The 56,827-nt window shown below is 36.5% G+C and carries 68 protein-coding genes and 1 pseudogene (2 of these 69 running past the window's edge); 14 read left to right on the plus strand and 55 right to left on the minus strand.

Features of this window, described 5'->3' with window-relative positions; all coding sequences use genetic code 11:
• Window positions 1–230, minus strand: partial view of a DNA polymerase IV gene (locus tag COO03_RS08710; RefSeq protein WP_097896798.1) — the 5' end (the start) only. Its footprint begins 1,009 nt before the window's first position; only the first 230 of its 1,239 coding nucleotides appear in the window; the start codon lies at window positions 228–230; the stop codon falls past the left edge of the window.
• Between the two features lie 163 nt (window positions 231–393).
• Here COO03_RS08710 and COO03_RS08715 point away from each other — a divergent pair, with 163 nt between their 5' ends.
• Window positions 394–594, plus strand: a complete 201-nt coding sequence (locus COO03_RS08715; protein ID WP_097897054.1) for a hypothetical protein — start codon at window positions 394–396, stop codon at window positions 592–594.
• A 54-nt stretch (window positions 595–648) separates the two neighbouring features.
• On the opposite strand, the gene COO03_RS08720 is transcribed toward COO03_RS08715, so the two are convergent.
• The gene (locus COO03_RS08720) at window positions 649–1,767 is read right to left on the minus strand and encodes a tripeptidase T (RefSeq protein ID WP_097896799.1); all 1,119 of its coding nucleotides are present in this window, start codon (window positions 1,765–1,767) and stop codon (window positions 649–651) included.
• Between the two features lie 126 nt (window positions 1,768–1,893).
• The gene (locus COO03_RS08725) at window positions 1,894–2,436 is read right to left on the minus strand and encodes a GNAT family N-acetyltransferase (protein ID WP_097896800.1); all 543 of its coding nucleotides are present in this window, start codon (window positions 2,434–2,436) and stop codon (window positions 1,894–1,896) included.
• Window positions 2,437–2,637: 201 nt separating this feature from the next.
• Between COO03_RS08725 and prli42 the strand changes: the two genes are divergently transcribed.
• Window positions 2,638–2,730 carry a stressosome-associated protein Prli42 gene (gene prli42 / locus COO03_RS26950; protein WP_154724613.1) on the plus strand — a complete coding sequence of 31 codons (93 nt, stop codon included), beginning with the start codon at window positions 2,638–2,640 and terminating at the stop codon, window positions 2,728–2,730.
• A gap of 117 nt (window positions 2,731–2,847) precedes the next feature.
• Here the strand turns inward: prli42 and COO03_RS08735 are convergent, their stop codons facing one another.
• The 19 genes from COO03_RS08735 to COO03_RS08840 all read right to left on the minus strand — a co-directional run bounded on the left by COO03_RS08735 (window position 2,848) and on the right by COO03_RS08840 (window position 21,979).
• Window positions 2,848–3,087, minus strand: a complete 240-nt coding sequence (locus COO03_RS08735) for a DUF3894 domain-containing protein (RefSeq protein WP_097897056.1) — start codon at window positions 3,085–3,087, stop codon at window positions 2,848–2,850.
• A 62-nt stretch (window positions 3,088–3,149) separates the two neighbouring features.
• On the minus strand, window positions 3,150–3,707 hold the full coding sequence (locus tag COO03_RS08740) for a L,D-transpeptidase (protein WP_097896801.1): 558 nt from the start codon (window positions 3,705–3,707) through the stop codon (window positions 3,150–3,152).
• A gap of 16 nt (window positions 3,708–3,723) precedes the next feature.
• Entirely contained in the window at window positions 3,724–4,692 is a 969-nt protein-coding gene (locus COO03_RS08745; RefSeq protein WP_097896802.1) for an aromatic acid exporter family protein, read from the minus strand.
• Between the two features lie 100 nt (window positions 4,693–4,792).
• Entirely contained in the window at window positions 4,793–5,515 is a 723-nt protein-coding gene (locus COO03_RS08750) for an amino acid ABC transporter ATP-binding protein (RefSeq protein WP_097896803.1), read from the minus strand.
• Entirely contained in the window at window positions 5,508–6,167 is a 660-nt protein-coding gene (locus COO03_RS08755) for an amino acid ABC transporter permease (RefSeq protein ID WP_097896804.1), read from the minus strand. Before COO03_RS08755 ends, COO03_RS08750 begins: the two co-directional genes overlap by 8 nt.
• Window positions 6,168–6,204: 37 nt before the next feature.
• A complete protein-coding gene (locus COO03_RS08760) occupies window positions 6,205–6,984 on the minus strand; it encodes a transporter substrate-binding domain-containing protein (protein ID WP_097896805.1) in 780 nt (259 codons plus the stop codon).
• Window positions 6,985–7,298: 314 nt separating this feature from the next.
• Complete coding sequence (locus COO03_RS08770; protein ID WP_141523187.1) at window positions 7,299–7,712, minus strand: BrxA/BrxB family bacilliredoxin; 414 nt, start codon at window positions 7,710–7,712, stop codon at window positions 7,299–7,301.
• Window positions 7,713–7,864: 152 nt separating this feature from the next.
• Window positions 7,865–8,272, minus strand: coding sequence for a YjdF family protein (locus tag COO03_RS08775; RefSeq protein ID WP_097896807.1), 408 nt, complete (start codon window positions 8,270–8,272; stop codon window positions 7,865–7,867).
• A 315-nt stretch (window positions 8,273–8,587) separates the two neighbouring features.
• A complete protein-coding gene (locus tag COO03_RS08780; RefSeq protein WP_097896808.1) occupies window positions 8,588–9,061 on the minus strand; it encodes an NUDIX hydrolase in 474 nt (157 codons plus the stop codon).
• Window positions 9,062–9,140: 79 nt separating this feature from the next.
• The gene (locus COO03_RS08785; RefSeq protein WP_097896809.1) at window positions 9,141–9,845 is read right to left on the minus strand and encodes a DUF421 domain-containing protein; all 705 of its coding nucleotides are present in this window, start codon (window positions 9,843–9,845) and stop codon (window positions 9,141–9,143) included.
• A gap of 123 nt (window positions 9,846–9,968) precedes the next feature.
• Window positions 9,969–11,147 carry an FtsW/RodA/SpoVE family cell cycle protein gene (locus COO03_RS08790; RefSeq protein ID WP_097896810.1) on the minus strand — a complete coding sequence of 393 codons (1,179 nt, stop codon included), beginning with the start codon at window positions 11,145–11,147 and terminating at the stop codon, window positions 9,969–9,971.
• 546 nt (window positions 11,148–11,693) lie between these two features.
• On the minus strand, window positions 11,694–13,016 hold the full coding sequence (locus tag COO03_RS08800; RefSeq protein WP_097896811.1) for a dihydrolipoamide acetyltransferase family protein: 1,323 nt from the start codon (window positions 13,014–13,016) through the stop codon (window positions 11,694–11,696).
• A gap of 15 nt (window positions 13,017–13,031) precedes the next feature.
• Window positions 13,032–14,015, minus strand: coding sequence for a 3-methyl-2-oxobutanoate dehydrogenase subunit beta (bfmBAB, locus tag COO03_RS08805; protein WP_097896812.1), 984 nt, complete (start codon window positions 14,013–14,015; stop codon window positions 13,032–13,034).
• 13 nt (window positions 14,016–14,028) lie between these two features.
• Window positions 14,029–15,030, minus strand: coding sequence for a 3-methyl-2-oxobutanoate dehydrogenase subunit alpha (gene bfmBAA, locus COO03_RS08810; protein ID WP_097896813.1), 1,002 nt, complete (start codon window positions 15,028–15,030; stop codon window positions 14,029–14,031).
• Window positions 15,031–15,057: 27 nt separating this feature from the next.
• Window positions 15,058–16,479 carry a dihydrolipoyl dehydrogenase gene (gene lpdA, locus COO03_RS08815; protein WP_097896814.1) on the minus strand — a complete coding sequence of 474 codons (1,422 nt, stop codon included), beginning with the start codon at window positions 16,477–16,479 and terminating at the stop codon, window positions 15,058–15,060.
• A gap of 4 nt (window positions 16,480–16,483) precedes the next feature.
• Entirely contained in the window at window positions 16,484–17,587 is a 1,104-nt protein-coding gene (buk, locus tag COO03_RS08820; RefSeq protein ID WP_097896815.1) for a butyrate kinase, read from the minus strand.
• Between the two features lie 88 nt (window positions 17,588–17,675).
• Window positions 17,676–18,776, minus strand: coding sequence for a leucine dehydrogenase (locus COO03_RS08825; protein ID WP_097896816.1), 1,101 nt, complete (start codon window positions 18,774–18,776; stop codon window positions 17,676–17,678).
• A gap of 34 nt (window positions 18,777–18,810) precedes the next feature.
• Window positions 18,811–19,710 carry a phosphate butyryltransferase gene (gene yqiS / locus COO03_RS08830; RefSeq protein WP_097896817.1) on the minus strand — a complete coding sequence of 300 codons (900 nt, stop codon included), beginning with the start codon at window positions 19,708–19,710 and terminating at the stop codon, window positions 18,811–18,813.
• A gap of 196 nt (window positions 19,711–19,906) precedes the next feature.
• Window positions 19,907–21,979 (minus strand): sigma-54 interaction domain-containing protein, encoded by a 2,073-nt coding sequence (locus tag COO03_RS08840; RefSeq protein WP_097896818.1) that lies wholly within the window; start codon window positions 21,977–21,979, stop codon window positions 19,907–19,909.
• Window positions 21,980–22,117: 138 nt separating this feature from the next.
• Between COO03_RS08840 and COO03_RS08845 the strand changes: the two genes are divergently transcribed.
• Window positions 22,118–22,351, plus strand: a complete 234-nt coding sequence (locus COO03_RS08845; protein ID WP_097896819.1) for a DUF2627 domain-containing protein — start codon at window positions 22,118–22,120, stop codon at window positions 22,349–22,351.
• Between the two features lie 35 nt (window positions 22,352–22,386).
• Here COO03_RS08845 and COO03_RS08850 read toward each other — a convergent pair whose 3' ends face one another.
• A complete protein-coding gene (locus COO03_RS08850; protein ID WP_097896820.1) occupies window positions 22,387–23,115 on the minus strand; it encodes a glycerophosphodiester phosphodiesterase in 729 nt (242 codons plus the stop codon).
• A 50-nt stretch (window positions 23,116–23,165) separates the two neighbouring features.
• On the opposite strand from COO03_RS08850, the gene COO03_RS08855 reads away from it, so the two are divergent.
• Window positions 23,166–23,312 carry a YycC family protein gene (locus COO03_RS08855; RefSeq protein WP_042979757.1) on the plus strand — a complete coding sequence of 49 codons (147 nt, stop codon included), beginning with the start codon at window positions 23,166–23,168 and terminating at the stop codon, window positions 23,310–23,312.
• Window positions 23,313–23,659: 347 nt separating this feature from the next.
• On the opposite strand, the gene spo0A is transcribed toward COO03_RS08855, so the two are convergent.
• The 14 genes from spo0A to accB form a co-directional block, all read right to left on the minus strand.
• A complete protein-coding gene (gene spo0A / locus COO03_RS08860; RefSeq protein ID WP_097896821.1) occupies window positions 23,660–24,454 on the minus strand; it encodes a sporulation transcription factor Spo0A in 795 nt (264 codons plus the stop codon).
• Window positions 24,455–24,741: 287 nt separating this feature from the next.
• On the minus strand, window positions 24,742–26,040 hold the full coding sequence (gene spoIVB, locus COO03_RS08870; RefSeq protein WP_097896822.1) for a SpoIVB peptidase: 1,299 nt from the start codon (window positions 26,038–26,040) through the stop codon (window positions 24,742–24,744).
• Window positions 26,041–26,159: 119 nt separating this feature from the next.
• The gene (recN, locus tag COO03_RS08875) at window positions 26,160–27,899 is read right to left on the minus strand and encodes a DNA repair protein RecN (protein ID WP_097897057.1); all 1,740 of its coding nucleotides are present in this window, start codon (window positions 27,897–27,899) and stop codon (window positions 26,160–26,162) included.
• A gap of 250 nt (window positions 27,900–28,149) precedes the next feature.
• Complete coding sequence (argR, locus tag COO03_RS08880) at window positions 28,150–28,599, minus strand: arginine repressor ArgR (protein ID WP_001032579.1); 450 nt, start codon at window positions 28,597–28,599, stop codon at window positions 28,150–28,152.
• Window positions 28,600–28,741: 142 nt separating this feature from the next.
• Window positions 28,742–29,581 carry a TlyA family RNA methyltransferase gene (locus COO03_RS08885; protein ID WP_097896823.1) on the minus strand — a complete coding sequence of 280 codons (840 nt, stop codon included), beginning with the start codon at window positions 29,579–29,581 and terminating at the stop codon, window positions 28,742–28,744.
• Window positions 29,582–29,584: 3 nt separating this feature from the next.
• The gene (gene dxs, locus COO03_RS08890) at window positions 29,585–31,477 is read right to left on the minus strand and encodes a 1-deoxy-D-xylulose-5-phosphate synthase (protein ID WP_097896824.1); all 1,893 of its coding nucleotides are present in this window, start codon (window positions 31,475–31,477) and stop codon (window positions 29,585–29,587) included.
• A gap of 348 nt (window positions 31,478–31,825) precedes the next feature.
• Window positions 31,826–32,719: a polyprenyl synthetase family protein gene (locus COO03_RS08895; protein WP_097896825.1), complete on the minus strand. Its 894-nt coding sequence runs from the start codon at window positions 32,717–32,719 to the stop codon at window positions 31,826–31,828.
• Window positions 32,719–32,949, minus strand: a complete 231-nt coding sequence (gene xseB, locus COO03_RS08900) for an exodeoxyribonuclease VII small subunit (RefSeq protein WP_097896826.1) — start codon at window positions 32,947–32,949, stop codon at window positions 32,719–32,721. The genes COO03_RS08895 and xseB overlap by 1 nt, the downstream gene beginning before the upstream one ends.
• A complete protein-coding gene (xseA, locus tag COO03_RS08905; protein ID WP_097896827.1) occupies window positions 32,939–34,297 on the minus strand; it encodes an exodeoxyribonuclease VII large subunit in 1,359 nt (452 codons plus the stop codon). Before xseA ends, xseB begins: the two co-directional genes overlap by 11 nt.
• Before the next feature lie 26 nt (window positions 34,298–34,323).
• Window positions 34,324–35,184: a bifunctional methylenetetrahydrofolate dehydrogenase/methenyltetrahydrofolate cyclohydrolase FolD gene (folD, locus tag COO03_RS08910; protein WP_097896828.1), complete on the minus strand. Its 861-nt coding sequence runs from the start codon at window positions 35,182–35,184 to the stop codon at window positions 34,324–34,326.
• A gap of 23 nt (window positions 35,185–35,207) precedes the next feature.
• Entirely contained in the window at window positions 35,208–35,600 is a 393-nt protein-coding gene (nusB, locus tag COO03_RS08915; RefSeq protein WP_097896829.1) for a N utilization substance protein NusB, read from the minus strand.
• A 344-nt stretch (window positions 35,601–35,944) separates the two neighbouring features.
• Entirely contained in the window at window positions 35,945–36,337 is a 393-nt protein-coding gene (locus COO03_RS08920) for an Asp23/Gls24 family envelope stress response protein (RefSeq protein ID WP_097896830.1), read from the minus strand.
• A gap of 23 nt (window positions 36,338–36,360) precedes the next feature.
• Window positions 36,361–37,713: an acetyl-CoA carboxylase biotin carboxylase subunit gene (accC, locus tag COO03_RS08925; protein WP_097896831.1), complete on the minus strand. Its 1,353-nt coding sequence runs from the start codon at window positions 37,711–37,713 to the stop codon at window positions 36,361–36,363.
• A 16-nt stretch (window positions 37,714–37,729) separates the two neighbouring features.
• On the minus strand, window positions 37,730–38,215 hold the full coding sequence (gene accB / locus COO03_RS08930) for an acetyl-CoA carboxylase biotin carboxyl carrier protein (RefSeq protein ID WP_097896832.1): 486 nt from the start codon (window positions 38,213–38,215) through the stop codon (window positions 37,730–37,732).
• A 481-nt stretch (window positions 38,216–38,696) separates the two neighbouring features.
• Between accB and COO03_RS08935 the strand changes: the two genes are divergently transcribed.
• Complete coding sequence (locus tag COO03_RS08935; protein ID WP_097896833.1) at window positions 38,697–38,894, plus strand: DNA recombination protein RecO; 198 nt, start codon at window positions 38,697–38,699, stop codon at window positions 38,892–38,894.
• Window positions 38,895–38,932: 38 nt separating this feature from the next.
• Here the strand turns inward: COO03_RS08935 and COO03_RS08940 are convergent, their stop codons facing one another.
• Genes COO03_RS08940 through COO03_RS08980 form a run of 9 tightly spaced genes read right to left on the minus strand, consistent with a single transcriptional unit; the run spans window position 38,933 to window position 44,487 of the window.
• Window positions 38,933–39,622, minus strand: a complete 690-nt coding sequence (locus COO03_RS08940; protein ID WP_097896834.1) for a SpoIIIAH-like family protein — start codon at window positions 39,620–39,622, stop codon at window positions 38,933–38,935.
• Window positions 39,623–39,634: 12 nt separating this feature from the next.
• Complete coding sequence (gene spoIIIAG / locus COO03_RS08945) at window positions 39,635–40,300, minus strand: stage III sporulation protein AG (RefSeq protein ID WP_097896835.1); 666 nt, start codon at window positions 40,298–40,300, stop codon at window positions 39,635–39,637.
• Entirely contained in the window at window positions 40,290–40,922 is a 633-nt protein-coding gene (gene spoIIIAF / locus COO03_RS08950) for a stage III sporulation protein AF (RefSeq protein ID WP_097896836.1), read from the minus strand. Before spoIIIAF ends, spoIIIAG begins: the two co-directional genes overlap by 11 nt.
• 12 nt (window positions 40,923–40,934) lie before the next feature.
• Window positions 40,935–42,107 (minus strand): stage III sporulation protein AE, encoded by a 1,173-nt coding sequence (gene spoIIIAE, locus COO03_RS08955; RefSeq protein ID WP_097896837.1) that lies wholly within the window; start codon window positions 42,105–42,107, stop codon window positions 40,935–40,937.
• Between the two features lie 10 nt (window positions 42,108–42,117).
• Window positions 42,118–42,516 carry a stage III sporulation protein AD gene (gene spoIIIAD, locus COO03_RS08960; RefSeq protein ID WP_255257262.1) on the minus strand — a complete coding sequence of 133 codons (399 nt, stop codon included), beginning with the start codon at window positions 42,514–42,516 and terminating at the stop codon, window positions 42,118–42,120.
• A gap of 8 nt (window positions 42,517–42,524) precedes the next feature.
• Window positions 42,525–42,728 (minus strand): stage III sporulation protein AC, encoded by a 204-nt coding sequence (gene spoIIIAC / locus COO03_RS08965; RefSeq protein WP_000020914.1) that lies wholly within the window; start codon window positions 42,726–42,728, stop codon window positions 42,525–42,527.
• 14 nt (window positions 42,729–42,742) lie between these two features.
• Window positions 42,743–43,258 carry a stage III sporulation protein SpoIIIAB gene (spoIIIAB, locus tag COO03_RS08970; RefSeq protein ID WP_097896839.1) on the minus strand — a complete coding sequence of 172 codons (516 nt, stop codon included), beginning with the start codon at window positions 43,256–43,258 and terminating at the stop codon, window positions 42,743–42,745.
• The gene (gene spoIIIAA / locus COO03_RS08975) at window positions 43,252–44,178 is read right to left on the minus strand and encodes a stage III sporulation protein AA (RefSeq protein ID WP_097896840.1); all 927 of its coding nucleotides are present in this window, start codon (window positions 44,176–44,178) and stop codon (window positions 43,252–43,254) included. The genes spoIIIAB and spoIIIAA overlap by 7 nt, the downstream gene beginning before the upstream one ends.
• A 27-nt stretch (window positions 44,179–44,205) precedes the next feature.
• On the minus strand, window positions 44,206–44,487 hold the full coding sequence (locus COO03_RS08980; RefSeq protein WP_097896841.1) for a YqhV family protein: 282 nt from the start codon (window positions 44,485–44,487) through the stop codon (window positions 44,206–44,208).
• A gap of 209 nt (window positions 44,488–44,696) precedes the next feature.
• Between COO03_RS08980 and COO03_RS08985 the strand changes: the two genes are divergently transcribed.
• Together COO03_RS08985 and COO03_RS08990 are read left to right on the plus strand one after the other, a co-directional pair.
• On the plus strand, window positions 44,697–45,236 hold the full coding sequence (locus COO03_RS08985) for a GNAT family N-acetyltransferase (RefSeq protein ID WP_097896842.1): 540 nt from the start codon (window positions 44,697–44,699) through the stop codon (window positions 45,234–45,236).
• A gap of 20 nt (window positions 45,237–45,256) precedes the next feature.
• Window positions 45,257–45,577 carry a hypothetical protein gene (locus tag COO03_RS08990; RefSeq protein ID WP_097896843.1) on the plus strand — a complete coding sequence of 107 codons (321 nt, stop codon included), beginning with the start codon at window positions 45,257–45,259 and terminating at the stop codon, window positions 45,575–45,577.
• A 35-nt stretch (window positions 45,578–45,612) separates the two neighbouring features.
• Here the strand turns inward: COO03_RS08990 and efp are convergent, their stop codons facing one another.
• The 4 genes from efp to COO03_RS09010 are packed head-to-tail and all read right to left on the minus strand — an operon-like array spanning window position 45,613 to window position 48,236.
• Window positions 45,613–46,170, minus strand: coding sequence for an elongation factor P (gene efp, locus COO03_RS08995; protein WP_097896844.1), 558 nt, complete (start codon window positions 46,168–46,170; stop codon window positions 45,613–45,615).
• A gap of 20 nt (window positions 46,171–46,190) precedes the next feature.
• Entirely contained in the window at window positions 46,191–47,252 is a 1,062-nt protein-coding gene (pepQ, locus tag COO03_RS09000; RefSeq protein ID WP_097896845.1) for a Xaa-Pro dipeptidase, read from the minus strand.
• Window positions 47,253–47,256: 4 nt separating this feature from the next.
• Window positions 47,257–47,697, minus strand: coding sequence for a type II 3-dehydroquinate dehydratase (gene aroQ, locus COO03_RS09005; protein WP_097896846.1), 441 nt, complete (start codon window positions 47,695–47,697; stop codon window positions 47,257–47,259).
• 53 nt (window positions 47,698–47,750) lie between these two features.
• On the minus strand, window positions 47,751–48,236 hold the full coding sequence (locus tag COO03_RS09010; protein WP_097896847.1) for a YqhR family membrane protein: 486 nt from the start codon (window positions 48,234–48,236) through the stop codon (window positions 47,751–47,753).
• Between the two features lie 243 nt (window positions 48,237–48,479).
• On the opposite strand from COO03_RS09010, the gene COO03_RS09015 reads away from it, so the two are divergent.
• Together COO03_RS09015 and COO03_RS09020 are read left to right on the plus strand one after the other, a co-directional pair.
• On the plus strand, window positions 48,480–49,403 hold the full coding sequence (locus COO03_RS09015; protein WP_097896848.1) for a DUF1385 domain-containing protein: 924 nt from the start codon (window positions 48,480–48,482) through the stop codon (window positions 49,401–49,403).
• Window positions 49,404–49,482: 79 nt separating this feature from the next.
• Window positions 49,483–49,884 carry an SA1362 family protein gene (locus COO03_RS09020; protein WP_097896849.1) on the plus strand — a complete coding sequence of 134 codons (402 nt, stop codon included), beginning with the start codon at window positions 49,483–49,485 and terminating at the stop codon, window positions 49,882–49,884.
• Window positions 49,885–49,904: 20 nt separating this feature from the next.
• On the opposite strand, the gene COO03_RS09025 is transcribed toward COO03_RS09020, so the two are convergent.
• The 3 genes and pseudogenes from COO03_RS09025 to COO03_RS09035 all read right to left on the minus strand — a co-directional run.
• Window positions 49,905–50,561, minus strand: a complete 657-nt coding sequence (locus tag COO03_RS09025) for an HAD family hydrolase (RefSeq protein ID WP_097896850.1) — start codon at window positions 50,559–50,561, stop codon at window positions 49,905–49,907.
• 103 nt (window positions 50,562–50,664) lie between these two features.
• The gene (gene mntR, locus COO03_RS09030) at window positions 50,665–51,093 is read right to left on the minus strand and encodes a transcriptional regulator MntR (protein WP_097897058.1); all 429 of its coding nucleotides are present in this window, start codon (window positions 51,091–51,093) and stop codon (window positions 50,665–50,667) included.
• Window positions 51,094–51,237: 144 nt separating this feature from the next.
• A pseudogene (locus COO03_RS09035) lies at window positions 51,238–51,384 on the minus strand (spore photoproduct lyase family protein); the annotation flags it as partial.
• A 240-nt stretch (window positions 51,385–51,624) separates the two neighbouring features.
• On the opposite strand from COO03_RS09035, the gene COO03_RS09040 reads away from it, so the two are divergent.
• From COO03_RS09040 to COO03_RS09055, 3 genes are all read left to right on the plus strand, one after another.
• Entirely contained in the window at window positions 51,625–51,948 is a 324-nt protein-coding gene (locus COO03_RS09040) for a PadR family transcriptional regulator (protein ID WP_097896852.1), read from the plus strand.
• A complete protein-coding gene (locus COO03_RS09045; RefSeq protein ID WP_097897059.1) occupies window positions 51,948–52,619 on the plus strand; it encodes a DUF1129 family protein in 672 nt (223 codons plus the stop codon). The genes COO03_RS09040 and COO03_RS09045 overlap by 1 nt, the downstream gene beginning before the upstream one ends.
• A 200-nt stretch (window positions 52,620–52,819) precedes the next feature.
• Window positions 52,820–53,662: a hypothetical protein gene (locus COO03_RS09055; protein WP_097896854.1), complete on the plus strand. Its 843-nt coding sequence runs from the start codon at window positions 52,820–52,822 to the stop codon at window positions 53,660–53,662.
• A gap of 30 nt (window positions 53,663–53,692) precedes the next feature.
• On the opposite strand, the gene COO03_RS09060 is transcribed toward COO03_RS09055, so the two are convergent.
• Entirely contained in the window at window positions 53,693–54,529 is an 837-nt protein-coding gene (locus tag COO03_RS09060; protein WP_097896855.1) for a lipoate--protein ligase family protein, read from the minus strand.
• A 170-nt stretch (window positions 54,530–54,699) separates the two neighbouring features.
• On the opposite strand from COO03_RS09060, the gene COO03_RS09065 reads away from it, so the two are divergent.
• Window positions 54,700–55,083, plus strand: a complete 384-nt coding sequence (locus COO03_RS09065; protein ID WP_097896856.1) for a rhodanese-like domain-containing protein — start codon at window positions 54,700–54,702, stop codon at window positions 55,081–55,083.
• Between the two features lie 29 nt (window positions 55,084–55,112).
• Here the strand turns inward: COO03_RS09065 and COO03_RS09070 are convergent, their stop codons facing one another.
• On the minus strand, window positions 55,113–55,658 hold the full coding sequence (locus COO03_RS09070) for a DNA polymerase III subunit delta (RefSeq protein WP_141523188.1): 546 nt from the start codon (window positions 55,656–55,658) through the stop codon (window positions 55,113–55,115).
• A 335-nt stretch (window positions 55,659–55,993) separates the two neighbouring features.
• Here COO03_RS09070 and COO03_RS09075 point away from each other — a divergent pair, with 335 nt between their 5' ends.
• Window positions 55,994–56,827, plus strand: partial view of a LacI family DNA-binding transcriptional regulator gene (locus COO03_RS09075; RefSeq protein ID WP_097896858.1) — the 5' portion only. Its footprint extends 144 nt past the window's final position; only the first 834 of its 978 coding nucleotides appear in the window; its start codon is at window positions 55,994–55,996; its stop codon lies beyond the right edge, outside the window.

Here is a 56,827-nt window from a genome sequence, read left to right on the forward strand (position 1 = left end):
CCTGGGCATAATCGTTTCGCTTCCCAAAGTGGCATTGTTGTTCGTACCCCGTATTCTCTTGCTTCATAGCTACATGTTACAATGATTCCTTTTCGCTCTTTTTCATTTCCTGCAACCGCTAATGGCTTTCCTTTTAACGATGGATCACGCGCAATTTCAACTGATGCAAAAAAACAATTCATATCAACATGTAGAATGACACGACCGTTTTTTGGATACATTTCTTTCATGTTTTTCACCCCCCAGAAAAAAGGAACGTTTGTTCTTATTTCTATTATATCAAATTTCATAGAAACAGTGGAGCTTTTCAAAAATAAAAACACGTTCTTTCTAATTATATTTTTTGATATACTCAAATTAAGAATGGATAATTATGTAAAAGGAGAGAGTAAGATGAAAAACCATAATAAACTCAATTACACATTCCTAGTTATTATATTAATCATTGCTACTAACTATTTACTACTTCCAATTTTTAATATTAACTCCGCTGCACTTCTACCTCACACAGTACACGTCGCAACAACATATATACTTCCATGGATTTTTTTATATTGGTTCATTCGCCTTGTGAAGGCAATTGAATCCAAATGAAAAAGAGCGTGTAAACCTACTATAGGTTACACGCTCCCTTAATATTACTTACAATTATTTTGCTACCTCTTCAATAATTGCCACAACTAATTCAGCTGTTTTTGCTAATTCTTCAACAGGAATCTTTTCATTTGTTGTATGAATTTCTTCATAACCAACTGCTAAGTTTACTGTTGGAATACCATGCCCAGCAATTACGTTTGCATCACTTCCGCCACCACTTTGGTGAAGAGAAGGCGTACGACCAATTTTTTCAGCTGCACGTTTTGCAACTTCTACAACATGATCGCCATCAGCAAATTTAAATCCAGGATACATAACTTTTACTTCAACATCTGCTTGACCGCCCATTTCTTTTGCAGTTGTTTCAAATGCTTCTTTCATTTTGGCAACTTGCTCTTGCATTTTTTCATCTATTAAAGAACGAGCTTCTGCAAAAATTTGTACATGATCACAAACGATATTTGTTTGTGTACCACCTTCGAAACGACCGATGTTTGCAGTTGTTTCAGAATCAATACGACCAAGTGGCATTTTTGCAATTGCTTTTGCTGCGATTGTAATCGCGGATACACCTTTTTCTGGTGCTACACCAGCATGAGCTGTTTTCCCGCGAATAATGGCATTCACTTTCGCTTGCGTTGGAGCAGCAACTACGATTTCACCAACTTTTCCATCGCTATCTAATGCATAACCATATTTTGCTGTAATACGCTCACGGTCTAATGCTTTCGCACCAACAAGACCAGATTCTTCACCAACTGTAATAATAAATTCAATTTTTCCATGAGGAATATTTTTCTCTTTTAAAACGCGAATTGCTTCAAACATAGATGCTAATCCAGCTTTATCATCTGATCCTAGAATTGTAGTACCATCTGATACGATATAACCATCTTTAATAGAAGGCTTAATTCCTTTACCAGGAACTACTGTATCCATATGAGAAGTGAAGTAAATTGTGTCTACACCTTCTTTTGTTGCTGGTAAAGTACAAATTAAGTTACCTGCACCATGTCCAGTCACACCCATTGTGTCATCTTCAAATACTTCAACACCTAAAGCAGTAAATTTCTCTGTTAACACTTTACAAATTTCTGCTTCGTATTTTGTTTCAGAATCTACTTGCACTAACTCCATAAATTCATTTACTAAACGTTCTTGATTAATCATCAGAATACGCCTCCTGCACTGCGTTAAGTATGTAACAACATTTATTATAACAGAATTTCGTAAAACTTTCGAAAGACAAGACAAAAAACAGATAGTTCACACATCTAGATAACCATCTGTTTTCCTCTACTCATTTAAAAGCACCCAGCGCATATGGTCTTCCCAAATCCCATTCACCATTAACATTTTCCGAGACACACCTTCATATTGAAAACCAATCTTCGTTACAACTTGTATAGATGCTAAATTACGAGGCATAATCGGTGCTTCTATACGATGTAAATGGAATTCTTGAAAAGCAACATCAATTGCTTTTCTAAGCGCTTCTGTTGTATATCCTTTATTTAATTCATCTTTATCCAGCTTATAACCAAGAACACAAGACTGATAAATCCCACGCACAATTAAACTGAAAGAAATACAACCAATAATATTTGAATCATCACCTTTTTTAAAAATCCATAATCGAATTATTTTTCCTTCTGCAAACTCTTTTTTATCTTTTTGCAAACGTCTCTTTTGATAATCTAATGTAAAAAAATCATCTGGTCGATATTCTTCCCATGCTTTTAAAAACTCACGATTTTTGTCGTAATATTGAAGAACTTGTTCTGCATACGACTCATCAATTTCTCTCAATTGCAAACGCTCTGTTTCGTATATTCTCATCATCGTATCTCCATTCTTCAGCTTGCAAAACTTTTTAAAAGACAAAAAAACTTGCTTCCCATCTTGTTTATATTCTCTATACATTTCGAATTTTCCTGTTCCATTTTAAATACACTTCTCGCATTTTGTTCATACTCTCCCCTTGTCCCTGCTTTCATTTCTCGTTACAATGAAGTTGTAACGATTGCAAGGAGGCTCGGTATGAATAAAAAAACACAAAAAATAATGGTATATATCATGCTAATTTCCATGCTTGTAACAACATTACTTGCTGGTGCAAGTATGTTTTGGTAAAAAGGGCGACATGTTCGCCCTTTTTTTACTTTCTACACGCATATACAAACAGGCTGTTTATTCTCCTAGATAGAAAATAAACAGCCTGTTCAATCACAACCAATACATCATGTATATCTATTTTATGACTAATAAAATCGCTACAATACTAAATGAAAATGCCATCATAAGAGCCATCACAAAGCTGGTATAATGCTTCTGTTGGAACGCCCCAATTACAAAGGTTACATTCAGCAATACCATAAATATAATTGATACAAAAAAAGAGCATATATTAAAAATTGCCAATATGAAAGTAACAATGAATAAAAAGCCAACCAAAAATTGCATATAAGAAATCTTTGAATTCAAATGCATATAAGCAAGCCCTTTCTTATCGTCTTTGTATATTCTCATTAACGCATGAATATGTACACATGTCAAGACAAGTTAAATGTGAGAAAAAGCCACTTTGTGTTGACTTTTTCATAAACAATTGCTCCTTTTTCTTTTGCAAGCTGCTCAAATGTGCTTTTTGATTTCACAATCCACACCTTTGTTCCGATTGGAATACGGTCAAATAAATATTCCACATCTTGTTTCTTCATCCGTATACATCCTTGTGAAATATATTTTCCAATTGAGCTTGGTTGGTTTGTGCCATGAATACCATACTTACTACCATCAGTCCCCCACGCGTTAAAACCCATCCATCTAGATCCAAGTGGATTTTTTGGCGATCCACCGGGGATATTCTTCGCAATATAATAAGGGTTCTTCGCTTTCATTACAATATCAAAAGTCCCTTCTGGCGTTAACTCGTTTGTTTTTCCCGTCGCGACAGGGAAAACATTTTGAATCTTTCCATCATTAATATAAGCAAGCTTATTTGTCTCTTTATTTACAATAATAAAGGGATCTCCAGCGCGTGGATTATCACCAAGAGGCCAAATAGGTGAAAGAGAAACAAATAAGAATAAAGACAGAAGATACGGCATAAGTACTTCCTACCTTCTATATAAGTTCTTTTATATTATCCTTTCCCTTAAAACGACTTTTAATAAGTAAATATTGCTCCATTTCATACACAAGTTGAACAAGTTTGGCACGCATTTCAAATTCTTCTCGTGTTTTCGGAAGAGGCATCTCTCTAAAAATCTCTCTCATTTCTTGTAATTGTCTAAGTGAAATAAGCCCCGTACTCTCTGGACGAATCGAATTCCCCACATTTGTAATCACTTCCGCAATCATATCAGCCTGCTCATATGACCATGATAAGGAAGCTGCCAATGGCATAATTCTTTCTAAAATCTCAAATTGTTGCATGCGCATATCAAAATACCGATAATAATAGTCATCTTCTCTCATAAATTGATTTTCAAGCTTTTTAAAGGATAAATCCTTCGCTTGTTTCAATATCTCCTCTGTTTCAATTAATTCTTTTCCATCCCAAGTGCTATCTCGATTCCGCAAATAAGCAGCCATCTCATATAAAATCTTCTTAAAATTTACTTCCACTTGTTCCTGATACCTTGTTAATTTCTTTTCCGCACTTGGCATATACATATTCACTAATAAAGCTACACTAATTCCGATTGTTATAACTGCAACTTCATTTCCAATCGCTGACCATGTAATATATTTTAATGAATATAAATGCATAACAATAACAGAACTTGTAACAATCCCTTCTTGAATTTTACACATAACAGCTGTCGGGATAAAGGTAAGCAGTAGCAAGCTAATTGCAAATGGTGTATAACCAATTGTTTCAAAAATACAAAACGAAAACACCATTGATAATAAACACGCTAAAAATCGGTGCAAAGAGGCTTGCAGTGATTTTCGCTTCGTATTTTGCACACATAAAATAACTAAGATCCCCGCAGAACTATAAAATTCTAATCCTAAAAGCTGCGCCATAAAGACTGCTATCCCTGTTCCGACTGCTGTTTTCACTGTACGGTATCCAATTCTGAACATATCACTACTCCTATATGTATAAACGTATTTACAATAAGTATAAAAAAAAGGATGACAAACTGTCATCCTTTTCTCTTATTATTCACTTAATTTTTATATGTTACAATATTTTTTGTAGAAATTCTTGTGCCCGTTCGCTCTTTGGGCTTGTAAAAAACTGCTCTGGATTCGCGTCTTCAACTAGTTTCCCACCATCTAAGAAAAGTACACGATCGGCTACTTCTCTCGCAAAACCCATCTCATGGGTTACAATCGCCATTGTCATTCCAGTAGTCACTAAAGACTTCATTACTTCTAGTACTTCTTTTACCATCTCAGGATCAAGCGCAGACGTCGGTTCATCAAATAGCATGACTTCCGGCTCCATAGCAAGCGCTCTCGCAATGGCTACACGTTGTTTTTGTCCACCTGAAAGACGATTTGGATATGCGTCCTTTTTATCCAATAGTCCTACTTTTTCAAGTAGTTCCTTCGCTTTATTCTCTGCATCTTGTTTTGCTATCCCTTTTACATTTACAGGTGCATACGTAATATTTTCTAACACCGTCATATGAGGAAATAAATGAAAATGCTGAAACACCATCCCTACATTTTCACGAACACTCATAATATTTGTTCTTGGATTTGTCACTTCTTCATTACCAATCCAGATTTGACCACTTGTCGGTGTTTCTAGTACATTCATACAACGTAAAAATGTTGATTTTCCCGATCCTGATGGTCCTACAATTGCAACAACCTCTCCCTTCTCAATCGTTGTTGTAATCCCTTTTAATACTTCATTCTGTTCAAACGTTTTATGAAGGTTTTCAATTTTAATCACTTTTCTTCATTCTCCCTTCAATTGCTTTCCCAATCACTGTAAGAATAATCACTAGAATATAATAAACAAGTCCGACAAATAGTAACGGTTCAAGGTACTTAAATGTTTCACCGCCTACAATATACGCACGGCGCATTAAGTCTGTAGCACCAATTACTGTCACTACTGCCGATTCTTTTGTAAGTGTTGCAAATTCGTTCACAAGTGCTGGTAAAATATTTTTTAATGCTTGTGGTAAAATAATATTTCGCATCATTTTTCCATATGGAACACCTAGTGCCATTGCAGCTTCTGTCTGTCCTTTATCAACCGCTTGAATCCCTGCACGTATTATCTCTGACATATATGCACCCGAATTTAAACTAAATGCAAGTACTGCTGCTAAAAAGGCTGGTATATCATATCCAGTCATTTGCGGAACACCGAAATAAATAATCATTAATTGCAAGACAAGTGGTGTACCACGAAATATCGATGTATATAAATCAGCAGCGATATTTAAAACTCTTATTCTAGCAATTTTACAAAGTGCCAATAACGTTCCTAACACAAAACCAGCCAAAGCAGATACAGCTACAATTTTTAATGTTACTTCTAAACCTTTTAATATATATGGTATCGACGGAGTAATTGCCGAAAAATCTAGATTCATCTTTTGTCATTCCTCTCACAGAAAATAGAAAGGCAGCTTATTTCTCGCTGCCAAACCATTTCTTCACTAATTTATCCATCTCGCCATTCTCTTGCATTTTTTTAATCACTTTATTAAATTCCGCTGTTTTATCACTGTTTTTTGGAAGGGCAATTGCTGCTCCTACTTCTTCCGGAGCTTCTTGAATCTCAATTCCTTGTAAATCTTTCATCTTTTCTAAATAATTTTTAGCAACTGTATCTTCTAAAATGGCAGCATCAAAACGTCCCGCTTGAATTTCCTGTACAACTTCTGGTATACGGTCACGCCCCTCTGTCTGGAAGTTCACTTGCTTTTTAAATTCATTTGCTTTTTCTTCTTGAATAGAACCTGTTTGTACCCCTACTTTTTTATCTTTTAAATCTTGTAATGACTTAATGCCAGAATCTTTTTTCGAAATAATCATATTTTTAGCAACAAAATAAATATCTGTAAAATCTGCATTTTCCTTACGTTTTGGAGTAGGCGTCATACCAGCCATAACAAAATCAACTTTTCCTGAGCTAAGTGATGCTAGTAATCCCCCAAAATCCATATCTTTCACTTTCACTTCATAACCAAGTTCTTTTCCAATATATTTTGCAATATCTATATCAAAACCAATAATTGCGTCACTTTTTGAAGCTTCTACATATTCATACGGTTTATAATCCGCTGAAGTCCCCATAACAAGTACTTTTTTGTTTGTATTCGCTTCTTTTGTTTCTCCCTTACTACAAGCACTAAACATACTTACGATTAAAATAAGTGCAAATGAAATAGATAATAACTTCTTCATGTTTCTTCCCCCTAATAATGTATATTTAAAAGTTTTATAGATTTTTTATTCGGTATCCGTATTGTAACAGTGTTTTTATTTTTATGCAATAAATAAAATAAAAATAAATTAAAAAACCCATAAAAACAATAATATCAGCCTTTAAAATGTATAATACATTGCATAAAACAAACATCTTATGCATATCCCCTCATCATACAAAATGAAAGAGTAACGAAAACAAAAAAACGGTATGCACATTTTTACATGTACATACCGTTTTTTATCACTTTATTCCACTATTTGTGGGCATCCATACCCCACATTTCACTTTATTATAGTTCTTCACAATGCTCTTCAAAATACGATTGTAATTTTGCGATAACTTGCATTGGTTCATGCCCTTCAATTTCATGGCGTTCGACCATCGTTACAATCTTTCCATCTTTTAATAATGCAAAAGATGGGGATGAAGGGGGATATCCTTCAAAATATTCTCGTGCACGTGCTGTTGCTTCTTTATCCTGCCCTGCAAATACTGTTACAAGATGATCTGGACGTTTATCATAGTGTATGGAATGTGCAGCAGCAGGACGAGCAATACCACCTGCACAACCACATACTGAGTTTACCATTACAAGTGTTGTACCCTCTTTTTTAAATACTTCATCAACCGCTTCAGGTGTTGTTAATTCTGTATATCCAGCAGATACGATTTCTTCGCGCGCTTGACGAACAACATCATTCATAAAAAAATTAAAGTTAACCAAGGTTTTCCCTCCTCTAAATCTACCTATTTGTATCTTACCAGTAACCGTTTCAGAAATACAAGTAAACTTACTTGTTTTCTTTCTAAATATAAACAAAAAAATCTTAGAGCAAGAGCTCTAAGATTTTTTTCTTAATGACCACGATGCTTTCGCTTTGCTTTTTGCACTTTAATAAGACGTTTTTTCTTCTTTTCTGCTTCACGTTGCTCCTTAGCATACACTCGTTTCTCTTGTTTATGCAATTCGTATGATAAACGAATTGCTTCTTGGGCTTTTGTAAGGCGAGATGTATTTATTTCCTTTGATGCTTGTCTTATGATGCGTTTTATATTTTTGGGACGTTTCTTTTCTTTCATCTCAACACCACATCTAGCAAAGCGTTTGAAATAATATAACATCTCTTCATTTACAAATGAAAGTATTTCTTCATCTGATGGCTCAGTGCCAAAAATGTAACGTGCTCCATACAATTTTCTTTTTTCTTTGTGCGTAATGATTCCTACAAAATATTGCCCATCGTGATATACTGTCAATTCCATCGACAGCCCCTCCTAAAAAATTATTCAGAAATACTGGACATCCCGGAGGGGAAGGCTACTGACATACTATATATATCCATTTTGATTTTCCAGCATATAAGTCACGGCTATAAAGAACAAAAAGTGACCTGCACTCGTTTGCTCTCTTTGTTTTCACTTGGCATGGGGCAGGAAAAGGATCTGACCGCTTCTATGCATGGCCGGATTCTCTCTCCCACCTAAAAAGAAAGGTTTTATGTCGATTTTTCAATTTGCACTTATATAGTATGCGTCCGGACTACCAACCGGAACTGTGATTTTGCATTTCTATAGCTATTATATATTATTACTACTTCCTTTTTCTATTTTCTCATATGTTTCAATCATTTTTTTATGTGATCCCACAATATAGTCAGGAAGCTCTGTTATCGAAAAAAATTTAAGTGCGACTGCTTCTTCCTTATTTATAGACAAAGCACCTTCATACTCATTTGTATAATAGGCTGCTGTGACTGATTGGAATTCGTCACCATTTGCTAATTTTGTAAAGTAGTTAGCCCCAGAGAACACATTAATTAAGCGTAAATTTTTCACATGAATTCCTGCTTCTTCATACACTTCACGGTAAGCTGTTTCTTCTGGCGATTCACCAAGCTCCATCAAGCCGCCAAGCAACCCCCATTTTCCATACGGTTCTGTTCGTTGTTGTAATAAAACATGTCCATCTTCATTTAATACGAGAACAACAGCACCAACTAAAATTAAAGGGCGATGACCAACTACTTTCCGTAATTCTTCTACATATCCCATCGAAACAAACCCTTCTTTTTTTATTTCGTTGTCCACACTATTGTATCATATGCACAAAATGGTAAAATGCGTATTCATTTCATTTTTTTAACAAAATATTTATTTTTTCCATTTCATCTATCGTTGCTAATTGAATCCATTCAATTGATGCTTTTTTTGATAATTCCTCCTTTGCCCATGTTTCCGTTTTCCCCAATAAAGTGAGCACATCCCTTTGAATTTTCCCGTCTTTTACAAGAATAAATGAAATGGGTGATTTTTTACCAGCTACTTTCATATCCAGCCGAGATACCGTTTCATATTCTGGATACTGAAACACCGAGACGGTACCACTTGATTCCCATAATGCTAATCTTATCGTTTTAATATCACTAGCATTTTGTAAGCGTAGTTCAGAAAATAAATACTCTACTGTAATTCTTGCTTTTTTCAAATTACTAAAATCAATTAATCCATTATGTATAAGGATAATGGGCGATGGTTCTAAAAAACGTCTCCATCGATCCCATTTCAACGTTAAAACCGAACTTACAATATAAAGTGCAATGAGCATAAATGTTGTAATCATCGATCCAAGTAAACCGACTCTTTCATCAGATAGTGCATTAGAAAGATTTCCTTCCAACAATAGCACTAATACGACATCTAAAAAACGAAGCTGTGCAATAGAGCGTTGTCCCATTGCTTTAGCAACAAAAATTAAAAAAATATAAGCTATGATAGCTCGAATCACCCATTCTATAATGGAAAGATGATGTGTTCCTTCAAAAATATGCATATGCATGACTCCGCCCCCCACTTACTCATCACAACTACAACATTTTCTTTAGTTTGTGATGATTTAGGACATATATGTAAAAAAGCTGATTCGTTTGAGAACGAATCAGCTTTTTTTACTAAACAGACTTTACTTAACAGAAAACATGTACTTTTTATATGTTTTCCGTACCGATAAGACGAGTCCCATCATCATCATATTTGAAAACAAGGAACTCCCCCCATATGATAGAAACGGAAGTGCAATCCCTTTTACAGGCATCAATCCAACAATCATACCGATGTTTTGGAAGATTTGCAGTGTTAAAATTCCAATTATTCCCGCACAAATCAATGTCCCAAATAGATTATCTGCTGAATATCCAATGATAATTGTACGATAAAGAAGTAAAAGAAACATAAACACAACAAGAGCAGCAACTAAAAATCCACCTTCTTCAGCAATTGTAGCAAAAATGAAATCGGTATGTTTTTCTGGGATATAGACGTTTCCGTATCCAAACCCTTTACCGTCCATTCCACCGCTACCAACAGCTAAAATAGATTGTTGTGTTTGATAACCTTGATCCACATGTTCAAATGGATCTAGCCAACCCAAAATTCGTGATTGTTGGTGAGGCTTTAATAAAGTAACTAGCTTATTAAAGAAAAAATCTGGATATTTTACGTATATAAATATTAACGTAGATAATATAGCCCCCGGAATCACTGTACATAGCGCGATTAATTTCTTCTGAACACCAGACATAAAAATGATACATGCAATCGCTGCCGCATATAAGAAAACCATCCCTGTATCTGGCTGACTATATACAATCGCCATTGGTGGAAGCGATACTAACATGACCTTTCCTACTAATTTCAAATCCGTTTGAAATGTACGTACCATATATTTTGCATTATGTTTTACTGCTAAACTTGCGACTAACATGACCAATGCAATTTTGAAAAACTCCGATGGCTGGATAGCTCCAATCGCTGGAAATCTATACCATCTTTTTGCACCTAATATTTCTGGTGTAAAACTTGAAACAGGTAATATCTTCAGTATGATAATCGAAGCAAATGTAATAATATAAAATGGCCAAGATAATTTTTGTAATTGATCTAAATCAATGCTTGCAACAAGAAGTAACAGCACAGTACCTATTACATAGTTAATGCCTTGTTTCAGAGCAAAATTTTCCGCTCCATATTGTCCTGTTTGCTGACTGCTATATATAGCAGCTATACTCGTGACACATAATACACACAAAATTAAAATCAATTTTACATCTAAACTCTTTAGAAACTCCGTACTTCTCTTCATGACATCCTCCTGAAACATTGTTACGGCAAAATAAAAAACCAGGAGTCAACATTCTTCATGTTTTGACGACTGATTGCACATAATCTATAAAACACTTATATAGAATAACTTTCTTTTTCATACAATACAATATATTATACTACAGTTTCTTCAGTAAGATTTGCCAAAAAATTATTCTTTTCTTATTTTATATCTATATACCAGATATCAGCAATGTATTTTCGTAAATTCATAATACATTGTATGTCATTGTCAGATTACTGGGAAAATGTTTGTTTTTATGTGGGCTATATAAATCCATTTTAATTTTTCGACATCTAAATCTCTGCTATGTAGGATAAAAAGTAACCTACACTCGTTTACTCTTTCTGTTTTTACTTCGCATGTGGCAGAAAAAGGCCCTGACCGCTTCTATGCATAGCCAGATGCTCTCTCCCACCTAAAAAGAGAGGTTTTATGTCGGTTTTTTTAATTGATGTATATATAGAAAATAGAAGACATGAATCTTTGAAAGAATATAAAAAGCTCGCAGAGGCGAGCTTTTTATTAATATACAGATGTATTATCCGCTGATACATTTTCAAGAATTTCTTTTACGCGGCCTAAGAACTTACCGCAAATCAAGCCATCAAGTACGCGGTGGTCAAGTGATAGACATAGGTTAACCATATCACGCGCACCAAACATACCGTTATCCATAATCACTGGACGTTTTACAATAGACTCTACTTGTAAAATAGCAGCTTGTGGGTGGTTAATAATGCCCATAGATTGAACAGAACCAAATGATCCTGTGTTATTAATTGTGAAGGTACCACCTTGCATTTCGTCCGCTTTTAATGATTTTGTACGGACTTTTCCTGCAAGCTCTGTAATTTCACGAGCGATTCCTTTAATTGTTTTTTCATCTGCTTGTTTAATAACTGGTACAAATAATTCATCTTCCGTTGCAACCGCGATAGAAAGGTTGATATCTTTCTTCTGAACGATTTTATCACCAGCCCACATTGAGTTAATTTGCGGGTATTCTTTTAAAGCTTGTGCAACTGCTTTTACGAAGAATGCAAAGAATGTTAAGTTGAAACCTTCACGTTTTTTGAATTCACCTTTGATTGAGTTACGATATGACACAAGATTCGTCACATCTACTTCAATCATCATCCAGGCATGAGGTGCTTCATGCTTACTACGTAACATATTTGCAGCAATTGCTTTACGCACACCTGTTACCGGAATTTCGATATCGCCAGGTACTGTCGGTACAGAAACTGGTTTTACCGCTTCTGTTTTTAGTGCTGCCGTTGCTGGTACAGCTGGTTTCGACGCTTCCTGAGGTGCCTGCATAGATACAACTGCTTCCTCTTTCTTCGCACCTGCTTGTGGAATATTTCCAGATTCCACTAATTTTAAAATATCTTTACGTGTAATACGGCCATTTGCTCCCGTACCTTCCACTAAATTCAAATCAATATTATGCTCGCCTGCAAGTTTTAATACAGCTGGTGAAAAACGTGGTTTTCCATCAGTCGGTTGCTTCACTTTTGGTGCTTTTTCAGATGAAGCCACTGCTGTTGTTGGTTCCTCTTTTGTTTTCTCTTCTACAGCGGTCGCAGCTACTTCATCTGCGCCTTCTACTTGAATCACACAAACGATTTCACCTACAGCAAGTGTATCGCCTTCAGCAGCGACTAATTCCTTTACAATTCCAGTGAAAGAAGATGGTACTTCTGCATTCACTTTATCCGTCATTACTTCTGCAAGCGGATCATATTTATTTACGTGATCGCCAACATTTACGAGCCATTTACTAATTGTACCCTCTGTAACGCTCTCCCCGAGCTGAGGCATTGTAATATTTTCTACAGCCATGTATAGTCCCCCCGATTAAAATTCCGCAAGTTCACGCATTGCTTTTTCCACTTTATCTGGATTTACCATAAAGAATTTTTCCATTGTTGGTGCATATGGCATTGCTGGAACGTCTGGGCCTGCAAGACGTGCAATTGGTGCATCTAAATCGAATAAGCAATTTTCAGCGATAATAGCTGCTACTTCACTCATGATGCTTCCTTCTTTATTATCTTCTGTTACAAGAAGAACCTTACCTGTTTTTGAAGCTGCTTCAATAATTGCTTCTTTATCTAATGGATACACAGTACGTAAGTCAAGAATGTGTGCAGAAATGCCATCTTGTGCTAACTTTTCAGCTGCTTGAAGAGCAAAGTGAACACATAATCCGTATGTGATAACAGTAATATCATCACCTTCACGTTTTACATCTGCTTTTCCAATTGGTAATACGTAGTCATCTTCCGGCACTTCACCTTTAATAAGACGATATGCACGTTTATGTTCAAAGAATAGCACTGGATCTTCATCACGAATTGCTGCTTTTAATAATCCTTTTGCATCATACGGTGTTGAAGGAATAACAATTTTTAAACCAGGTTGATTTGCAAATAATGCTTCTACTGATTGTGAATGATATAAAGCACCGTGAACACCACCACCAAATGGTGCACGCACAGTGATTGGACAAGTCCAGTCGTTATTAGAACGGTAACGAATTTTCGCTGCTTCAGAAACAATTTGGTTCACTGCTGGCATAATAAAATCAGCAAATTGCATTTCAGCAATTGGACGCATGCCATACATTGCTGCTCCGATTGCTACCCCTGCAATTGCAGATTCTGCAAGTGGTGTATCAAGCGCACGGTCTTCACCAAATTGATCATATAATCCAGTCGTCGCTTTAAATACGCCACCTTTTTTACCAACGTCTTCTCCTAATACAAATACTTTCTCATCGCGTTCCATTTCTTCGCGCATTGCTAATGTAATCGCGTCAATATAAGACATTACAGCCATGAAACGTTCCCCCCTATTCTGCGTATACGTGCTTCAATGCATCTTCAGGTGCTGCATACGGAGCATTTTCTGCATATTCTGTTGCTTCATTTACGATATGCATAATTTCGTCTAACATTTGTTTTTCAGATTCCTCTGTTAACACGCCAATTTCTTTTAAATAAGCGGCAAATGTAAAGATTGAATCTTTTTTCTTCGCTTCTTCTACTTCTTCTTTATCACGATATACACGATCATCGTCATCACTAGAGTGTGCTGTTAAACGATATGATACTGTTTCAATTAAAGTTGGACCTTCTCCTCGGCGACCACGATCAGCTGCTTCTTTTACAGCTTTATATACTGCAAGTGGATCATTTCCGTCTACTGTGTATCCTGGCATACCGTAACCAATTGCACGATCTGATACATTCTTACATGCTAATTGCTTTTCAACAGGAATAGAAATTGCATATTTGTTATTCTCACACATGAAAATAACAGGCAATTTGTGTACGCCAGCAAAGTTCGCACCTTCGTGGAAGTCACCTTGGTTAGAAGAACCTTCACCGAATGTTACAAACGTTACTAAATCTTTCTTTTCCATCTTTCCAGCTAACGCAATACCAACCGCATGTGGTACTTGCGTTGTAACTGGTGATGAACCTGTCACAATACGATTTTTCTTCTGACCGAAGTGACCAGGCATTTGACGGCCACCTGAGTTTGGATCTCCCGCTTTTGCAAATCCAGAAAGCATAAGCTCTTCTGCCGTCATACCGAACGCTAATACTACACCCATATCACGATAGTATGGCAACACGTAATCTTTCTCACGATCAAGTGCAAATGCTGCTCCAACTTGGGCAGCTTCTTGTCCTTGACAAGAAATTACAAATGGAATTTTCCCTGCGCGGTTTAATAACCACATACGTTCGTCAATTTTACGTGCAAGCAACATCGTACGATACATTTCTAATACTTGCTCATCACTTAAGCCAAGTTCTTCATGGCGTTTTTCTTTTACTTCTGCCATTTTTCATAACCTCCTAAATCCACATTTTTATGCGTGTAACGCTCTCCCATCTACCGCTAATGCAGCTTCACCAATCGCTTCTGATAATGATGGATGTGGATGAATTGTATGTGCCACTTCCCAAGGTGTTGCATCCAGCACTCTTGCAAGACCTGCCTCAGAAATCATATCTGTTACATGTGGGCCAATCATATGGACACCAAGAATATCATTTGTTTCTTCATCAACTACAAGTTTCACAAAACCATCTGATTCTCCATATACAAGTGCTTTTCCGATTGCACGGAATGAGAACTTACCTACTTTTAACTTATAGCCTTTTTCTTTTGCTTCTTGTTCGGTTAAACCAACAGAAGCTACTTCTGGACTACTATATACACATTTCGATACCATAGAGTAATCAATTGGCATAACTTCTTTTCCAGCAATATGCTCCACTGCAACAATACCTTCATGAGAAGCAACGTGTGCAAGTTGTAAGCCGCCAATTACATCACCAATTGCGTAAATATGTGATTCTTTCGTTTGATAAAACTCATTTGTTTGAATGTATCCTTTTTCCACAATAATATCTGTATTCTCTAAACCGATATTTTGCGTATTTGCTTGTCTTCCGACAGATACAAGCATTTTTTCTGCTTTAAACTCTTTATTTTCACCATTATGCTCTGCTTGAATCGTTACCCCATTATCTTTTACCAATGTTTCTGGTAATACTTTCGCACCTGTCACCACTTTAATACCTTTTTTCTTCAAGAGACGTTGCATCTCTTTTGAAACATCTTGATCTTCCAGTGGTAAAACATGTTTTGCGTATTCTAATACAGTAACTTCTACACCGAAGTCAGCAAGCATCGATGCCCATTCAATTCCTATTACACCGCCGCCGACAATAATAATAGAATTAGGAAGCACTTCCATTTTTAAAGCATGATCCGAAGACATAACATATTCCCCATCTAATTCTAATCCTGGTAATGAATTAGGACGAGAACCTGTCGCAATCAGAACATTTTTTGGAATAAGCATTTCATTCTCTTCTCCACTTGCAAGCTCAACTGAAATTGTACCTGGCATTGGAGAGAAGATAGATGGTCCAAGAATTCGGCCGATACCTTCAAACACATCAATTTTACCTTGCTTCATTAAATGTTGAACGCCTTTATGAAGCTGAGTTACAATTTTTTCTTTACGCTCTTGCACTTTTGCGAAATTTAATTCCACATTACTTGCTACAACGCCAAACTCTTCTCCCTTTTTTGCAGTTGCATATACTTCTGCACTACGCAAAAGAGCTTTACTAGGAATACAACCTTTGTGTAAACAAGTGCCGCCAAGATTATCTTTTTCAACAAGTGCTGTTTTTAACCCTAATTGTGATGCACGAATAGCAGCAACATATCCACCTGTACCGCCGCCAACGATGACTAAATCATATTCTTTTGCCATTCTCTCAACCCCTAGCTACCGTTTCTTTTTCTCGTACAACATACTCTTTTGGAGCTTCTTCTTCTCGCAATATACGAAGTGCTCCTTCTGCTAATGCTTGTAATTCATCTTCTCCAGGATGCACAATGACATCTGCAATCCAATGCACACGCTCTTTTATTTCATCAACAAGAATCTTACTATACGCAAGTCCTCCCGTTAAAATGATAGCATCTATTTTCCCATGAAGAACAGTACTAGCTCCACCGATTTCTTTAGCGACTTGATATGCCATTGCTTTATAAATAAGAGTCGCCTCAGGATCGCCTTTCTCAACCATGTTTTCGACCTTAATTGCGTCGTTTGTACCAATGAGACTCACTAATCCACCTTGTCCAACAATCTTTTTCATCATTTCATCGCGGTAATAATCACCAGAGAAACACATTTCTATTAATTGACCAACTGGTACTGTTCCAGCACGCTCTGGACTAAATGGACCTTCTCCATTTAAACCATTATTTACATCAATGACTTTTCCATTTTTATGAGCACCAACTGTAATTCCGCCGCCCATATGGGCAATTAATAGATTTAAATCTTCATATTTGTGGCCTAGTTCTACTGCAACTTTACGCGCCACCGCTTTTTGGTTTAACGCATGAAAGATACTTTTTCGCTCCATACCCGAAATTCCGCTAATGCGAGCGATTGGCTCCATTTCATCCACAACAACTGGATCGACAATGAATGCTGGAATATTTAATCCAGAAGCAATTTCATACGCCAAAATACCTCCAAGGTTTGAAGCGTGATGGCCACTAAATCCATTTTTTAAATCTTCTAACATTGCTTCGTTCACTGTATACGTGCCGCCTTCAATCGGACGAAGTAATCCTCCGCGTCCGCAAACAGCATTTAATTTTGAAATATTGATGCCATGAGAATGTAGAACTTCCAAAATTGTTTCTTTTCGAAATTCATATTGATCAATAATTCGTTTGTATTTCCCAATTTTTTCTTCATCATGACGAATAGTTTCTTCTAAAACAGGCCTCTCGTTATCAAAAACACCTATTTTTGTGGATGTACTACCCGGATTAATAACAAGAATTCGATTTAAGGACAATGTTGCTACCTCCACCTATAAATTCAAAAGGCAGTGGAAACCTCATAAGAGGTAACCACAGCTTTTGTAGAAGTTGTATATGAAAGGATTAGCGACGGCTAATAATGTCATGACCGTTGCGTAAGTACGTGCTGCGAGTATTTTTTAAGCTTGCAATACGTTCTTCAGCTAGACGATCTGCTGCCACATAAGTTGGTACACCATCACGTTTTGAAATTTCAATTACTTTTGCAATTGTGTCATAAATAGACTCTACGCGTTTTAGTGCACGTTCTCTATTGTATCCATATAATTCATCCGCTACGTTAATTACGCCGCCTGCATTAATTACATAGTCTGGTGCGTATACAATACCCATTTCATGGATTGTATCACCGTGACGATCTTCTTTTAATTGGTTATTTGCAGAACCTGCGATTACTTTTGCTTTAAATTGTGGAATTGTTTCATCATTGATTGTTGCACCTAATGCACATGGTGCATAAATATCACACTCTACATCGTAAATTTCATTTGGCTCAACTGCTGTTGCACCGAATTCTTCTACTGCACGTTGTACCGCTTCTTTATTAATGTCTGTAACAATTAATTGCGCACCTTCAGCGTGTAAATGTTTACATAAGTGATACGCTACGTTACCAACACCTTGAACAGCAATTACTTTACCTTCTAAGCTATCTGTACCAAATGCTTCTTTTGCTGCTGCTTTCATACCACGGTAAACACCATATGCAGTTACTGGAGATGGGTTACCAGAAGAACCGAATGAAGGTGAAATACCTGTTACAAAGTCAGTTTCCTCATGGATAATATCCATATCATCAACTGTTGTACCAACATCTTCTGCAGTAATATAGCGACCGTTTAAACCTTGAATATAGCGTCCTAGTGCTCGGAACATTGCCTCGCTTTTATCTTTACGTGGATCGCCGATAATAACTGTTTTTGCACCACCTAGGTTTAAACCAGCTGCTGCATTTTTATATGTCATCCCTTTTGCAAGACGCAATGCATCTTCAATCGCCGCTTCTTCAGAATCATATGTCCACATTCTTGTTCCGCCAAGGGCTGGTCCAAGCGTTGTATCATGAATTGCAATGATTGCTTTTAATCCAGATTCTTTATCTTGACAAAATACTACTTGCTCATAATCATATTTTTCTAAGTATTCGAAGATTTCTAATGTCATTGTCATTTCCCCCTAATTGTTTTACCCTTTTGGTTTATTTAGAAGCAGTCGCAACTGCTAAAGCTAATGAATATACTTTTGTTTCTGCTGAATCAGCACGAGATGTTAACACAATTGGTGCCTTCGCGCCTGCAATCATCGCTCCTACATTTGCATTTGCAAAATAGACGAGTGATTTATATAGCACGTTTCCAGCTTCAATCGTTGGGACGAGTAAAATGTCTGCCTTACCTGCTACATCACTTACTATGCCTTTATGCTCTGCTGCAATTTGTGATACAGCATTATCTAAAGCAAGCGGCCCATCAACAATACAATCTTTAATTTGTCCGCGGCGATTCATTTGTGTTAACATCGCTGCATCAATTGTTGCTTGCATTGCTGGATTAATAACTTCTACCGCTGCAATCGGAGCTACTTTTGGCAATTCAATTCCTATTGCCCGGGCAACTTCCACAGTATTTTGTATAATGGCAGCTTTTTGTCCTACATCAGGTGCAATATTCATCGCTGCATCTGTGACAAAAATAAAGCGATCATAATTTGGAACTTCAAACGCTGCAACATGTGAAAGTACACCGCCCTTACGAAGCCCCCACTCTTTATTTAACACTGCTTTTAAAATACTTGCTGTTGGGATGTTCCCTTTCATAAGTACATCCGCTTCACCATTTCTTACAGCTTTAACAGAAAGTTCCGCAGCTTCGCTACTTGATGTTGCCGCAATCACTTGGATATGTTCTGAAGCTTGTAAGTCATGCTCTTGTAGCATACCCATAATTTTTTCTTGATTTCCATATAGACGAAATTGAGCTAACTGTAATTGAATTGCTTTCGCTACTGCTTCAATTACTTCATGATCTTCAGCTACTGCTACAGCCACAGTTTTATTCGGCTGTCCTGCTACTCGATCAATTAGTTGTTTTAACTTCATATTTTGTAATCAACCCTTTCCGTCGTCCCTCGTCTATTCTAATAAGCAAATACCGTGCCAACTTTTCAAAGTGGTCATACCAATTATGAAAACGCATACAAAACACGATAAAATCAGTACTTTATAAAGCTGCGGAATATTCTGTCTTAAATTGTCACCTTTTGTATACCATGCAATAAATTGCACGGTACGCAATTTATTGCATGCTATTTTTTGCACAATCAAACTTCTCTAACTTGTAATATAAATTTCGAACCGAAATCCCTAAAGCTTTTGCTGTTTTTGTTTTATTCCCTTCAAATTTCTCTAAATATTCATGAATGATATTCCCTTCAAATTCCGCGACCAAATGATCCAGAGATTTTTCTTCTAATTCTGGTAGTAAACTGCTTACTTTTAAATCCATCTGATCTTCTTTATGTAAAGGAGGTAAATGATGTACATCAATATACACTTCGTTATAATTCATAAAAATAATAGCCCGCCCCAAAATATTCTCAAGTTCCCTAACATTTCCCGGCCAATCATACGATTGCAAGTACTCAATCGCAGATTTCGTTAATCCTTCTACATTACGACCGTAATCTTGGTTAATTTTTTGAATCAATCGTTCTGATATAACAGCAATATCCTCTTTCCGTTGACGAAGAGATGGAATTTGAATCGGAATTTTATTTAGGCGATAATATAAGTCTTCTCGAAATTCCCCTTTCAAAATTGCTTTTTCTAAATTTACATGTGTCGCTGCAATAACTCGGACGTTAATAGGAATTGCTTTCGTTCCCCCTACTTTTACAATTTCTTTCTCTTGTAGTACACGTAGTAACTTCGCTTGCGTACTGGCAGATAACTCACCAATCTCATCTAAAAAAATGCTCCCATTGTTCGCTTCCTCAAAGAATCCGCGTTTACCGCCTCTTCTCGCGCCAGAAAACGCACCTTCTTCATAACCGAATAATTCACTTTCTAATAAATTTTCAGAGATAGCAGCACAGTTTACCCGAACAAACTTATTGTATTTTCGATTGCTCCCATTATGAATAGCGTGCGCAAATAACTCTTTACCAGTCCCTGACTCTCCACGAAGCAATACTGTCGCTGGTGTATTCGCTCCGAGTTTCGCTTGTTCTATTGCCGCCATCGTTTCATCAGATGTTCCTACAATATCATCAAAAGAATATTTCGCTTCTAGCGTCCGAATAATTTGTCGCGCCCGATTTAATTCATGCGTTAACTTCCGAATTTCTGACACATCACGAATAACACCAACACTTCCCTTCAATATGCCATCCACAATAACCGGCGCGACATTTACAATAACATCACGTTTTTTCTGACCAATTTTCATATGAATTCCTCGCACTGCCCTACGCGTCCGAAGTACTTTCATATGCATGCTTTCACCCTCTACGATATCAGTCGTCGCAGGTTTCCCAATAATGTCATCCTCTGAAAGACCAGTTAATTTCGTGTAAGCAGGGTTTATAACAAGACCTCTTCCCTTCTCATCTACAACAGAAATCGCTTCCTCAGACGAATGAATAATCGCTTCCAGTAAAGTTTGAATTTCTTTTAGATCCGTAACTTCTTCTGCTAAATCTACAACTTCCGTAATATCTTTAAAGATTGCAAACGCCCCTTGAACCTCTCCATCTTCTTTTAAGATAGGAATCCGCGTTGTAATAATCTTCTTTCCATTTTCCAATGTAAGTTCCTGATTTATTTCCACTTGCTTCGTTCGCACAATCCGAAGTAACTTACTCGTTGGAATAACTTCTAAAATATATTTCCCTATTGCTTCTCCTGTTTTATAGCCCGTCATTCGCGCTGCACTTTTATTAAACAACTTTATAGTTCCATCTTTATCAACAACAATCATACCGTCATGTGTAGAATTTAAGATTAAATCTCCTTGCTGCGTTTGTTCTTTCAGCTTTTCAATTAAATCTTCTTTCTCATACGCCAATTTCGTAACAATTTTCGCAATATCCCCTGGTATAAGAAGTGTATTTTCATGTTTTTTCGCTAAGAGAACTTTATGTAAATGATAATCACCCGTCATATCAAACATCACATCAAGATTTGCTTCAAGAAACGGCGTTATATCATCTCCAGTTGCAATATTTTGTTCTTTTGCAAGCTGCAATCCCTCTGCCTTTGGGTTTATATCAATTATCCCTATAATTTTAAATATATTTGAACTTTGCAACAAACTAAGAAGCGCACTTCCACCTTCGCCCGCCCCAATAATTAATACCTTTTGTTTCATACATTGCACTTCCTCTCGAAGTATCTCTGCAAATTTTTTCACACCTTTATCTTACTCGTTCAGCAACTTCTTGACAAATCACCTTTCCATATCACATCATTTAATATATACAAAATTATCTGAAAAGGAGCGTTATCTATGCAGCGTTACCTTGCCCTTCTACTAGCACTTATTCCTATTTCATTAGCCGTGCTAGGTATCAAATTAATGAGAGATACTGTATTCGGCATTCTTTTCTCTCCAATCCCTGTATTATGGCTACAATTTTTGATTGGTGCATTCTGCTTTGCAATCGGTTTTTATATCTTTGGGGGCTTCGTTTTACATCGTGATCGGAAACGAAATAAAGTACAAGCCCGATTCAAAAGATAAAAAACAAAAAAATGAGGCCTCTCTTATGAAAGGTCTCATTTTTTTACTTGTAATAACGCTCTAGCTGTTTCCGGGTAATCAGTAATAATAGCTGATATATTCATATCAAAATACTTACGTATAACTGTTTCATCATTAATTGTATACGGCCGGACATCCACTCCGCACTCCATTGTTAGTTCTGCAATTGCATCTTGAAGATAGCGATAGTTCGGATGAACCCCAGTAGCCCCCATTTTTTGCGCATATGCCCACGGGCTATGTAACCCTTCTCGATATAAAATGGCTGTCTGAATATCTGGCGCCATCATATGGCACTTTTTCATACTATAATGATTAAACGAAGAGAAAATCACTCGTTCTTCCAAATTAAACTTCCGCACAAGAGTAATCACTTCTTCTTCTAAACCTCGATATGGAATTTTATTATTTTTTAATTCAATATTGAGCAATAATTGATTGGACTGTAACCACTCCAACACTTCTTCTAATAAAGGAATATGGCAAAAGCCTACTTTTTCACCAAACTTATAACTCGCATCTAACTTCCGCAAATCTTCATACAAATAATTCCGGACTTCACCTTTTCCATTTGTTGTCCGGTTAACCGTTTCATCATGAATCACAACAATTTTTCCATCCTTCGTTAATTGAACATCTAATTCAATCCCGTCTGCTTGAAAAGATTCCGCAGCTTCGAATGAAATCATTGTATTTTCCGGATACGTCCCCGCCGCACCGCGGTGTGCAAATATAAGAGTCATCCTCACTCCCCCATTCTTATGCTATACTATACGAAAAAGGAGGTACTTCTATGAGACCATTACAAATTTCTCCGGACACTGCAATTCGCCTATCAAAAGCTCTAGGTGTTCCACTTGAACAGCTTATGCATATGCCACAACATATTTTAATTCAAAAATTAGTTGAATTAGAAAAACAAAATAAAGATGAAGAATAATATAGTCCTGTTTTGCAGGGCTTTTTATTATCCTCAATTTATTCCCTTTTTAATTCATTTTATCACTGAGCAATTTCACTTAAATTGGCAATGTTAAAGCCAGTAAGATATTCTCTCCATACTCCTTTTTCTATTTTCTAAAAAGATACCTCTCTTTCCCCTCTTATTTCCAGAAAAACACAATAAAAACCTCCTACCTATCAGATTAAACTCTTCAATCCAATAAATAAAAGGTTTTAAAATTAGCTACCAATTCAATTACGTATGTACTTTATTGCCTGCATACGTAATTCGTTGACTATTGCATTTTGGTATGAAATACGCTTAACACCCTGCTATATCAACATTTACGAAGCCTTATGTTCAAGCCTTAACTTATCCGCAACCATTGCGATGAACTCAGAATTCGTAGGTTTTGCTTTTGACATGGATACTGTATAACCAAATAAGGACGAGATAGAATCAATATTCCCACGGCTCCACGCTACTTCAATCGCATGGCGAATTGCACGTTCTACACGGCTTGCTGTTGTATTATATTTTTTTGCGATATCTGGGTATAATACTTTCGTAATAGACCCAAGTAGTTCGATATCATTGTATACCATAGAAATCGCCTCTCGTAAATACATGTATCCTTTAATATGAGCAGGTACACCAATTTCGTGAATAATGCTTGTAATACTTGCATCTAGATTCTTCGGTTTTCCATCTACTGTTGTTGCTGATCGGAAAGATGGTAGTGGACGTTTAATTGTAGCATTCGTTTTACCACTTACTTGACGAATATGGCTCGTTAAATTCTCCATATCAAATGGTTTTAATATGAAATAAGAAGCACCTAAATCAACTGCTTTTTTTGTCACATCTTCTTGTCCAAATGCTGTTAACATAATGACATTTGGTTGTTTTAATCGTTCGATATGTCGCATTTTCTCTAATACTGCTAGCCCATCTAAATGTGGCATAATAATATCTAAAACGAGTACATCAGGTTGTTTTTCTTTTAATAAGTTTAAACACTCTTGGCCATTATAAGCAGTACCAATTACCTCCATATCATCCTGAGCAGCAACATAACTTTCTAACATTGATACCAACTCTTTATTATCATCCACAAGACATACTTTAATTTTCTCCACAGCTTTTCCTCCCTTACCGAATCGATTCTCCCGACATGTGTAAGCTTCTAGGCTACATGAATTGTTCGACAATTGTGTGAAATTTCCCTTTTAAAGTTTCTTAATTTCCGATAAAATCACAAAAAAATATGTTTATCGTTCATTTATTTTCTTTCGTACTACATTCCATCATAGAATTACAACGAAACGTTCACTCTTTTCTTTTATTTTACAACAAAAAACAGCTCTTGCGGAACTTTTACAAAATTCCAACGAATTTCTCAATAAAAAAAGCAAGCTGACATGCATCAGCTTGCTTTTTTCTCTTGCTCATAAATGTTAATTCCTGCCTCGTGTAACATCCATTCAATATGAACACCATATCCTGAAGTTGGATCATTCACAAACACATGTGTGACTGCACCAATTACTTTTCCATCTTGAACAATCGGACTGCCACTCATCCCTTGCACAATACCGCCTGTTTTCGCTAACAAGCGCTTGTCTGTAACTTTTATAACCATTCCTTTTGTAGCTGGGAACTTTTGTGGTACTGTACTTACAATTTCAATATCAAATGCTTCTACTTTATCTTGATCGATTACTGTTAATATTTTTGCTGGCCCTTCTTTTACTTGATGAGATAACGCAATCGGCATTTCTTTATCCATGATTCCATTTTTCATATTCGTATTTAATTTACCAAAAATACCGAATGGACTATTCGTTGTAATATTACCAATTACTTCACGATCTGGTGAAAATCTTGCTAATTTTTCTCCTGGATTTCCATGACTACCGCGTTCAATAGAAGTAACCGTTGAACGCATAATTTGTCCGTCTTCCACTTGAATTGGTTTTTTTGTATCATTATCAGAAATAACATGGCCAAGGGCTCCATATTTCATAGAATCTGGATGAACAAAAGTCATCGTTCCAATACCAGCTGCCGAATCACGAATATATAAACCAATTCGATAAGACGACTCGCCACTATCTTTTTGAGGTGTTAGCTTTGCTCGAATATACTTACCATCTCTTAATAAAACAAGATTAAGTGGTTCACCTGTTTCTCCACTATCATGAATAAACGGTGCTACATCACTCATTCTTTCAATTATTTTTCCATTAATTTCAGTAATCATATCTCCAACTTGTACACCAGCTACTTCTCCTGGAGATATTTTCCCTCTTTCGGTTTGAATTAAATGATGCCCTACAACAAGTACACCTTTCGTATTCAACTTCACTCCGATGGATTGTCCACCTGGGATCACTTTAAAATCTTTTAATACTTTGACATTTACTTTTTTTACCGGAAAACCAGCGAGTTGAAAAACCATATCTGCTTCACCGTTTTGATGCGAATTTACCATAAGCCCTTGCACTTCTTTATCTGAACTTACTGTAAAAACATTATGATTTGTAGATGCAGCCTGAAAAACTGGTAATGATGCTATTTCTGATTGTTGTCCTTCAAAAATAACGAGTTGCTTTGGGGATGAAATAAACGTACGCAGCGGTTTAAAACATCCGATAAAAACTAACGAAACAAGGAGACAAATCCCTATTATTTTTCGGAATCGTTCTAATTTCAATTCGTTCACTCTCCTCGCTCCTACCCCACATTCAGCCTCTTTGGCTTCATCTTTTAATTTCTCCTTGCAACGCTTTGTTTATAACCGGAAGAATTAAGAAATCATCATTTGAACAAAAAAGCTATCCATTATTGGATAGCCTCTGCTGCCTGTTTAAAATGATGCGCTTGTGTAAGTAACTCTTTTGCATGCTCTGTCGTCAAATCGGTAATTTCCACGCCAGAGATCATGCGAGCAATTTCTGTTACCTTATCATCTGTGCTTAATACAGTAACTGATGTAATCGTCCGATCATTCGCAACTTGTTTACGGATAAATAAATGTGAATCCGCCATCGAAGCTACTTGAGGTAAGTGCGTAATACAAAGTACTTGTGAGTTTACTGATACACGATAAATCTTTTCTGCGATTGCTTGTGCAACCCGGCCACTCACGCCTGTATCCACCTCATCAAAAATGACAGATGCAACACCTTGATGCTTAGAAAAAATGCTCTTTAAAGCTAGAATAATACGAGACAATTCTCCGCCAGAAGCCACTTTTGAAAGTTGTTTTAACGGTTCCCCTGGATTTGTTGAAATATAAAATTCCACCTGATCATATCCATCTACTGTAAGTTTCACCGGCGTTCCTTCTACAAGAGGATCTTCTGTGTTGCCTTCTCTTTTCGTAATTCTCACTTCAAATTTCGTTTTTTCCATGTACAGCTCTTTTAATTCCTGATGGATTGCACTTGTTAAGTGATCCGCAAGTCCATGGCGCATATCGCTTAACAACGTTGCTTCTTTCAAAATTACGCTTTCTAATTCTTTTAATTCCTTTTTCGTCGTTTCAATATGCACATCTTTATTTTCAATCGTAAATATTTCTTGCTCTATTTTATCAGCATACGCTAAAATCTCTTCTACAGTATTTCCATACTTTCTCTTTAGCATACGAATTTCATTTAAACGTGTTTCAATTTCATCTAAACGATTTGGATCATATTCCATCATATCTAACTTTTCTCGAAGCTGATAGGCTACTTCTTCTAACAAATAATAACTATTCGCAATCGAATCGTGATTTTCTTGATATGCCTCATCTAGATGCGTAATACTCTCCATTTGTCCCATTGCGTTTCGTACATGATCCAGCCCTTGACCATCTGCACTTAGGGAACGATATGCATCACCTAGAGCTTTATAAATCTTTTCGAAATTGGAGATTTTTAATCGTTCTTCGGTTAATTCATTTTCTTCATCTACTTTCAAATCCGCTTTACGAATTTCTTCGTGCTGGAATTGAATTAAATCTAATCGATGCGCCATCTGCTGTTCATTCTCTGTTAAAGATTTAAGTTGTTTTTTTAACTGCTCATACTTAGCGTATACACTTTGATATATTTCTAACTGATTCACAATTCGATCTCCATCAAAATGATCGAGCATAAATAAATGACGTTCCTCATTCATTAAATCCTGCGTTTCATGCTGTCCATGAATATCAACCAGTGTTTTTCCAATTTCTTTTAATATACTTAATGTGACAAGCTTACCATTTACACGGCATACACTTTTTCCATTTGCAGCAATGTCACGTTTTAAAATCATCATGCCATCTTCAATTTCAATATCCAATTCTTCAGCTTTCGCAATACATGGATGTTTGTCATCCTCTACATAAAATAACCCCTCGATTTCAGCCTTCTCTGTCCCATATCGAACAAATTCTGCTGAACCGCGGCCACCAACTAGTAAGCTAATTGCATCAATAATAATTGACTTTCCGGCCCCTGTTTCACCACTTAAAACAGTTAAACCTTTTTGAAAAGAAATATTTAATGATTCAATAATAGCAAAGTTTCTAATCGATAATTCCGATAACAATGCTCCATTCACCTCGTTATAAACTAATCCCCTATTAAGGGCTTTCATTGAGTATTACTCAAATAGTTATACTATATATATAGTATGTATAATTTAATCTTCTAGCCCGCTCCATTGTACCAAACATTTGTTTTACGGGTCAATCCATCTATTTCCTAACCTTATTCTAAGTAAATACTATTTTTCCCATAATAAAAAATATCTTGTTTACTTTCCGCTTTTGGCAAAAAGGTAAACAAGATTCTTTTTGTTACAACATATTTAAGAAACGATCTGATACAACACCTGTATCTTCAGGCGTACGGCAAATAATTAAGCAAGTATCATCACCGCAAATGGTTCCAATAATCTCATCCCACTCTAAATGATCAATAAGTGCTCCAAGCGCATGCGCGTTACCAGGCAATGTTTTTAGCACAAGCATATGTCCTGCTGTGTCTAATTTCACAAACGAATCGACTAGATTACGTTTTAATTTTTGCAACGGATTAAATCGTTGATCTGCTGGCAAGCTATATTTATAGCGGCCATCATGTAATGGCACTTTCACTAAGTGCAATTCCTTAATGTCACGTGATACAGTTGCTTGCGTTACATTAAACCCTTCATTACGTAAAATATCAACTAATTCATCTTGTGTTTCAATTTCTTTATTCGCGATAATTTCTCTGATTTTAATATGGCGCTGACCTTTATTCATACATTTGCACCTCACACTATCTCTTACCATAGTTTAAACATTGGTATACTTCACTTATTTATGTTAACGTATAATCGTTTACTTGTACACAATTGTTTTTACAATCATTATACAATTCCAGCAAAAAGAGGAACAACAAATGTTATTCCCCTTTCCCTTTTTGCTTTAAGACTCCGTGTGCTTCCGCAACAACCTGTTCTACAGAAATTAGAGAATGATTTTCGCCACTTTCACGTTCACCATGCCATTTTAGATGAATTAAAAATTCAATATTTCCATCTCCACCTGTAATTGGAGAGAATGTTAAACCTTCCACATCATATCCTTCTTTTATAGCAAAGTCGACAATCATCTCTACAACAGCCTCATGTACTTTCGGATCACGAACAATTCCCTTCTTCCCAACTTGCTCTCGCCCAGCTTCAAATTGCGGCTTAATTAATGCTGCAACATCACCATTTGGAGTAAGAATCGTTTTTAAAACTGGAAGAATGAGTTTTAATGATATAAACGAAACATCAATGCTCGCAAATTGCGGTAATCCGCGTTCTAAATCTGCCGGTGTTACGTAACGGAAATTCGTACGTTCCATAACAACAACGCGCTCATCTTGGCGAAGCTTCCATGCCAATTGATTGTATCCTACATCTAAAGCATAAGATAACTTCGCTCCATTTTGCAGTGCGCAATCTGTAAAACCACCAGTTGATGAACCTATATCTAACATAATTTTATCTTGTAAATCAAGGTGAAAAGTCTCTAATGCCTTCTCTAATTTATAGCCACCACGGCTCACATATGGCATGACTTGTCCTTTTACCGTAATTGGTGTATCTTGTGGAATTTTTTCCCCTGGCTTATCGAGTCTCATTTCATTTGCATATACAAGCCCCGCCATAACAGCGCGCTTTGCCTTCTCACGCGTTTCTATAAGCCCTCGTTCTACTAATAGTACATCTACTCTTTCTTTTTTTACACTCATTTGTTACGCCCTTTTTTGTTTTGATGGAATCATTGTATGAATCCGATCTACAACAGCATCTGTTGTCAAACCGATTTCTTCTAACAGCTTTGTAACGCTACCATGCTCAATAAACTGATCAGGAATACCCATTCGCTCAATTAAAGCACTATGATATCCGTGATCAGTAGCAAATTCAACTACTCCTGTTCCAAATCCACCGATTAAGCAAGCTTCTTCAATTGTTAAAATCGGCATATTTTTACCTAAGAGTTCATGTAAATACGTTTCATCCATTGGCTTAATAAAGCGAGCATTCACTACTTTCACTGAAACACCAGCTTTCTCAAGGCGCTCCGCTGCTTCCATTGCCATTGGAATTGTTGTACCAAACGTTAAAATTGCCGCTTGTGTACCTTCTTTTAATGTCTCCCATGTGCCAATAGGGATAGCTTGCAATTCTTCATCCATGTGAACTCCAAGTCCATTTCCACGTGGATAACGTAGTGCAATTGGTCCATCTTCATATTGCAGTGCTGTATATACTAAATGTTGACCTTCATTTTCATCTTTTGGCATCATAAGCACTATATTTGGCAAGTGACGTAAAAACGCAATGTCAAATACACCTTGATGCGTTTCACCATCTGCTCCAACTAAACCTGAACGATCTATTCCAATGAAAACATTTAAATTTTGACGACATATATCATGAACAACTTGGTCATATGCCCGTTGTAAAAATGTTGAATAAATCGCTAAGAACGGCTTCATTCCTTGCGTTGCCATTCCCGCTGCCATCGTTGTTGCATGTTGCTCAGCAATCCCTACATCAATCATTCGATCTGGAAACTCTTGTTGAAACTTTTCAAGCTTAGAACCAACCGGCATCGCTGGGGTAATCGCAACGATACGCTCGTCCGTTCTTGCCAGCTTACGAACCGTTTCACTTACAACAGAACTCCATGCTGGTGCAACTTCTTTCGGTTTCACAAAATCTCCTGATTCAATTTTATACGGACCTGTTCCATGCCAAGTTCCAATGACGTCACTCTCAGCTGGTTTATAACCTTTTCCTTTTTTCGTAATGATATGAACTAGGACCGGCCCTTTTGTTTTCTTTGCATATTGCAACGTTTCAAATAGTTTTTCATAATCATGTCCGTCAACTGGACCTAAATACGTAAAACCTAATTCTTCGAAAAAGACACCTGATACTAGTAAATATTTTAAGCTATCTTTTATCTTTTCAGCTGTCGCTGCAACTTTCCCGCCAACTGCTGGAATCTTCTTAAGCAAATACTCTAGTTCATCTTTCACCCACTTGTATTTCCCAGCAGTGCGTAAGCGACCCAGTACATTATGAAGCGCTCCAACATTCGGTGCAATCGACATTTCATTATCATTAAGAATAACAATCATATCTGTTTTTTCATGCCCGATATGGTTTAATGCTTCTAAAGCCATTCCGCCCGTTAAAGCACCATCCCCTATGATTGGTATAACATATTCTTTCGTTTTCTTTAAATCACGTGCCAAAGCCATTCCCATCGCGGCAGATAATGATGTTGAACTGTGACCTGTTTCCCATACGTCATGTTCACTCTCACAGCGTTTTGGGAAACCACACAACCCTTTATACTGTCTTAATGTACCAAACTCTTTTGCACGGCCTGTTAAAATTTTATGTACATAGGATTGATGTCCTACATCCCATAAAAATTTATCTTTTGGACTATCAAATAGTTTATGCAGAGCAATTGTGAGTTCTACTACACCTAAGTTAGGAGCAATATGTCCACCTGTTTGAGAGAGCTCTTCAATTAAAAACTTACGAATATCCTCACTCAATTCCTCTAGTTCACTGATAGACATATCTTTCAAAAAACTAGGGTTTTGAATTTGCGTTAGATCCACATGGATCACTCACTTTCATTTCATAATCTGTCAACATGTCAAATGTTATAAAAAATATTTACACAATACAAGAAATTCTTCATTATCTTTTCTATTATTTTTATCTTGTCCTGTTTCAGCAAATACTTCCATTTTTCTTTACGAGACATCTATTTTCTATAAAAATGTAACTGACTTACCATATCATAAATCATGTTGTCTTGTGCGATGAAAAAAGAGCCGCTAACACAAAGTGATAACGGCAATGTAATCTAGATATATTTTTGCCAATAACAAGAAAAGAAAAACCTTTTTCTACATTTATACCACAAAATGATGAATGACTCAACAAATGAAAACGCTGTTATACTAGTTATTACGCTTTGCGATTAAATCACAGATGGATAGTAAATATTCATCTTGTAATTGTAAAGATGCTATCGCATCTTTTGCTTTGACAATTGTTTCTTCTAGGATATCTTTTGCCTCGTCTATAGCACATAACGTTGTATATGTACTTTTTTCATTTGAAGCATCACTACCAATTGGTTTTCCAATCTCTTCTTCTGTACCCTCTACATCTAAAATATCATCTCTAATTTGAAAAGCTAGACCGATATATTTTGCAAATGCGAGCAGTTTTTCTTCTTGTTCTCGTGTAGCCCCTGCAAGCATAGCTCCTGCAAGCACAGCAAATTCTAATAATCGGCCTGTTTTGTGTTTATGAATATATTCTAATTCACTAAGCGTGAGCTGCTTCCCTTCCGCTTCCATATCCGCTACTTGTCCAGCAACCATTCCTTCTGGTCCCGCTGCTTTTGCAAGTTCAAATGCAAGTCGCAATTTTGTTTCTGCAGAAATTTCTTCGTGATGGTATGCTGTGACTACTTGAAACGCATACGTTAACAAGCCATCTCCTGCTAAAACAGCCATCGCTTCACCAAATACTTTATGATTTGTTGGCTTTCCGCGTCTTAAATCATCATCATCCATACATGGTAAATCATCATGAATTAATGAATACGTATGAATCATTTCAAGAGCACAAGCTGCTCCTACTCCAAGATCTCTTTCTTTTCCGAATGCTTGCAATGTTGCAAATAAAAGTAACGGGCGGAGACGCTTTCCACCCGCTTCCAATGAATATGCCATCGCTTCACGAAGTACATTTGGACATTGTAATTCATTTGCATAGCGGACAAGCTGCTCTTCTACAAAAATTTTACTTTCTTTTACAAAAGTATCAAAAGCTACATATGCCACTACGCTTCATCTCCTAAAGCAGTAAATGGTGCGAGTTCTCCATCTTCCCCTAGGATAACTGCCATTTGTTCTTGTACATCTTTCAATTTCTCATCACAGAGCTTAGACAACTCCATACCTTCTTTAAAGTATGAAATTGCTTCTTCTAAAGGAACATCACCTTGTTCAAGCTTAGAAACGAGATGTTCAAGCTGCGAAATCGCTTCTTCAAAGCTTAATTTATTTTCCATTATTCAATTCACGCTCCTCTATGCCCGATACGTTACAATCTAATATTCCATCTTGTAATTGTACTGAAACTGCATCTCCAAGGCCGACATCTTTCACGCTTTTTAACACTTGTTTCTTCTCACTATACACAAGCCCATAACCTCTCATCATGACTTTAAGCGGACTTAATGCTTCTAGTTTTTGAGCTGTCCTTACAAATGCAAACTCTTTCGTTTGCATTAATGTTTGCATTTCACGTTGCAATTGCTTTTGCAGTGTTTCTATCGTTGTCTTAGTTTGTGAAATTTTTTGAGAAGGATGATGCTTCTCTAAGTAAAATGAAAGTTGCTTTAATTGGTTTACCTTTTTCTCTATATAACGCTCTTTTGCTAAAACAAGCTGTTCAAGAGCACGGTCTAACTGTTCTTCCTTTTGTTCATACACTTGCCTTGGGTAACGGAACGCGTACGATTTTTGTAATACTTGTAATCGTTCTTGTTTTTTATGTAGCATCTCTCGCATAGCTCTTTGTAAGCGAAGGGTTCTTTGTAACACCTTCTCTTGTAACTCAAGAATATTCGGTACTGCAAGTTCTGCCGCTGCAGTTGGCGTTGGTGCACGTAAATCCGCTACAAAATCAGCTATCGTAAAGTCTGTTTCATGTCCAACAGCTGAGATGATTGGAATCTCACTTACAAAAATTGCCCGCGCAACCATTTCCTCATTAAAGGCCCATAATTCTTCAATCGAGCCACCCCCACGCCCAACAATTAATACATCTATATCAGCCATCTCATTTGCTTCACGAATCGCTTGTACAATCGAGGGAGCTGCTGACTCCCCTTGTACAAGTACCGGAAATACAATCACATTTCCGATTGGATAACGACGTTTAATCGTTGTTATAATATCTCGAATCGCCGCTCCTGTTGGTGATGTAATGACACCAATTGTTTTGGCATATGGAGGAATCGGTTGTTTATAAACTTGAGAAAACAACCCTTCTTCCTCTAATCGAACCTTTAATTGCTCATAAGCTAAATGCAGATTCCCGACACCATCAGGCTGCATATCATGAACATAAATTTGATAGGAACCACTCGCCTCATAGACAGAAATCTTGCCTTTTACGAGTACTTTCATTCCATTTTCTGGTCTGAACTTTATATTGCGATTATGACCCGCAAACATAACCGCTGCTATTCGTGCATTTTCATCTTTCAATGTGAAGTACATATGGCCACGGCTATGATATTTAAAGTTTGAAATTTCTCCTTTTAACCAAACAGACTGCAAATGCGGGTCATACTCTATTTTTGTTTTCATATAGCGTGTTAATGCTGTAACGGTTAAATATTGTTTTTCCATTTCTCTCTCCTCATAGCCGATTCAAATTATTTACAAACTACTCCTGCGCGTTTTGCAGATTCAACCGTATTATGAAGGAGCATTGTAATTGTCATTGGACCGACTCCTTTTGGTACTGGTGTGATGTATCCTGCAATATCCAGTACATTTTCAAAGTCAACATCACCGCATAATTTCCCTGTATCTAAACGATTGACACCAACATCAATTACAACTGCACCTTCTTTTATATAGTCAGCCGTTACCATTTTCGGTCTTCCAACAGCTACAATTAAAATATCAGCTAACTTTGATAATTCTTTTATATTTTTTGTTTTGGAGTGACAGTATGTTACAGTCGCATTTTCATTTAGAAATAGCTGTCCCACTGGTTTCCCAACTATGTTACTTCGTCCAATTACAACAACGTGTTTTCCAGAAATATCAAGATTTGTTTCTTTTACTAATTCTACAATGCCGTGTGGTGTACATGGCAGAAATGTATCTTGCCCCGTCATCATACGACCAATGCTGATGGGATGAAATCCATCTACATCCTTTTCAGGTGAAATTCTTTCAATGATAGCTTTCTCTTCAATATGTTTTGGTAAAGGTAATTGTACTAATATTCCATTAATACGGTTATCCTCATTTAAGCGATCAATCTCAGCAAGCAAACGCTCTTCTGTAATTGTCTCTGGAAACTCAATTAGCTCTGAATAGATCCCAACTTGTTCACAGCCTTTTTCTTTTCCCTTTACATAAGAACGAGATGCTGGATCTTCGCCAACTAAAATAACTGCTAATCCTGGGACAATTCCTTGCTCTTTCAACTTCACAACTTCTTCTTTTAATTGTGTTCGTTTTTTCTCCGCAACTTCATTTCCTTTGATGATTACTGCTACCATTTTAAGATTCCCCCTTAAAGAAATTACAGTGTATCTTTTATATTAGATAAAACGCCGTTAATAAAACGACGAGATTCCTCATCCCCAAATGTTTTAGCAATTTCAATTGCTTCGTTAATTGTTACATTGTGTGGAATTTCTTCCATGTACTTCATTTCATACACAGCTAAACGTAAAATACTGCGATCCACAACACTGATACGTTCTAACTTCCACTTTTTTAAATTTTGACGAATCGCTTCATCAATTGCTTCTTTATGTTCTACAAAACCAACAACAAGTGACTCTAAAAATTCATTTGTTTCTTCGCCTTCTTCTAGCGTATTTTCCACCGCTACTTTTGGCTCTAATTCTCCAGTAATATCCATTTGATATAATGCTTGCATGGCTCTTTCTCTAGCCGTCCTACGTTTCATTGTAACTCTCCTTTATACTTCAAGTCTTTCCTTATGTTTTGTTATATTATTATAATTTATAAGCCGTCAATTTACTTACTCTTGCAGTTTTCATTGATTTTTCAACCTTATAATACAATGATAATAACACAATTTATCGTTTCACACACGGGTTACAAGGCTGAAAAATAACAAAAAGATTAACTTCAAGTTCCATACCCTATCACAATGTACGTTTTTTGGAAAAACATATCATCTTTCTTTATATTTCATACTTTTTAAAATAGTATAACAATTAAGAAGTCTTATGCATGAAGGGATGAAACGAGAAAAAAGGTGCCTGTTTCACGAGGCACCTTTCATTCTTACACTGGCTCGATTTCTGTTTTTTGTGTTTCGAATGTTACGCCAACGATGTGAACATTCACTTCTTTCGGCTCAAGACCTGTCATTGTAAAGAGCGCTTGGCGAATATTATCTTGAATCTTTTGTGCAACAACTGGAATTGCCACACCGAAGTACATAATCACATAAACGTCAACGATGATATCTTCGCTTGCTAATTCAACCTTTACACCTTTACCATGATTTTTCTTTCCTAACTTTTCAACAACATCTGTAGCAAAATTGCCACGCATTGCCGCTACACCATCTACTTCAGCAGCTGCGATGCCTGCAATTACTTCAATTACTTCCGGTGCAATTTCTACTTTTCCAAGAGTTGTATCTTGACCCATATCTAACATATGTTCAGCCATGAAAAAAACCTCCTTTAAATGTATCACTGCGTCACAAGTTCATGTTCTTCCAAAAATTTCGTATTAAATTCACCTTTTACAAAATCAGGATGATCTAGCAATTGTAAATGGAACGGTATTGTCGTATGTACGCCGTCAATGACAAATTCACTAAGCGCTCGCTTCATTTTTGCAATTGCCTCTTCACGTGTTTTTCCATGAACAATTAATTTTGCAACCATCGAATCATAGTACGGTGGAATTGAATAGCCTGGATAAACAGCTGAATCGACGCGAATACCAAATCCTCCTGGTGGTAAATACATTTCCACTTTACCTGGGGATGGCATAAATTTTTTGGCAGGGTTTTCCGCATTAATTCGACATTCAATTGCCCAACCATTAAATTGTACTTCTTCTTGCTGTAACGATAACTTTTCTCCAGAAGCAACGCGAATTTGCTCTTTAATTAAATCCATTCCTGTTACCATCTCAGTAACCGGATGTTCTACTTGAATTCGCGTGTTCATTTCCATAAAGTAAAAGCTTTTCGTTTTATATTCATAAATAAACTCAACCGTACCAGCACCTGTATAATCGACCGCTACCGCTGCTTTCACTGCCGCTTCACCCATTTGTTTGCGAATGTTCGCATCAAGTGCAGGCGAAGGACTTTCTTCTAGTAGTTTTTGCAAACGGCGCTGAATTGTACAATCGCGCTCTCCTAAATGAATGGCATTTCCATGTGCATCTGCCATTATTTGAATCTCAACATGGCGGAAATCTTCAACGTACTTTTCTAAGTATACACCAGGGTTTCCAAAAGCGGTACTAGCTTCTTGCTGTGTAATTTGAATTCCCTTTACAAGTTCCTCTTCATGACGTGCAACACGAATTCCTTTTCCGCCGCCGCCTGCAGTCGCTTTAATGATAACAGGATATCCAATTTCATTCGCAAGCTCAATCGCTTCTTCCGTATTTTTGATAATCCCTTGTGAACCTGGTACAATCGGAACCCCTGCTTCTTTCATTGTATCACGAGCAACGTCTTTTGTGCCCATCTTTGAAATAGCTTCTGGACTTGGTCCGATAAAAATCAAATTACATTCACGGCATAGTTCTGCAAAATCTGCATTTTCTGCTAAAAATCCATATCCAGGATGAATTGCATCACAACCCGTTAGTTTTGCAACGCTTATAATGTTCGTCAAATTTAAATAGCTTTCTTTTGAAATCGTTGGCCCAACGCAATACGCTTCATCTGCAATTTGCACATGAAGTGATTCTTTGTCTGCTTCTGAATAAATAGCAACTGTTTCAATATTCATCTCTTTACAAGCACGAATAATTCGTACAGCAATTTCCCCACGATTGGCGATTAATACTTTTTTTATCATCACAAAGACTCCCTTATTACGCTTTTACAAGAAATAGCGGTTGTCCGTACTCAACAAGTTGTCCGTTGTTAACAAGAATTTCAACAATTTCTCCCTCTACATCTGCATCAATCTCATTAAACAACTTCATCGCTTCAACAATGCATACAATAGAATCTTTTGATACTCGATCTCCAACACTTACATATGGAGGTACATCAGGTGAAGAAGAAGCATAGAATGTTCCTACCATTGGCGATGTGATTTTATGTAAATTCTCATCTTGAACTGCTTTCTTCTCTTCCTGCTTCGGTGCTTCTACACGAGCTGGAGCTACCGCTGTTTCAATTTCTACAGCTTGTGTTTGTACTGCTTGCTTTGCTACTGGAGCTTGCACAGAAACTACTTCATTACCACGTTTTTTCATTTTAATGGTTGTACCATCTTTTTTGTATTCAAATTCATCAATATTAGAGCTATCAATTAATTTAATTAATTCACGAACTTCTTGAATTTTAAACATATAAAATCCACTCCCATACACTTGTTTGTCTCGTTTTTACAGATACACAGCATATAGAAAACTGTATTGACTGTAAAAATACGATGCACTCTACTAGAAAGGCCATTTCTATAATCCTTACTAATAAAAATATTTACTATTCCTATCTTACGATAAATAGTCTTAACATTCCAACTCTATATTTCTTTATGATAAATCGAAACTCCTGTAAAAATATTATTCCACCGAATAGTTTATCACCTAGTAATAATACCAAGTTTCACACAAAATTGGCAAGACCACTTCCTAAAAAACATATTTCTCTTTCTTTGAAATGTATAATGTAAAGCTTGTATTTACCATCCTCATTTTATGCTATTCATTTAAACAAACATATTTTTACCAAATATTATTTTTTTGTTTACAAGCCGTTCATTCTTCCTTCACATAAGAATAGTATGTTCAAAGTGAACGAAAATATAGTGTAGCGAGGTGTGGAAATATGATATGGCTCATTCTATTCCTACCAGCTGTCATCATTTGGTTTGTTGTTCTCTTTATCCACCTGAAATCCGGGAAAAGTAATCACCATTACCACGAACCCTTAATTTTTTACTCTCAGCGCATTTCTCCATTCCCAATTGAAAACATCCAAAACGACTATAAAAATGAACTAGAAAAAAGCTATCGAAAACGATAGCTTTTTTCTAGTATTCTTGCTGCATAATGGGCTTCATCTTACTTAACCGGATCAAATTTAACACCTACATCTTTAGATCCAGCTTCACTTCGCACAAGTTGGATAATTTTATTTGCCTCTTTCTGTGAATGCTTTGCCGCTTTTACAGTTACCTTAATATCATTTCCTTCAGCTCTTACAAGTGCGTCTTTGTAACCACCTTGAGATTTAATAACCGTTTCAAGCAACCCTTCTTTTGTTTGCATTGTATTGATTGCATCAAAATCCGCTTTTGCCTTACTAATTTCCTCAGCTGAAGATTTTGTTGATTTCATCACATCTTGCAACTTTTCTTTCTCTGCACTACGTTGATCCTCCATTTGCATACGTAAAGCTGTGAAGTTCTCATCGCTTGATTGAACTGTTACATTACTTTCTTTTTTGCTCGCTTCTTTGTTACTTGTTTCTTTGTTACTTGTTTCTTTGTTACTTGTTTCTTTGCTACTTGTTCCTTTGTTGCCACTGTCCTTTTTATCTGTTTCTTTATTTGCAGTTTCTTTTTTACCAGCTTCATTATTTGAAGTTTCTTTTGTAGTTTCTTTTTCAGTTCCTTGCTTTTCTTGTCCCATCTTTTCGCTCGCTGTCGGCGTTACATTATTCATTTTCTCTGGTGTTGTTACATAGTAAACAGATAGCACAACAACTAAACTTAACATCGTTAATAACCAAACTGTTTGTTTTTTCAACACTTTATTTCCTCCCTAGCCCTTTTTTGGTAATACTGCAACGCGGTGAGATGGTACATCTAACATACGCGTCACTGCTTCTTTTACCATTGCTTTTATTTGTATATTATCCACTCCCTTTGCTACGACAAGGACACCACGTACTTTCGGTTTCTCTGTTCGTAAAACAACTGGAGTTTCTTTATCACCTTCGCGTATAATGACCGTCTTTTCATCAAGAGACTCATCTTCCACTTTTCTTGTGCCTCCTGTTTTATCGGTTTCACTTGTTGTTTGCGAACGCTTCACAGTATTTTTTTCAAGTATTTTTTCCTCAGATGAATCTAAATTCACTGTAATAGATACATCTTTTACCCCTGTTATATCTTCTAATGCAGATTTCAATTCTTGCTCATATGCTTTTTCGTATTTTTCTACAATTGACATGTTGTCGCTATTCTTTTGCCCAAAGGTCGGCACATCTTTTCCTGAATCTTGACTTGTCTTTTCTTTGAACACGGGCACTTCTTCTTTTTTTGTTTGAAAGAAATTGCTAGAAAACATAAGCAAAATTCCAAGTATGAGTAGGACAAGCAAAAACTTTGGTGTTACCTTTTTCCCCTTCTCCTTATCATCTTTTTCGTCCCCTTTCAATAAGTTTCGAAAAAACGAGAATTTTAGATTTTTATCTTTATTGTCCATTTACTCTACCTGTCCCTCCTTCCATTTGAACTTGGATTTGTTTATCCTCTAGCTGCCATTTGTTTGAAAAGAACTCTTTCATTTCTACATTTGTTTCTTCCGAAGTTTTCCGTGGTTCTTTCGTATTAATTTCAACTGGTTTTACTGTTTCAATTGCATCATTTTTCTTCGGTTCAGCTTCTTTTAGTGTCACAATGACAGATTGGATATCCTTTGCTGTTTTTACTTCTTCTTTCGTTTCTGGTGCAATTACTTTTATTTCAGACACTGTCACACCATACTTTTTCTCAAACTCTTTTCCAACTTCTTTTTTCATTTTGACAGCCATCTCTTCTAAACTATATGCACGTGTGAGAGCTTGTATTTCTTTTTTCTTTGTATCAATTGAATTTTTTACCGATCCATCTGTTACATATTTTTCTTGATTAAAATTCGCAATCACTTCATTTACATCCGTTTGTAATAACTTAAATAGCGGCGTCAAGATTAAAACGACTAACAATAAGCTCACAACAAATTTGACATACTTTTGTAGATTTGAATTGGGAAGGATAAGATGAAGCATTGTCGCCAAGAGTAAAAAAACGATAATATTTCTAATCCACTCTGTAACAAATTGCATACTTGCCACCTCCTATCGCATCATAAGGGTAATGTTCCCCGCGGCAATAATAATGGTAATACTTAAAAAGAACATAAACGATACGATAGCTAAGCAAGCAAATACATAGATAATACTTCGTCCTATAATATCCAAGCACTGAATAATAGCTCCCCCGCCAACTGGCTGTAGTACTGCTGCGGCAAATTTATAAATAAATGCAATACAAAAGATTTGAATCGCTGGAAACGCAACGATTAAACATAAAATAACAAGCCCTATAATCCCGACTGTATTCTTTAACAACCCAGAAGCACTAATCACAGTATCTGCCGCTTCTGTAAACATCCTTCCTACCACCGGAATAAAGTTTCCTGTTACAAACTTCGCTGTTTTAACTGCTATACCATCAGCAACTGCTGTTGCTGTCCCTTGCACTGATAATACTCCGAGAAAAACGGTTAAAAAGATACCAATAATCCCAACGCTTACATTTTGCAGGAGCTTGGACAATTTCGTAACTTTATATTGATCGCTCATTGTACTCACAATACTTAAGATCGTCGCAAGCAATAAAAGAGGAAGTACAATATAGTTCATGAGCATCCCACTTGTATTCATTAAAAAAATGATAATCGGATGGAAGAATGATACCGATACAACCCCGCCCCCTGTCGCTATGAGTGCTAGTAAAATAGGAAGTAAAGCTAATATGAAATCTACCATCGTTTGAATTGTTTCTCGCGCATACGTCATGACTACATAAAAACTATTTAAAGCGAAAATAATCAGCACCATATATACAACTGCATCAGCAATTTTACTCACGCTGCTCTTTGAGAAAGCGGATTGTAAGGACTGTAATAATGCACTAAAAATTGTGAGCATAATGAGCGTCCCAAGTAATTTTCCATTTGCAACAAGCTCATGGAACAAATATTTCAATAGCCCTGTCATCCACTCTTTTATAGAAAATTCCTTTTCTCCCTTTACAAATTCCATAAAACTTCCCTTTTGACTCTCTGGTAAATAGCCTCCATATTTTGTGACAAGCCCGTCCCAATACTGCTTCACATCTTCGATTCCGAGTTTATCTAATTGCTGATCTACGACGTTTTTTTCTAAAGGAGAAGCTTGTACAACAATTGGTAAAGAAAAGAAGAGGAAGCAAGCAAACAGTAGCTTAGCTCCAAACTTTCGCAACATTCACTCCCCCTTATCCCGTAGGTAAAAAACCAAGGATTGTTTCAATTACAACTGTCAAAATCGGAATAGCCATGACAAGGATTAAAATTTTTCCTGCCAATTCAATCTTTGAAGCAATCGCCCCTTGACCGGCATCTTTTGTAATTTGAGCACCAAATTCGGCAATATAAGCAATGCCAATGATTTTTAGCAGCGTTTCTACATATACATTGCTTACCTTTGCTTCACTTGCAACTCTCTCAATCATTCTTAAAATAGAATGGATTTGATCGATTAATAAAAGAAACATTACACTACCAATGAACACAATGAACAACGACGTGATACTAGATTTATGTTGATTCAAAACAGCAGCTAAAAAAGTTGCGACGAGGCCTAATCCGACAATTTGTATAATCTCGATTCGAATCGCCTCCTTTACTGGAAGAGAAAGACACTTTTTATCTTGTCAAACAAAGTATTAATCAGAAATGCAACATGAAATAAAATAACGACAAACCCAACGAGAATAACCCAGTTTGCAATATCTTCTCGCTTTAATTCTTTTAATACGGTATGAATGAAAGCTAAAACAATGCCGATTCCGGCGATTTGAAATATTAATCCAACATCAATGGACATCGCCTTTCTCCCCCCTATAGCAGTAAAATTACAATGAGTAGTCCTGCTAACACACCTAAGCTTTTTATCATCTTTTCATATTGAAGTTGCAGCGCTTTCGCTTCTCCCTCTTCTCTTTCTAAATGTGTAATACATAAGCGAATATGTTTTTGCTGCGATTCACGATCATGCTGCCCTAACGTTTCACCGAATTGTTGCAAAATCTCATATTCAGTTTGTCTAAATGCAGTTAGTTTCCAATTTTCTTGTAAACTGTCAAACCAAGCCTCTCTAACTGTCTGTTCACCGCTCTCTAGCCGTTTAGAGAAACTTTGAAATATCCAATGTAATGGCCTTGGCATTTGCTTTACTAAGCGTTCTGCCGCTTCAGATAAAGGCGTATGTCCATACATAATTTCAGCTTCTAACGATTGAAGCGCTGCTTTTAAAAGCCTCAGTTGACGCGGACGTTCACTATATCTTTTGGCGTACGAAAAACCAAAGAAAGTAGTAACTACTACAATTAACACCGCACCAAATATTTTCACCATACACTTTGAACCTTCCCTCGCCTTTGAACAGGCTTTCCATCTCTATCCTTCACTTGAACAACGGTTCCAGGGCCCTTTGCTTTTGATAGTTCAATAAAGCGATCAAACACACCAAGTTCCATTACAGCCTTTAAAGATGGTCGCTTCATTACATCATCAAAAGAAAATCCGTGCGCACTTATAAAAAGCTGAACACCAGCATGGACTGCCTCCATAATTGCTTCACTATCTTCCATGCGCCCAATTTCATCAACGATTAATACATCCGGGCTCATAGAACGAATCATCATCATCATTCCTTCTGCTTTTGGACAAGCATCCAGCACATCAACCCGTGGACCAAATTCATATTGCGGAATCCCTTTTACACATCCCGCAATTTCTGAGCGTTCATCAACAATTCCAACTTTACAAGAAGGAATTTCATGAGGACGGACCCCTTGACTCATACAACGTGCGACATCCCTGAGAAGTGTTGTTTTCCCTGTTTGTGGCGGTCCAATTACCATCGTATTTAACCAACGTGATTCATACAAATAAGAAAGAAGAGGTTCGGCAATTCCCATTTTTTGACGCGCAATCCGAATATTAAATGATGAAACATCTCGGATCATCTTCACTGCACTTTTCTCTGTAATTACTTTTCCCGCCAAACCAATCCTATGACCACCACGCAGCGTAACATACCCGCGTTTTAACTCTTCTTCCATCGTATAAATTGAATATTGACTCAGCTTATTTAATAAATAAATGGCATCCTCTGCTGTGACGATATAATCATAAAAAAACACCTCTCCGTATGCGATACATTCGAGCGGCCTTCCAATTCGAACCCGGATTTCCTCTAATTCATGATATTGTTTACAGCCTTCAATGAACTGTTTCATCGTTTTTGGTAAAACCTCTAATACTTCCTTCATCGGCTTCTCCCCACTATAATTGACTTACTATTTCAACACTGCAATAAAAATGCAGCCAATTCCAAGAGTTAGAAAAAAAAGTTTCAAAAAAGAAATTTCACTTGCGACGCTCGCAATGCCGATTGACATCGTTATGATTAATACAGTCGGTCCAACAAATGCCAACATACCGTTTATAAACAATGCCTTTTTCGCATCATTCACATAGAGCATAAGCAAAGCGGCGAATATCTCCACACTACCTGAAAACAACCGAAGCAATCCCATGACAAGCACGGATGTTTCCATTGCCGCCAGCCACTGTTTCATTCTTCCACCTTCTCTCCTAACAATTACTTTTCAAGCAGCTTCTTAGACTTACTAAAAAAGCCGTATTTCAAAAAGAATAGATTTGTACAACCATATGCAGAGGTTGTCTATTTCAGAAGTAAAAACATAATTTTTCTACTTTGATCATAATTAAAATCTGAATATTCTTATTATTTTATGTTATATTTAATAAAGAAAGGAGATAGGTTATGAAACATATCCTATTATTACCATTTGATTTACAATATGCAGAAATCATTTTTACATTATCAAGCGATCCACATGTGAAAGACACCCTAGGTCTAAAAGTAGAGACTATCGAAGACACGAAAGCATTTATTCGTTTTACAATGGAAGACGAACAGAAAAAGCATTCTCTATCAAGAGTGATTGTAAATGAAAAAGAAGAAGTAATTGGCATCACTACCCTCAAGCACATCAATTATGAAAAAAAGCAATCTCATATCGGTAGTTGGCTAGGTTATCCTTATTGGGGACAAGGATATAATGAGGCTGCTAAAAAGGAAATTTTAAAAATCGCATTTGAAGAATTACATCTAAAACATGTATTTGCTGGTGCCAAAACTACGAATATCCGTTCTTTAAAAGCACAGGAGAAATTACCTTATATGTCACTACACGTAGAAAAGAAATTTCCAGATGAACACGCTGCATTAGAAAAGGAAACAAAGTCTCCTTGTACACTACACGTTGTCTCTCGAGAAAACTTTTTAAATTGGATGAAATGAAAGAATGAGGAGGTATCAAAATGAAGAAAGTTAAATTCTTTATGACAATTGTATTAGAGCTTGTTGGTATCTACCTCTTTTCAAAGCTAGTTGGTTGGTCATTTATAGAGACCTTTTTTCTAGGAAGTTTAAGTATATTTGCGGTTATATGGTTCATTATCATGAGTATATCAAGGAATGCCAATATGGATCATGCTGTATATAAAGGCTTGACGGGTGTTGAAACAGGAGAAATAAAGCCATTTCAAATCAATTTAAATCCATACATAACTGGTACTCTGTCTCTTGTTGTTATCAGTCTTGTTACAACCATTATTTATTATCTACCTTATTTCATGTAAAAAGCACCCGTGATAATCACGAGTGCTTTTTCTAACTATGCACGAGAAACGTATTTACCTTCACCTGTGTTGATGATAAGCATTTCGCCTTCGTTAATGAAGATTGGTACTTGTACAACAAGACCAGTTTCTAATGTAGCTGGTTTTGTTACGTTAGAAGCTGTGTCACCTTTAATACCTGGCTCTGTTTCAGCAACTTTTAACTCTACAGTATTTGGAAGTTCAACTCCAAGTACTTCGCCTTGGTATGTCATAATAGCTACTTCCATGTTTTCTTTTAAGAATTTTAGCTCGCGCTCGATTTGAGCTTCACCAAGTTCGATTTGCTCATAAGTTCCGTTATCCATGAATACGTGAGACTCACCGCTCGCGTATAAGTATTGCATACGACGGTTTTCGATATGTGCTTTTTCTACTTTTTCACCAGCACGGAATGTTTTTTCTTGAACAGAACCTGTGCGAAGGTTACGTAGTTTAGAGCGAACGAACGCAGCACCTTTACCTGGCTTTACGTGTTGGAAATCGATAACTTGCCATAGGCCATTGTCCACCGCGATTGTTAAACCTGTACGAAAATCGTTTACTGAAATCATGCAAAAAATCCTCCTGTGTATTACAAAATAATAAGTTCTTTTGGAGATTTTGTAATTACTTCATTGCCTTCACTTGTTACGATGATATCGTCTTCAATACGTACACCACCAACACCCGGAATATAAATACCCGGCTCTACTGTCACAGCCATTCCTGGCTCAAGTACCGTTTCAGAGCGAGATGCTAAGCCTGGTGCTTCATGAATCTCAAGACCCACTCCATGACCAGTAGAGTGACCGAAATATTCACCGTATCCTTTTTCCGTTATGTAATCACGTGTTAATGCATCAGCTTCACGGCCAGTTAAACCAGCTTTAATGCCGTTCACACCACGCAGCTGCGCTTCTAAAACGACACTGTAAATTTCTTTTAATTTATCAGATGGTTCACCGACTGCAATCGTACGAGTAATATCCGAGCAATATCCTTTATAATAAGCACCGAAGTCTAATGTTACGAAATCTCCTGTTTCTATCACTTTTTCAGATGCCACACCATGCGGCAATGCTGAGCGAAGTCCTGAAGCAACGATAATATCAAACGAAGAAGATGTTGCTCCTTGTTTTCTCATGAAAAATTCAAGTTCATTTGACACTTCAATTTCAGATACTCCTGGGCGAATGAATGATAGAATATGTTCAAAGGCAGCATCTGCAATCTGTGCAGCTTCCTTTAATATCTTAATCTCTGAATCCGTCTTAATCAAGCGTAACTTTTCTACAAGTCCAGAAGTTGGAACAAATTCCGCTTCAACAGCTTCTTTATATGCTGTATAAGAGCTATATGTAAGAGTATCTTGCTCAAAGCCAAGCTTTTGAATTCCTAATTCTTTCACTTGTTTGGCAACTTCATCAAGAATTGGTCCTGTATGCTTTACAATTTCATAGCCAACAGCTTGTTTACCAGCTTGCTCTACGTAGCGGAAATCTGTAATAAACAGCGCACGCTCATTAGAAATGAGTACGACACCAGCTGTCCCTGTGAAATTCGTCATGTATCTACGGCTATACTCATTCGTTAATAAAATACCATCAATACCAGCTTCATTAAATGCACTTCTTAATTTCGTGATTTTTTCCATCAGTTTATGCCTCCCTAAGTTTCTCCAATAATGCAAATAACGCTAACTTATAGCCATAAAAACCAAATCCAACAATTTGTCCTGCCGTGGCAGGTGCCGTCACCGATTCATGACGAAACGACTCTCTCTGGTGGATGTTAGAAATATGTACCTCAATAACAGGAATCGAAATACTCGCAATCGCATCTCGGATCGCGTAGCTATAATGCGTAAATGCTCCTGGATTTAAAATGATTCCTTCATATGTATCATCAGCCTCATGAATGATATCAATAAGAGCACCTTCATGATTCGATTGGAAACACTCTAACTCCACTCCCAATTTCTCTGCTTCTTGCTTTATCTCTGTTTCAAGCGTCGCTAACGTTCCTTTTCCATATACATTCACCTCTCGAACACCGAGACGATTTAGATTAGGACCGTTTACGAGGAGTAACTTTTTCATCTTCTTAAACTCCTTAATATAAAGAATGTCTATACAACATTCTAACACAGGAATCACTTGTTTGAATAGTTTGTCTTCTCTACACCTTCTCCTCGATTCTCATTATTCGCTTCAAACGAAACAGAATATGAAATAAATACACCATATAAAATAAAGATACATATCGTTGTAACAATTGTTTCTTTCGGTAAATGAAGTGCATTTTTAATAACAGGTGCAATAGAACCAAGCCCGAAAAATAAAATGCTCCACCAAAAAAGCCCATACAATATTCCAGGTAGTACCCCTTCAAATCTTTTGAAAAGAGCCTTATAGAGAAACGCCACTAAAATAGAAAGAAGCCCCATACAGACTATACCCGATACATTTCCCCAAGCTCCTTCTTTCCAATTCCCAAGAGCAAATGGTAAAAGCAAATAGTTTGGTCCAGCTTCTGTAAATGAGAAAAAATGAAGAAAATACCATATACTTCCCCAAAAAACGCCACCAAATAAACCAATCTGTACAAATTTATTTATCCCTGATTGTTCTTGCTTCACGTTGCCACCTCCGCTTACTAGTATGTCCGAAACTATTTTGAAGCATGTTTAAATCATGCGAAATTTGTCTATAAAAAGAATAAGAAATGTCCTACTCTCGTAACATTTTTTCTTGTCATCCGCTTGTATTTCTCGATAAAATATAGGAAACTCGGTAATTGTCAAATCTCACAATGACAGAACCAAGTATGACAATTGCCTCTTTTCTATATAAGAGAGAAACAAATACAGGTTGGTGTTAACATGGCAGAAGAGTCAAAACAAATATATGGTGGGCAAGCGGTCATAGAAGGAGTTATGTTTGGCGGTAGAGAATATACTGTTACAGCGGTTCGTCGTAAAGATGAATCAATCGAATTTTATCGATTGCCACGCGTTCGTAATAAAGTATTAACCATACTAAAGAAAGTTCCATTTTTACGAGGCATCGCCGCTATTATTGATGCAAGTGCCAATGGAGCAAAGCATTTAAACTTTGCTTCTGAACGATTCGACGTTCATCCAGAAAATGATGAACAACTTGCACAAAAAAAAGAAGAACAGTCAAAATTAACGATGATATTAGGAGTAGCAGCAGTCGGGGTGTTATCATTTATATTCGGTAAAGTCATTTTCACGGCGGTTCCGGCACTTTTAGCGGAATTGACAAGGCCGATTTTCCCATCTCATACTGGGCAAATCATTGTCGAAAGCATCATTAAGCTCATTCTATTACTGAGCTATATATACTTCGTTTCACTAACCCCACTTATTAAGCGGGTATTTCAATATCACGGTGCGGAACATAAAGTAATTAATGCTTATGAAAATAACCTTCCACTGACTGTAGAAAATGTTCAAAAACAAACCCGCCTCCATTATCGCTGCGGAAGTAGTTTTATTATATTTACAGTTATTATCGGAATGTTCATCTACTTTCTTGTTCCAACTGATCCTCTTTGGGTCCGAGTTGTAAACCGTATTTTATTGATTCCAGTTGTTCTTGGTATTTCTTTTGAAGTCTTGCAGTTTACAAATCGTTTGCGAGATATTCCGGTTTTACGCCTATTAGGATACCCTGGGTTATGGCTTCAACTATTAACAACAAAAGAACCTGCAGATGATCAAGTTGAAGTTGCAATCGCATCATTTGAAGAATTATTACGTTTAGAAAATAAACAACAATAATTATTTAAAAATGATGTTCAACTCCTTTCCTCATCGCTAATATACTAATTTTAATATATGTTTTTAGGAGGTGTTCCTTATGAACGGTCGTTCGTTTATGTTCGCTATATTTGTGCTTATTATTGGTTTAGCAATATTTGGTCTCGTTTCATCTGCAATTACAGATCCGAAAGGAATGTTACAAAACATTGGTATTATGTTACTTGTTGTTGGTATCTTTTACTTGCTATACAAAATGTTCACAAACTCCAGTGGTTCAGCCAATTCGCAAAACTCCTATAAGCGTGCTGCGAAACAATCGAACCGCAAATATGGAAAACAAAATGTAGCACCCCTAAGCAATTCTTTCTTAAAACGAAACGCTTCCGATGACAAAGGGAAGAAAGGAAATCCAACTTCGTTAAAACGGAAACGAAAGCAATCTCATTTAACTGTAATTGAAGGTAAAAAAAATAAAAAGAAAGACCGTGCTTCCTTTTAGGAAATACGGTCTTTCTTTTTTCACGCTCGATTCCTTACATATTGAAGTACTTCCGTTAAACTCTTTTCTTTCATACTTCCTAAACGCAGATGATGATTTTCAAACTGCAAAGTCTTTGTAACCTCATTTGGTACAACAACGCACGCTAATCCTGCCGCAAGCGCCGCTTTCAATCCATTTAACGAATCCTCAAACACAACAGCTTCTGCAGGTTCTATCCCTAACTCTTTAATGGTTACTCTATACAGCGCTGGATCTGGTTTTACTTTCTCTACATCCTCTTTTGTTTTAATGACTTCAAAATACTCTCGAATACCTAATCCTTCTAAAAATCCAACAACCCATTCTCTTGAAGAACTAGATGCTAAACCGATTTTCAATCCAATTTCTTTTGCTTCTTCTAAATACTCTTTCACCCCATCGCGAGCTACTGGCATTTTCATTTTCTCTTGATGCAAAATCGAGACTTTTTCTTTTAACTCATCCCGATTAAATTTTTCTTTTAACTGTTGTTCAATGTATGTATAAAGCACTTCATCTGTTGTTCCAATACATTTCGCAAACTCCTCTAGAGGTAAGTCCCCACCATATTCGCGAACTACCTCCTGAAAAGATTGAAACCAAATCGTTTCTGTATCTACAATTAATCCATCAAAGTCAAAAATAATTGCTTTCATTCCTATCCCGCCTTTTACAAAACGATTTTCACATTTCTATACATTCAACTTAAACCAAGTGATTTCCTCTTCTAAACAAAAAAGGAAACGCATTTCGTTCCCTTTACTTCCCCTGCTCTTCATTTGCTTTTTGAACACCGCGAAGTGTTTCAATTCGAAGCTCATCTTGCTCAAAATATTGTACTAAATCACCAATACGATCGATTGCTTCCCAGCTTAAATGATGCTCAATTCCCTCTACATCATTATAAATCTTGCCTTCATCCACACCGATAATACGCATAAATTGCTCTAGTAATTCATGACGATATACAAGACGTTCTCCGATTTTTTTACCCTTTGTTGTTAATACAAGCCCTCTATATTTTTCATAAATTAGATATTCATCTTTATCTAATTTTTGTACCATTTTTGTTACAGAGGATGGATGCACACTAAGCGCTTCAGCAATATCAGATACGCGGGCATATCCCTTTTCATCAATCAACAAATAAATTTGTTCAATATAATCTTCCATACTAGGGGTAGGCATCGGTTTCCACCATCCAATTTCATTTTGTGTATTCCGCACTAAGCAATCAATAAAATGATACACCAGAAAGAATAACGTGACAAGGGTGGAAACAAGCCTAAATATATAAAATAAAAAAGAATCTGTATTCATCTACAGATTCTCTCATGTAAAATATTGAATTTCCGCATTAGGGAAAGATTTATGAATATAACCTCTAATCTTTTCTTCTAGCCTCACCGCATCATCTTTTTGATACACATATTTTCCGATTCCACACCGTTCCCACTTATATTTTCGTTTTTCTTCATCCTTTGTAAATTTCTCATACAGCTCTTTTCCAAACGGGTATTCAAACGCCTTTGGTTCGAAATAAACGAGATTTGGCATAAACAGCTTCATACAATCCCCCCTTTTTTAGTATGGATAGCAGAGAAAGATTACCGCTTTTTTAAGTTTTCCACTTCAGTAACTTGCGTAGCAAGTTACTGAAGTGCTATAATTCAAATAACAGCTACCTTGCACAACAAGTTACTAGGAAGTGGTGAACTCATGCATAGTCAAATGCTAAAAGGTGTGCTCGAAGGATGCATTTTATACATCATCTCCCAAGAAGAGGTGTATGGGTACGAACTAAGTACGAAATTAAACCAACATGGTTTTACATTCGTAAGCGAAGGTAGCATTTATCCCCTTTTATTACGAATGCAAAAAGAAAAACTCATTGCTGGCACATTAAAAGCTTCAAGCCTTGGTCCAAAGCGAAAATATTACCATGTAACAGATAAAGGATTCGAACAGCTAGAAGAGTTTAAAAAGAGCTGGGGGATGGTTTCGACAACGGTAAATAATTTATTGCGGGGAGAGTCTGAATGATGAACGCAAACGAATTGGTAGAACTTAACAATAAAAAACGTGAGCTTCTAACACCTGAAAATGAAGTTGCTTATGGGGACATGTTGGTATATCTACGATTAGCTAATGTTCCAGAACAACAAGTAGAGGAGCTATTACTAGAAATTTTAGACCATCTTATTGAAGCTCAAAAAGATGGTAAGAATGCTTATGATATTTTTGGTGATAACTTGCAATCTTATTGTGATGAGCTCATATTAGCTTTACCTAACCAAACAAAATTAGCAAAAACATCCATGATTGGTTTTGCTATTAGTTTGTTACTTGCTATACAATTTGGGATGGATACAATTGTTTCATTTTTTATTTTACTTTTTGAAAAAACAACTCAATTGACAGGCCCATCATTTAGTATTCCTGGAACTACTTTTTCCATTTTAATGATTATATTAGGCATACTTTTCATTTTATATTTATTAAAGCGCTATTCCTTTAATCAAACAATGAATTGGAAAAGAAGAATTCTGTTCGGACTCGCATTTTCTATTCCATTTTGCTCAGCGGTATTTATAAACATTTACTTTAAAAAACAACCTTATCTTTCTTATCATTTAACAACTTGGCAAAATGCTTTAATCGCTATTTTCTTTTATATTTTATATAAACTGCTATATAAAAAATCAAACTTTTAACAGCCTTTTGGAAGGCTGTTTTTCTTCTGTATAATTTTACAAATTGAAAAATTTCATAAAGAAAAAAAGAAAAATGCAAAATAATTAACGTAAATTGTTGACGTGATGCTTTTATTATCGGTATCATATTTCTTCGTGAGCAATTATTTTTCGTTATACGATTTTTTTATTATTACTGAATTTTTGAGAGGGGAAATTTGATGTCACTTAAGAAGAAAACGCAAGTACGCACCGGCAAAATGGTACGTGAACTAATGTTAGCAGATGAAGATGTAAGTGCTTCGCTAATTATGGTATATAGTGAAAACGGTGTAAACGCAGAAATTAAAATCGAGGGCTTAACGCCGAAATGTAACGAAGAATTATTTTTGAGCGGAAATGTGGATTGGAACAAAAGTGTGATTTATAAAATTGTCGATTTCACAGGTAACGCTGAAGTTGGTAAAGTTACATTAACAGCAATGAACAAAAACAATGTTTCCCTAGAAATTGAACGCGTTATGTGGAGTAAAGAAAATAAAGAAGCTGCTGAACAGGACGTAACACCTGTAGAAACAGCTCCCAAACAAGAAGTAGTCGTAGAGGCTCCTAAAGTAGTCACAGCTGCTCCAAAACCTGTTACACGCGTTGAACAACCTGTTGTAACTCCTAAACCTACTCCGGCACCAGCGCCGAAGCCAGTGCGTTCAGAAACGGTTGTAGAACGACCTACTCCAGCACCTGTAAAAAAAGAAGTACCGACTCCTGTTACAAAGCAAGAGACGGTTGCAGCTATACCTACAAAACCGAAGCAAACAGTTACAAATGAAGCCAATTCAAAATTACAAGAAAATTATGTAAAGCTTGTAAAAAAGACAATTGAAGTGTGTCAAGATTATGAGCTTGGCATCGATATAGATGATTCTATTGAAAATTTAAAAGAAGAATTACAAAGCCAAGGAATTAGCGTTACATTCGATAAAGAAATTATGGATGTTGTAAATCGTCTTCGTTCTTTACAAGAAAAAGGAATCAAAGTAGAAAAAGTACTTAATTTATTATAAAAAAATAAGGAGGTGGCAATTGCCATCTCCTTATTTTTTATAATTCCATTCATCACTTTCATACTTTTCTTTTGCTAATGTTTCTACTTCATGAAGCTGCTCTTCTGTTAATTCATATGGTACAAGTTCTACATTTAAGCCTTTTTCAAATCCAGCTTGGAACGCTTCAATCAACTGTTCGATTGTAAACGTACGATCTGTTAATTCATTGATTGCGACAGCCTTAGAAGAAAACATGCTCTTCATACGCTCTTTCACTCGCTCATTTGGGAATAAGAATAAATCATACAGCTCATCTAAGTCGATTTCTAATGGAATCGATCCATGTTGTAAAATTACACCTTTTTGACGCGTTTGAGCGCTTCCTGCAATTTTTCTGCCTTCAACGACAATTTCATACCAAGACGGTGCATCAAAACATACACCTGAACGTGGATTTTTTAAATTTTCACGATCCGCTTCTGTTTTTGGAACCGCATAATACGCTTCTAATCCTAGCGCCTTAAAACCTTCTAGTAGCCCTTGTGAAATGACGCGATACGCTTCTGTAACTGTTTTAGGCATATCGGGATGATCTTCAGAGACGATCACACTGTACGTCAATTCCTTATCATGCAATACGCCCCTACCACCTGTTTGTCGGCGAACAAACCCATATTTCTTTTCATTTACTACATCCATATTGATATCTTTTTCTACACGCTGAAAATACCCAACTGTTAATGTTGGTACTTCCCATTCGTAAAAACGAATGGTTGGAGGCATTTTCTTTTCACTTTGCCAATTTAATAAGCATTCATCTAACGCCATATTAAATGCCGGCGAACATTGACCAGAGTTAATATAACACCATTTTTCTTTTCCCATCTTGCACCTCATATAACCAATTATTTTTCACAATCTCTAGTCTATCAAATTCGACAAAATTTGTGAAAGAATACGAAATTTCTTCTTATCTCCACATGAATCTGTTGCATAAATACATATGGGCATTATAATATTGAAAGTAGGATAAGAAAAAAGGGAGCGATAGAATCGTGTCAACAAATTTGATTATTATATTGTCGGTGATCGTAGGAATCATCGGCTACTCTGTATGGATGTTTTTCTATCAGAAAAAATTAATTAAAACACTTTCAGAAGAAGAGTTTCGCGCTGGCTACCGCAAAGCACAGCTTATCGATATTCGTGAAGCAGATGAATTTAACGCAGGGCATATTTTAGGTGCTCGTAACATTCCATTATCACAAATTCGCCTTCGTCACAAAGAGCTTCGCAAAGATCAACCAGTTTATTTATATTGCCAAAATGGCTTCCGTACAGGTCGTGCAGCTCAATATCTAAAAAAACAAGGTTACAAAGATTTCTACCAACTACAAGGCGGATTTAAATCTTGGACTGGAAAAGTTAAAAAGAAATAATATGCGAAAGAACTAGCTGAAAGTCTCAGCTAGTTCTTTTCTTCCATATTGTTGGCAATATATAATAAGTTCTGTTTGATTACTTCTTCATTTTGTACTGTCGCATTTCGATACAACAACTGATATTCTAATCCTTTTTCTTTCCATATCAGCGTTGCAAATTCTTCTCCTCGTTCACCGTCATCTTTATTTTTAAAATAGGCAGCTGCTCCATTATTCAACCTCATTTGTTCCTGAAATCGATTTTGTTCCACAATATAAGGAAAACTGTAAGAAAAGTTCGCAACTGTTAATTCCACATAATCTTTGCGTCCTTTCTCTTGTTGCTTATATTTAATCGTTAAGACAGCATTCTTCTTCCCAATCGTTCTTACTTCCCCTTTGACATCACTTGTAATGTCATACGGCAAAAACGTTGGAACTTTAAAATGCGCTGGAAAATATTTAGAAACATCCTGTAATACAATAGGACCAGATATACGATCTACAGCCCCTCCTGCACTTTCCACAAATTGTTTTTCTTCCTTCATCGTTTGCTGAAACGAACATGAGCTAAGTAACACACTCGAAAACACGAAACAAATGATCCCTTTTTTCAATTTGTTTCCGCCCTTTCATATCGCTCTCTTAACGAACGAAGCGTTTATATGTTGTTCATATTCGCTCCTTCTTCTCACTCTCCCTTTGAAAACTTTCCTCGTTATTCTCACACTTTTTGACATAGCATATCGTATCTTTTTAGACAAAAAAAGACTTTCCACTATTCTTACGCCCAAGCGAAAAGGTTACGCGAATAACAGAAAGCCCTTTTATAACATAGATTGTGAAAAGCTTTTCAGGTCAAGCTTTTTTCACTTTCTTTCCATTTTTATCTATTTGCCTTTATAATATAAGCTAAGAGGTGATACATATGGTAAATATAAAACAAATTGCGAAAACCGCTGGCGTATCCATAACAACGGTTTCGCGCGTATTAAATGATCATCCCTATGTAAGTGAAGAAAAGCGCGAACGCGTTTTAGACGCTGTTGAACAATTAAATTATGCAAAAAATATAAATGCGGTTCACTTAATAAAAGGAAAAACATTTACAATTGGTGTCATGCTTCCTTTTATCAATTTACCCTACTTCAGCACGATTATTGAGGGGATTGGGAATGAGGCATTAGCTGCTGGTTATCACATTAATTTATGCCAAACAAATTACGATAGTATCGAAGAAATTCGAGTTCTTGAAACGATGAAAATGAAACAATTCGACGGCATGATTATATGCTCTCGAACAAGCTCTTGGGAGCATATTGAACCATTCGCAAAATTTGCTCCTATCATCTCATGTGAAAAAATGATACATTCCCTCATTTCATCCGTCTATGTTGATCATTATGAAGGATTTCGTATTGGTACAGAATATTTATTGCGTAAAGGTCATGAGAAGATTGGTTTTTGTTTAGCAAGGCAGAATAGTGTAAATACAAAGCAGCGTGAAAAAGCCTTTTCCGATGCTCTTCATACTGCAAAAAAAAGAATACAACCAGATTGGATGTTTTACCAATGTTACAATATGCAAGATGGGGCAAAAGTTCTGCACAGTATTTTAAACATGAAAGAGCGTCCAACTGCTATTTTTGCCGCCAATGATCAAGTAGCCGCTGGTTTAATAACTGAAGCAAGAAAACACGGTCTACGTGTACCAGAAGATCTCGCCATTCTCGGCTTTGATAACCATGAAATTTCGAAAGCA

The sequence above is a fragment of the Bacillus sp. AFS098217 genome (genome assembly GCF_002551815.1).
GTDB lineage: Bacteria > Bacillota > Bacilli > Bacillales > Bacillaceae_G > Bacillus_A.

Bases quoted from the DNA above. Each gene is read 5' to 3' on its own strand.
- COO03_RS08990 (WP_097896843.1), top strand. From the start codon at position 45,257: ATGAAGAAAGTTAAATTCTTTATGACAATTGTATTAGAGCTTGTTGGT.
- COO03_RS09040 (WP_097896852.1), top strand. From the start codon at position 51,625: ATGCATAGTCAAATGCTAAAAGGTGTGCTCGAAGGATGCATTTTATAC.
- COO03_RS08800 (WP_097896811.1), bottom strand. From the start codon at position 13,016: ATGGCTGTAGAAAATATTACAATGCCTCAGCTCGGGGAGAGCGTTACA.
- argR (WP_001032579.1), bottom strand. From the start codon at position 28,599: ATGAATAAAGGTCAGCGCCATATTAAAATCAGAGAAATTATCGCGAAT.
- COO03_RS08725 (WP_097896800.1), bottom strand. From the start codon at position 2,436: ATGAGAATATACGAAACAGAGCGTTTGCAATTGAGAGAAATTGATGAG.
- COO03_RS08985 (WP_097896842.1), top strand. From the start codon at position 44,697: ATGAAACATATCCTATTATTACCATTTGATTTACAATATGCAGAAATC.
- COO03_RS08735 (WP_097897056.1), bottom strand. From the start codon at position 3,087: ATGCATTTGAATTCAAAGATTTCTTATATGCAATTTTTGGTTGGCTTT.
- pepQ (WP_097896845.1), bottom strand. From the start codon at position 47,252: ATGGAAAAAATCACGAAATTAAGAAGTGCATTTAATGAAGCTGGTATT.
- aroQ (WP_097896846.1), bottom strand. From the start codon at position 47,697: ATGAAAAAGTTACTCCTCGTAAACGGTCCTAATCTAAATCGTCTCGGT.
- COO03_RS08885 (WP_097896823.1), bottom strand. From the start codon at position 29,581: ATGAGTGTAAAAAAAGAAAGAGTAGATGTACTATTAGTAGAACGAGGG.
- COO03_RS09025 (WP_097896850.1), bottom strand. From the start codon at position 50,561: ATGAAAGCAATTATTTTTGACTTTGATGGATTAATTGTAGATACAGAA.
- COO03_RS08855 (WP_042979757.1), top strand. From the start codon at position 23,166: ATGAGACCATTACAAATTTCTCCGGACACTGCAATTCGCCTATCAAAA.
- COO03_RS08785 (WP_097896809.1), bottom strand. From the start codon at position 9,845: ATGCATATGCATATTTTTGAAGGAACACATCATCTTTCCATTATAGAA.
- yqiS (WP_097896817.1), bottom strand. From the start codon at position 19,710: ATGAAGTTAAAACAACTAATTGATCGAGTAGCAGGACAGCCGAATAAA.
- COO03_RS09045 (WP_097897059.1), top strand. From the start codon at position 51,948: ATGAACGCAAACGAATTGGTAGAACTTAACAATAAAAAACGTGAGCTT.
- spoIIIAF (WP_097896836.1), bottom strand. From the start codon at position 40,922: ATGCAATTTGTTACAGAGTGGATTAGAAATATTATCGTTTTTTTACTC.
- COO03_RS09015 (WP_097896848.1), top strand. From the start codon at position 48,480: ATGGCAGAAGAGTCAAAACAAATATATGGTGGGCAAGCGGTCATAGAA.
- COO03_RS08850 (WP_097896820.1), bottom strand. From the start codon at position 23,115: ATGACTCTTATATTTGCACACCGCGGTGCGGCGGGGACGTATCCGGAA.
- COO03_RS08845 (WP_097896819.1), top strand. From the start codon at position 22,118: ATGCAGCGTTACCTTGCCCTTCTACTAGCACTTATTCCTATTTCATTA.
- COO03_RS08840 (WP_097896818.1), bottom strand. From the start codon at position 21,979: ATGAAACAAAAGGTATTAATTATTGGGGCGGGCGAAGGTGGAAGTGCG.
- COO03_RS08745 (WP_097896802.1), bottom strand. From the start codon at position 4,692: ATGTTCAGAATTGGATACCGTACAGTGAAAACAGCAGTCGGAACAGGG.
- nusB (WP_097896829.1), bottom strand. From the start codon at position 35,600: ATGAAACGTAGGACGGCTAGAGAAAGAGCCATGCAAGCATTATATCAA.
- COO03_RS08790 (WP_097896810.1), bottom strand. From the start codon at position 11,147: ATGAAGAGAAGTACGGAGTTTCTAAAGAGTTTAGATGTAAAATTGATT.
- lpdA (WP_097896814.1), bottom strand. From the start codon at position 16,479: ATGGCAAAAGAATATGATTTAGTCATCGTTGGCGGCGGTACAGGTGGA.
- spoIIIAG (WP_097896835.1), bottom strand. From the start codon at position 40,300: ATGGACAATAAAGATAAAAATCTAAAATTCTCGTTTTTTCGAAACTTA.
- COO03_RS08935 (WP_097896833.1), top strand. From the start codon at position 38,697: ATGATATGGCTCATTCTATTCCTACCAGCTGTCATCATTTGGTTTGTT.
- spoIIIAB (WP_097896839.1), bottom strand. From the start codon at position 43,258: ATGGTGAAAATATTTGGTGCGGTGTTAATTGTAGTAGTTACTACTTTC.
- COO03_RS08920 (WP_097896830.1), bottom strand. From the start codon at position 36,337: ATGGCTGAACATATGTTAGATATGGGTCAAGATACAACTCTTGGAAAA.
- efp (WP_097896844.1), bottom strand. From the start codon at position 46,170: ATGATTTCAGTAAACGATTTTCGTACAGGTTTAACAATCGCGGTGGAC.
- COO03_RS08755 (WP_097896804.1), bottom strand. From the start codon at position 6,167: ATGAATCTAGATTTTTCGGCAATTACTCCGTCGATACCATATATATTA.
- COO03_RS08775 (WP_097896807.1), bottom strand. From the start codon at position 8,272: ATGGAATTGACAGTATATCACGATGGGCAATATTTTGTAGGAATCATT.
- spoIIIAA (WP_097896840.1), bottom strand. From the start codon at position 44,178: ATGAAGGAAGTATTAGAGGTTTTACCAAAAACGATGAAACAGTTCATT.
- folD (WP_097896828.1), bottom strand. From the start codon at position 35,184: ATGGTAGCAGTAATCATCAAAGGAAATGAAGTTGCGGAGAAAAAACGA.
- COO03_RS09055 (WP_097896854.1), top strand. From the start codon at position 52,820: ATGTCACTTAAGAAGAAAACGCAAGTACGCACCGGCAAAATGGTACGT.
- mntR (WP_097897058.1), bottom strand. From the start codon at position 51,093: ATGCCTACCCCTAGTATGGAAGATTATATTGAACAAATTTATTTGTTG.
- COO03_RS08760 (WP_097896805.1), bottom strand. From the start codon at position 6,984: ATGAAGAAGTTATTATCTATTTCATTTGCACTTATTTTAATCGTAAGT.
- COO03_RS08780 (WP_097896808.1), bottom strand. From the start codon at position 9,061: ATGGGATATGTAGAAGAATTACGGAAAGTAGTTGGTCATCGCCCTTTA.
- accB (WP_097896832.1), bottom strand. From the start codon at position 38,215: ATGTTTAAAATTCAAGAAGTTCGTGAATTAATTAAATTAATTGATAGC.
- COO03_RS08770 (WP_141523187.1), bottom strand. From the start codon at position 7,712: ATGAATGATGTTGTTCGTCAAGCGCGCGAAGAAATCGTATCTGCTGGA.
- accC (WP_097896831.1), bottom strand. From the start codon at position 37,713: ATGATAAAAAAAGTATTAATCGCCAATCGTGGGGAAATTGCTGTACGA.
- prli42 (WP_154724613.1), top strand. From the start codon at position 2,638: ATGAATAAAAAAACACAAAAAATAATGGTATATATCATGCTAATTTCC.
- COO03_RS09060 (WP_097896855.1), bottom strand. From the start codon at position 54,529: ATGGGAAAAGAAAAATGGTGTTATATTAACTCTGGTCAATGTTCGCCG.
- xseA (WP_097896827.1), bottom strand. From the start codon at position 34,297: ATGGAAAAACAATATTTAACCGTTACAGCATTAACACGCTATATGAAA.
- COO03_RS08980 (WP_097896841.1), bottom strand. From the start codon at position 44,487: ATGAAACAGTGGCTGGCGGCAATGGAAACATCCGTGCTTGTCATGGGA.
- COO03_RS09020 (WP_097896849.1), top strand. From the start codon at position 49,483: ATGAACGGTCGTTCGTTTATGTTCGCTATATTTGTGCTTATTATTGGT.
- bfmBAA (WP_097896813.1), bottom strand. From the start codon at position 15,030: ATGGCAGAAGTAAAAGAAAAACGCCATGAAGAACTTGGCTTAAGTGAT.
- COO03_RS08740 (WP_097896801.1), bottom strand. From the start codon at position 3,707: ATGCCGTATCTTCTGTCTTTATTCTTATTTGTTTCTCTTTCACCTATT.
- spoIIIAE (WP_097896837.1), bottom strand. From the start codon at position 42,107: ATGTTGCGAAAGTTTGGAGCTAAGCTACTGTTTGCTTGCTTCCTCTTC.
- COO03_RS08825 (WP_097896816.1), bottom strand. From the start codon at position 18,776: ATGACATTAGAAATCTTCGAATACTTAGAAAAATATGATTATGAGCAA.
- bfmBAB (WP_097896812.1), bottom strand. From the start codon at position 14,015: ATGGCTGTAATGTCTTATATTGACGCGATTACATTAGCAATGCGCGAA.
- xseB (WP_097896826.1), bottom strand. From the start codon at position 32,949: ATGGAAAATAAATTAAGCTTTGAAGAAGCGATTTCGCAGCTTGAACAT.
- spoIIIAC (WP_000020914.1), bottom strand. From the start codon at position 42,728: ATGTCCATTGATGTTGGATTAATATTTCAAATCGCCGGAATCGGCATT.
- COO03_RS08715 (WP_097897054.1), top strand. From the start codon at position 394: ATGAAAAACCATAATAAACTCAATTACACATTCCTAGTTATTATATTA.
- COO03_RS08720 (WP_097896799.1), bottom strand. From the start codon at position 1,767: ATGATTAATCAAGAACGTTTAGTAAATGAATTTATGGAGTTAGTGCAA.